Consider the following 56,927-nt stretch of genomic DNA (forward strand, 5'->3'; position numbering starts at 1 on the left):
TGGCCTGCTGCCGGTTTCGTGGACACCGAGATAAGGTGTTTAACGGAACTGGAGAGAGGGAATGCAGAGAAGGAAGTTCAGCCGCGAGTTCAAGCTTGAGGCAGTGAGACTGGTGAAGGATCGGGGCGTTGCGGTTGCGCAGGCCGCCCGTGATCTGGATCTCCATGAGAACGTGCTGCGCAAATGGATCAGGGATCTTGCTGCCGATCCGCAGCATGCCTTTCCCGGTCATGGCCAGATGAAGCCGGAGCAGCTCGAGATCGACCGGCTGCGCAAGGAAGTCGCCAAACTGAAGGCGGAGCGCGACATCCTAAAAAAGGCCGCAGCCTACTTCGCGAGGGAAGCGATATGAGGTTCGCTTTCATCGCGAGGCACCGGGGCATCTGGCCGGTGGCATGGCTGTGCAGTGCACTGGATGTATCCCGCTCAGGCTTCCATGCCTGGCTCAACCGTAGCCCCAGCGTCCGCTCGCGGCACGACGAGATACTCGTCTCCCGGATCGACCGCAGCTTCAAGAGCAGTGACCGCACCTATGGCGCCCGTCGTGTCTGGCATGACGTCCTGGCCGAGGGTCTGTCCTGCGGCCTGCATCGCGTCGAGAGGCTCATGCGGGAGAACGGGTTGCGTGCCCGGCCGCGCCGCCGTGGGCTGCCGAAGGACGCCGGCGAGCGGACCGCCGTCTCGGACAACCTCCTCGACCGCGCCTTCGAGGCATCGGCTCCGAACCAGAAGTGGATCGCCGACTTCACCTACATCTGGACCGCCGAAGGTTGGCTCTACGTTGCCGCCGTCGTCGACCTGTTCTCCCGGCGCGTCGTCGGCTGGGCGATGAAGGCGGAGATGACGGCCCAACTCGTCACCGACGCCCTCATCATGGCGATCTGGCGCAGAGGAAAACCCGATAGCCTGCTTCATCATTCGGACCAGGGATCGCAATACACCAGTGAGCAGTTCCAGCGCCTGATGGCTGACCACGGCATCACCTGTTCGATGAGCCGGTCGGGCAACGTCTGGGACAATGCTGCGATGGAGAGCTTCTTCTCGTCGCTCAAGACAGAGCGGACGGCCCGCAAGGTCTACAGGAGGAGGGACGACGCCAGGGCGGATGTGTTCGATTACATCGAACGCTTCTACAACCCTCGGCGACGGCACTCGACACTGGGCTATCTCAGCCCCGTCGAGTTCGAGGAGCAAGCTATGTTAGCTTAACCTGGTGTCCGAAAAACCGGCAGCAGGCCACTATACGCGGGTTAGCACAGAGGATCAGGGGAGGAGCGGGCTAGGCCTAGAGGCCCAGAGGCGGGACATAGACATCTTCCTCTCCAACTTCTCGGAGGAGCCTTGGGAGGTCATAGGGGAGTTTCAGGACGTTCTCTCAGGCAAGAACGACGACAGGCCCCAATTAGCCGCCGCCTTGAAGATGGTGAGGGAAGCGGGAGCGGAACTCCTCATAGCCAAACTGGACCGTCTAAGCCGCAAGGTTTCCTTCATTGCAAACATCATGGAAGACAAGAAGGTCCGCCTCCGGGTTGCCTCCATGCCCTTTGCCGACAACTTCCAGCTTCACATCTATGCGGCCCTAGCGGAACAGGAACGGGAGTTTATCTCCAAGCGCACCAAAGCAGCCCTTCAGATTGCCAAAGAGAAAGGCGTGAAGTTGGGAGGCCTTCGGGACAAGACCATGAAGCGCAATGAGGCCATCCAGCAGAAAGCCAAGCGGGAAGCCGAGAAGGTGATGAAGATCATCGGCCCCTTACGTCAATCAGGCCAGACCCTCGCCACCATCGCCGGGACGCTCAATGACATGGAGGTGGCGACATCAAGGGGAGGCCAGTGGACCCCCATGCAAGTCAAGAGGGCCTTGGAACGGGCGGGAGGCTAAAAGCAGCAAGGCCGCCCAACCCTCGCGAAGGCAGGCGGCCTCATGGACGAATATCAACTCCCCAGAAGTATTCATCCAACGCCCGCCCCCAGGTTTCACAGTCTGAGAATTGACGACTGATTCTGATTATGCAAAAAAACAAATCTCGTGTCAACTCCCCCTCTCTTTGTCTCGTGTTTCTCACTTCGTTCAAAACACTCAACATCTCTCTCCCCCTCAAAAAATCAGATTGTCAAGCCATTGTCAATTCACTTTTGGAGCTCTTTTCATTAAGGACGCCACCCAGTGTCCATCACCGCAAATCTAGGCAGCTTGTTTATCTCTCGGTCCAGCACGGCAGGGGGCCATTCCCCATAGCCTTCCCTAGCATCCACCGGCCCGCTCCCCATCATGAAGTCCCGCGCCTCCTTGTCCATCCCGCAATGGCGACTCCTAGTCGTGAACAGGTGGCGCAACGCATGGAGGGGCCGACCTAGAGGAGCTTCCATCTTCAACTCCTCAGTAACCCACTGGCCTACCCGCTTCCCCACCTCAGTACCGCGATGCTTCCCTTTGAGCGCCTTTAGGTCAGTGTCCGCAGGATATGGCTCATAGAACAATGGCCCCTCGCCTATCTCCCTTATGAAATCCAGAAAGCCCAACTCGATGAGATGCTTGTGAATACCCACGGCCCACGCCTTGCCGCTCTTGGTGCTGCCATCGGAAGGAGTGATGAGAAGATAGGGAATTCCATCCTCCTCCTTTAAGTGCCGCCCTTGGAATTGTCCTATCTCAGCCGCCCGAAGTCCCGTATAGGCCAGCACCCACGGCATCCAGAACAGTGCCCGCTTGTGCGGCTCAGAGATGGCCTTGGATGTCCCACCAAACGTCGCCTTTAGTATCCTTGCCGCTTCCTCCTCAGTCCACCCCTTGGACCGCTTAGGAGCCACACCTTCCCGGTTATCCGCAATGCCCGACGCAGCATTGAACGGCAGGTCAAACTCCTTGACCCCATGAGTCAGCACCGCCCGAACTGCCGATAGGTATTTATCTGTTATGGTCTTGGGCGACAGGCCGGTTTCCATCAGACTATCCCGCCACCGCCGAACATCATCCTTTGCGACCTTCCGAGCATCATCATGCCCGATGAACGCAACGAACTTGGTGAGGTAGGCCCGATTGTCCGAAACAGTCTTGGCGCGGATGCTAGTGGTCTTGGCCTTGTGATCCAGAAGGCGCTCCAAGGTCAGGACGTTAGCAGGCCTAGAAGGCTCAGTGGAAGGCGAGGAGACGACGAAATCGGGAGCCGCTTCAAGTTCCTTCACCCGGCTATAATCGTTACCACGCCGCGCCTCTAGGCCCCGATGGACAGCCCCCATCATGGAAGCCATCTGGAGATTTAGAAGCCGTCGAGATTCAGCCGTGACGTGCAAGCGCCTATTCGCCAACGCCTCATCGCTATCAGCCCCATGGATTGCTTCAAGGGCAGCCGCTACGTCACGCCCAAGGATTGCCCGCAGGCCGGGATACTTGGAGAGTAGCCGGACGGTGAGCGACCGCTTTCGCTTCGCCCCTGCCCCGACATATTCCCGAATGTCCCGCTCGAAGTCTTTCCGCTTGTCCGGCTCCATGGCATCGACCATTGCCAGCATCGTCGTGTTGCCATCATCGGGAGGATTTGGGATGGGCGACTCAGGCGGGGCCTCAAAGGCGTCTTCCTCATGTTTGGCAAGGAACGCCCTGGCATGTTCCGCCGCCAGCGCCACAGTCTGTTTCGGAGATAGGTCTTGAGGGCCTTCCCGAAGCAATAGCCGCCAGCGGTCCCATTCCGCTTCAACTTCCCCTGAGACCTCTTTGTAAAGCCGCTCAGCCGGTTTCCTGTCACGAGTGCCTAGAGAACGCTGGACCTCCCGCGTCACCTTCACGCCAAGCTCAGCAAGCCGCCGCCGTTCAGCAAAAATATCGGGAGGAGTTACCTTCCTGTAATAGAGGATTCCGGTATTGGGATGGGGCCAAGGGCCGGTCATTACCCACCTTCGTCGTGCTGCCAATCGTGACATTCTTTGTAGCTCTTCCGTTGACGGAAGCCACAGAAATCACTAAGGTATTGGGGTTACAGACGATTTTCCTTGAAGGAAATGGTGCTGCCAGAGAGGATTGAACTCTCGACCTCTCCCTTACCAAGGGAGTGCTCTACCACTGAGCTACGGCAGCATCTTGAATGCGGCGGACTTCTGCCACATCACTTCCAAGAGCGCAAGTTATGTGTGCAAGGTTTTGCGCAAAGGATTTTGCAGGCCATGACGATGCCATAATCTTCGCTGATCGACGGAGCTTCTTGATGAATGACAAACTCCCACATACAGGTGGCAGCGACCGCAAAGCACGACTGGCGGAGGAACTGCGCGCCAATTTGCAAAAGCGCAAGGCGCAGGTGCGTGCCCGCCGCGCCGGCGAAGCTGACAAACGGCCGGCTGGCCTGGATGCAACGCGAACCCAAAGAGCGCAGGACAAGTAATAGGCGCTGTATGGAATGCTGTTTCTTGAACCCGCCCAGCCGATGGTCTAGAGCGGTCACGAAATACTAAACCGATTGAAGCCGGCCTTTTTATCTGGCCGAGGGGACACTTTATGGACCGAATCAGAATTGTCGGCGGCAATACGTTGACCGGCACCATTCCCATCTCCGGCGCCAAGAATGCGGCGCTGCCGCTGATGATCGCGGCTCTGCTGACCGACGAAACGCTGACGCTGACGAATGTGCCGCATCTGGCCGATGTGGAACAGCTTATCCGCATCCTCGGCAATCATGGTGTCGATTATTCGGTCAACGGCAAGCGCGACCACCAGAACGGCTCCAACGGCTATACCCGCACGTTGAATTTCACCGCGCGCGACATTGTCGACACGACGGCGCCTTACGACCTGGTGTCGAAGATGCGCGCGTCATTCTGGGTCGTCGGCCCGCTTCTCGCGCGCATGGGCGAGGCTCGCGTATCGCTTCCCGGCGGTTGCGCCATCGGCACCCGGCCGGTCGATCTGTTCATAGACGGCTTGCAGGCACTGGGCGCCGAGATCGATGTCGACAACGGCTATGTGCTCGCCAAGGCGAAGAACCGGCTCAGAGGCAATCGCTATGTTTTCCCCAAAGTCTCGGTCGGCGCCACCCATGTGCTGATGATGGCCGCGTCGCTGGCACGCGGCGAGACAGTGCTTGAGAACGCTGCGCGTGAGCCCGAAGTGGTCAATCTTGCCGAATGTCTGAATGCCATGGGCGCGAAAATTTCCGGCGCCGGCACCGGGACAATCACCATCGAAGGCGTTGAAAATCTTTACGGCGCAAATGTCGCCGTCATTCCTGACCGCATCGAAACAGGCACCTACGCAATGGCCGTCGCCATGACCGGTGGCGACGTATTGCTGGAAGGCGCCCGAGGCGATCTTCTGGAAAATGCGCTCGACGTGATCGGCCGTACCGGCGCCGAGATCACGCAAACCAATTCCGGGCTCCGCGTCAAGCGCAACGGCGCCGGCATCTCACCCGTCGATATCACCACCGAGCCCTTTCCCGGCTTCCCGACTGATCTGCAAGCCCAGTTCATGGGATTGATGACCATGGCCAAGGGCAAGTCGCATATCACCGAGACGATCTTCGAGAACCGCTTCATGCACGTGCAGGAACTGGCGCGGCTGGGTGCCCGCATCTCACTCTCCGGCCAGACGGCCATCGTGGACGGCGTATCCAGGCTGAAGGGCGCGCCGGTGATGGCAACGGACCTGCGCGCTTCGGTTTCTCTGGTTATCGCCGGACTGGCCGCCGAAGGCGAAACCACAGTCAATCGCGTCTATCATCTCGACCGTGGCTTCGAGCGCCTGGAGCAGAAACTTTCCGGCTGCGGCGCGCAGATCGAACGGATCAGTGCTTAGCCGGACTATATGGTTCGGCTCAGCGCCCAGGCCAGAGCTTGACCCATTTGCCAGCCGCCGACTGGTTGCACCTGCGCCAAAGACCGCCTAACAGATGAACGATGGCAACCTTCGCATCTGCGAGACCCGGCATGGATGCTCTGAAACTTATCGCGCTCGACAGTCAGGATCTTTCCGTCATCTCCGCTCATGTTCAGGATGCGGTGATGAAGGTCGGCGACCTTGAATACCTGCCCGCCGTCAAGCGCTTCGTCATGCCGATGAACCGCTTCGCATGGGAAAAAAAGCGCCGTTTCTTTCGTCCTCACAACGAGCGACGGCGCAGCGTTCTGCATTTCGACCGCGTGCTTGGCGTCAAAACAAGCGGTATCGCTCGCGACAAGCCGCAGGACGTGCTGTCGCTGCTGGCGGTCAGCTTCGTGCCGGTGGATGCGCCGGTCGGTCCGGCCGGCATTGTCGAACTGATCTTTTCAGGCAATGGCACCGTCATGCTCGATGTCGAATGCGTAGAGGCGCGGCTCGCCGACATTGGCGGGACCTGGCAAGCCGCCTCACGGCCGGCGCACAGGGCTTGATGTCATGGCTGTTACCTTGCGCCAGTCCGATGCTGATTTCGAGCAGAGCTTCGCCGCATTCCTGACCACGAAACGTGAAGTGTCGACCGATGTTGATGCCGCAGTGCGCGGCATCATTGCCGAGGTTCGCAACGAGGGCGATGCGGCACTTCTCGATTACAGTCTGAAATTCGACCGGACCGACCTTGCCGCGCTGGGTATTCTCATAACCCGCGCCGATGTGGATGCCGCCTATGCCACAGTCGACCAAGAGGCGGTCGAGGCGCTCAAATTCGCCCGCGAGCGCATCCGCGCCTATCACACTCGCCAATTGCCGGCCGACGAGCATTTCACCGATGCGGTCGGTGTCGAACTGGGCTGGCGCTGGAATGCGGTGGAATCGGCCGGCCTCTATGTTCCGGGCGGCACAGCCAGCTATCCAAGCTCGGTGCTGATGAATGCCATCCCCGCCAAGGTCGCCGGCGTCGAGCGGCTGGTCATGGCCGTTCCCGCCCCCGATGGCGTCATCAACCCGCTTGTGCTGGTCGCGGCCGATCTGGCCGGCGTCGAGGAAATATACCGGGTTGGCGGGGCTCAAGCCATCGCCGCGCTCGCCTATGGCACCGAAACGATCAGGCCGGTGGCCAAGATCGTCGGTCCTGGCAACGCCTATGTCGCAGCCGCCAAGCGTCAGGTCTTCGGCACAGTCGGCATCGACATGATCGCCGGCCCCTCCGAAGTGCTGGTGATCGCCGATGCGAGCAATAACCCGGACTGGATTGCGGCAGACCTTCTGGCGCAGGCTGAACATGACGGCTCGGCCCAGTCAATTCTCATCACCGACGATGCGGCCTTCGGCAAGGCCGTCGAGACGGCGATCGAAAATCAGTTGAAAACGCTTCCGCGCGCCAGCATTGCCGCCGCAAGCTGGCGCGACTTCGGCGCCGTCATTCTGGTCGAAAATTTCGAGGCCGCCCTGCCGCTCGCCAATCGCATTGCCGCCGAACATGTGGAACTGGCCATCGAGGATGCGAATGGTTTTCTTGCGCGATTGCGTAATGCCGGTTCGGTCTTCCTCGGCCGGCATACGCCGGAAGCCATCGGCGACTATGTCGGCGGGCCCAACCATGTGCTGCCAACGGCGCGGTCGGCGCGCTTCTCCTCCGGTCTTTCGGTGATGGATTTCGTCAAGCGAACCTCGACCATCAAGCTTGGCCCCGACCAGTTGCGGGCGCTCGGACCGGCAGCGATGACGCTGGCCGAAGCCGAGGGCCTGCACGCGCATGGCCGCTCCATCTCCATCCGGCTGAATATGTAGCGCGCGATGCCGGGAACCGATCAGAACCGCGCCAGGCTGGTCGACGTCGAACTCGACGAAACGATCGGTCGTTCGACGCCCGACGTCGAACACGAGCGGGCGGTGGCGATCTTCGACTTGATCGAAGAGAACAGCTTCCGCCCCGTCAATGACGAAGGCTGCGGCCCTTACCGGCTGAAACTGTCGCTGGCCGAATCGCGGCTGATCCTTGCCGTGAAGCGCGAGAACGACAGCGACGTGGTCACCCATATCCTGTCGCTGACGCCATTCAGGCGCATCGTCAAGGATTACTACATGATCTGCGAAAGCTATTATGAGGCGATCCGCTCCTCGACGCCGAGTCAGATCGAAGCCATCGACATGGGGCGGCGCGGCTTGCACAATGAAGGCTCGCAAACCCTGATGGACCGGCTGTCCGGCAAGATCGATGTCGATTTCGACACTGCACGCCGCCTGTTCACGCTGGTTTGCGTGCTGCACTGGCGAGGCTGACCTGAGCGCGATCGGCCGACCGCCCCCTTCGATCCTGTTCATGTGCGGCATGAATGCCGTGCGTTCGCCTATGGCCGAGGCGCTGGCGCGCAGCATGTTGCCACCGGCAACTTTCATTGCCTCGGCCGGTGTGCGCAGCGGCGAGCCTGATCCCTTCGTCGATGCCGTTCTTGCCGAGAAGGGACTCTCACTCGGCGAGCGCCATCCCCGAACCGTAGCCGACCTGGAAGACGCCTATTTCGACCTCATCATCACGTTGGCTCCGGAAGCGCATCACGCGGCGCTGGAATTCACCCGCTCGATGGCGGTGGAGGTGGAATACTGGCCAATGCCGGACCCGACAAACGCGACCGGCACTCGTGAGCAGATTATGGCGGCCTACCGCGACGTGCATGATCGGCTGCGCCAGCGGATCAGCGAGCGCTTTCCAACCATAAGCCCTCCGGAACGTGCGGAATAAGCGTGTTCACAAAAGACGGATAATCATATAGGTTCCGCGCCAATCCCGGCGGGCCGCCGGAAATCATCCAAGCAAAGGTATAGAATGCCGAAGGAAGAAGTCCTCGAGTTTCCGGGTGTCGTAACGGAATTGCTGCCCAATGCGATGTTCCGGGTAAAACTCGAAAACGAACATGAGATCATCGCCCACACTGCAGGGCGCATGCGCAAGAATCGTATCCGCGTGCTCACCGGCGACAAGGTTCTGGTCGAGATGACGCCCTACGACCTGACCAAGGGCCGCATCACCTATCGTTTCAAATAAATATCCGGGCTGTCTTTGGCTGTGACTGCGATGAGTGCTGCCAATCCTGTTCTGGTGCTTGCCTCGGGTTCGCCGCGCCGCATCGAACTGTTGCAGCAGGCCGGCGTCGAGCCCGATCGCGTCCTGCCAGCCGATATCGACGAGACACCGTTGAAGGCGGAGCACCCGCGCTCGCTGGCCAAGCGCCTGTCGAAGCAAAAGGCCGAAAAGGCACTTGCCTCCTTGCAAGCGGAGGCCGCCCATGCACCAGCCTATGTGCTGGCGGCTGACACGGTGGTCTCCGTCGGGCGGCGCATCCTGCCCAAGGCCGAGACGACCGATGATGTCTCGTTTTGCCTGCAATTGCTTTCAGGCCGCGCGCATCGGGTTTATTCCGGAATCTGCCTGATCACCCCGCGTGGCGCGCTGCGCCAGAAACTGGTAGAGACAAGGGTGCGCTTCAAGCGCCTTTCGCGTGTCGACATGGAAGCCTACGTCGCCTCCGGAGAGTGGCGGGGCAAGGCTGGCGGCTATGCCGTGCAAGGGCTCGCCGGCGCCTTCGTCATCAAGCTCACCGGCTCTTATACCAATGTCGTCGGGTTGCCGCTTTACGAGACGGTCTCGCTGCTTGCCGGCGAAGGTTTCGACGTCCGCCGCGTAATCCCCGACGCCAACCAGACATGAGCACAGACGATAAAGGCTCCGTGACGCCGCTGCGACCCAAGCGCCCCTGCCCCGAATGCGGCCGCCCTTCGGCACGCCAGACCTATCCGTTCTGTTCGCCTCGTTGCAAGGCGCTGGACCTCAACCGCTGGCTGAAAGGCGCCTATGCCATCCCTGTTCGCGAGGACGAGGAAGATGACGAGACATCGTCGGCTGATAAACCGGTTGGCCCGGGCTGACGGCGAGGGCGAATTCCAGCACGCCCTGATTTCCAACTGAACCGCCGTGTTCCTTTTCCACGAAGCCCTTGCCGCCTGCAGCTAACATCGAAAGGTCGACTTTAGACAGAGCGAAAGGGGCCTGTTTTTCTTTTCGCTGAAAACGGTTTGGCGGTGCTGGACAGGCCGGATTCTCATGCTATAACCCACCCGCTTCCGCCGTTGGCACCATGCTTTCGCGAAGCCTGGGCGCGGCGCATGCCACCCGCACTCCAGACAAGGCCCAGATAGCTCAGTTGGTAGAGCAGCGGACTGAAAATCCGCGTGTCGGTGGTTCGAATCCGCCTCTGGGCACCAGCAACCTTTCTCAAACCGTATCATCCGGTTCATCGCGTCTTAGCGAAATGGCGGAATCTATCGAAACCGGGAGGGGTTCGATAACGTGATGCAATCATCAATATCCTGACGACGATCACGACCCTGAAGGCGACTGTCTATCAGGGTTGCCGGGGCTACGCTCAACCCGCTCGGTGTAGATCTCGATCTTTCCGGATCTCAAAGAGACTGCCCACAATCCAAGACCGATTAAAGCGTGTCGCTATTTCAAGCTCGCTTCCGGCGCTTCAGTTCTTTGATTTACGCATGCCATTGTCCCCGAAACCGGTGTTCACTTTCGGGGTGCCTTATCAGGCATCAGGCCGGATCAGCCGGCCGTCTTATACAGGAGAGGCCTGCAATCTGCCTACTTCTGCTCGGATTCGTTATCCGCTTCTTCCGTTGCCTCAACATGCTTTTTAGCGGCCTTGAGTGCCAATTTCTCGGCCTTCTTGGCAGCCTTGAGGCAGTCCCGTTCCTTACGTTCAAAATTATAATTGGGTGTTCGCGGCATTGAGACTCCTTTTGACAGCAATCATACAAGCGTCGACCGCCTGGCGCAATCGCGGCATGACGCAGATGTTTGGCGAGCTTCGATTCTGCCCGAGAAACGATCCGCGAGCAGTGGCGAAGGCCTGTTCTGAGGACGTCGCGAAGCCGCGCTTGGCTGCCATGCAGCATAATGAACGGCCCAGCCGCCTTTCGACAGCCGCGCCGTCGCCTGAGACGCCTCCGCCGAAGCGGATGCGCTCTATCAATGGGCGCTGAAGGATTAAGTTCCGGCAGTGCGATGCCCCGGTAGAACCAATCACAGCCCGACTATTGTGGGAGCGGGATCGCCGCCCGCAGGCGGTGCGCTCATGCGGCTTCTTTTCAGCTTGGTACGGTTCTTGCAGCACGCTCATCGAAGAGGCGTGGCAGTTCCAGAATGAGACAGATCAGACGATATTGGGAGCGCTGGCGAAACAAGGCGTGGCTTTGGCTCGTCCTCGGCTACACGGCGACCATGATTCTCGGTTTCCTGATCCAATGGCTGGCTGGCTGAGAGCCTTGCTCTACAGGTTCGGTCCTGCCTGGACGAAACCGCCGTTCCGGCGGATCGAATCCGCCTCCGCCCAATTTTTTTCAATTAAAACAAAAGACTTGATGCGGTTTTGCCGCACCCGCCTGTTGCTTGACTTTAAGCAGGGCCGCTGAGACGATCGAAACTCATATATCGGCAATCAGATGGTTTGCGAGCATTGGAGGACAGATGTACAAGCACATTCTCTTGTCGACGGACGGATCCGATCTCGCCATGCGCGGGGTCGCCCACGGTTTGCGGTTGGCCAAGGATCAGGCGAGCAAGGTCACTTTGGTGACAGTGACACCGCCCTATCCACTGCAGAGCCCGACGACGCATGGTGCGTGGGACACCGCTCACAAACAGGATGCAGACAAGGCTCTCGATGCCGCACGTCAGGCGGCCGAGGCCGCGGGCGTCGAGATCAGTGCCATTCACGAGATCGCTGAATCACCTGCGGACGCAATTCTCGAAATTGCCCGGCGGCAGGGCTGCGACCTGATCGTCATGGCCTCGCATGGACGCCGTGGCGTGAAACGGCTGTTGCTCGGCAGCCAGACGGCAGAGGTGGTGCAATCCTCGACCGTGCCGATCCTGATCATACGTCAGTGACGCACGGCGCAGGCTCTCACGAAGCGACCTTTTCGTAGCGCACATTGCGGGCGAGCCAGCACCCGACGACAAGGCCGTTGACCTTGCCGTCGGGATTCCGCTCCACCTGTATCGTCCACGGTCCGGGCGCCGGCGCATCCATGGAACGCTGGCAAGAAAGCAAAAGCACATCTTCCCCCACCGGGTAGATCGGATGCACGGCGCCCGAGCCGAGCAATCCTTCAAAGCGGCCGGAAAGTGCGCCGCCACCAGCACCGACAGTCAGAAAACCGCCCAGTTCCGGCGCGTGATAACGGCCACTGATATCCGGCACAGCTTCATGATCGGAGATTCGCGCCGCTGTCGCCCGAAGATTTTCCCCAGACCGTTCCACTGCAACGACGTCGCGGTCGAACGACAAGCTCATCGACGCCGAACGCGCCACTCCATCCTCGCCGACGGCAAGGCGCTCCACCGACGTTGCGTAACGGGCGGCAATCAGGCTGCGGTCGGCCGCAACGCTCAGCACCAAGCCGTTTTCGCCATCGAGATAATGGCCGCTCCAGGCAGGGTCCGCCTTGGCCGCGCTGACAGGCGGCGGCGCATCCTGCCCCAGCACCGCCTGCATAACCAGACGGGCAGCTTCATGGGCGTCGGCCTCGTGGTTGAACATGACCACGACCGACAGGCGCTCGGCAGGCGCATAGAGGCGCTGGCAGCGGAAGCCGCGCAGCGCGCCGCCATGGCCGGTTGCCGCGACTTTGCCGATCATCTCGTGAGCAAGTCCGAAGCCGTAGCGCGCCGGCCTGCCATCCGAATAGGTTTGCGGTGTCGAAAGCCGCCGGTAAAGACTTGCCGGATCGTCGCGGGTCGCGTCGATATGACGTTCCCAGGCCAGCATGTCGTCGAGCGAGGCGCCGATGCCGGCGTCACCGCTCCAGTAGATGCGATTAACTGCCGGAAAGAAGCCAACGGCTTCGTTGCCTTCATAACCGGTCACGCCGTCAAGCGCGGCACTTGTGTCTGCCGACAGCCCGGCGCTTGTCATGCCAGCCGGCCCGAAAATCCTCTCGGCATACAGTTCGTCAAGCGAACGCCCGGCGTGGTTCTCCAAAATATCGGAAAGGATGCGGAAATTGCCGTTGGAATAGGAATAGCGGCTGCCGGGTTCGAAATGCGTCGTGCGCATGCGTGCAAGAAGAGGGCCCGCATCCTCGCGGCTAAAGACGCCCTCGGCATGGGCGCCGTGCAGCACGGTGAGCGCCCAGTAGTCTCTCAGGCCGGACTGCATGTGGCACATTTCGGCGATGGTCGGACGACGCCCTTCCAGCAAAGGCAGGAAAGCGGCGACGCGATCGTCCATCCGCGCCGGATCTCCGACCAGATCGAGCAACACGGCGCAGGTGAACTGCTTGCTGATGGAACAGATCGGCATGCGCAGGGCCGCCGTCATCGCCTTGCCCGCGGCAAGATCGGCAGATCCCCAGGCCTGACGGGCCAGCACCTCGCCATCCTTGACGACGCCGACAACTCCGCCCGGCCCACGAAAGCGTTGCGGCAGACCGGCAAGAACGCGTTCAAGCGCGGCGAGATCGGGAGTGGCGCTCATGGATGTCCTTCCGCATTCGCCCGCCGGGCGCGTTGCATGATTGGTTTCACCGCCAGGCCGGGAGCAACGAAATCAAATCGCGGCCTGCTGGCGAGCAGCGGCAATTTCCGGCCTGAGGCCAGTGGCAACCACCGAGACACGGAATTTGCCGGCAAGCGTCTTGTCGAAGATCGCGCCGACAATAATGTCGGCGTCGTCGTCCACCTCCTCACGGATGCGGGTGGCGGCCTCGTCAACCTCGAACAAAGTCATGTCCGCGCCGCCGGAAATGGAAACCAGCACGCCCTTCGCGCCCATCATCGAGGCCTCGTCCAAAAGCGGATTGGCGATCGCCGCCTCCGCCGCTTTTCTGGCACGATCGTCGCCCGTCGCCTCGCCGGTCCCCATCATGGCGCGGCCCATATCGCGCATCACGGATTTGACGTCGGCGAAATCGAGATTGATCAGGCCTTCCTTCACAATCAGGTCGGTAATGCAGCCGACGCCGGAATAAAGCACGCGATCGGCCATGATGAACGCATCGGCAAAGGTCGTCTTGGCATCGGCAACCCGAAAAAGGTTCTGGTTGGGAATGACGATAACCGTATCCGCCGCCTGGCGCAGAAGCTCGATGCCTTCTTCCGCCGCCTGCATGCGCCGCTTACCCTCAAAGGTGAACGGCTTGGTGACGACGGCAACCGTCAGGATGCCGGCCTGGCGCGCGGCATGTGCAATGACCGGGGCCGCGCCCGTTCCGGTTCCGCCACCCATGCCGCCAGTGACAAAGCACATATGCGTGCCTGACAGGTGGTCCATGATCTCATCGATGGATTCCTCGGCCGCCGCGCGGCCGACATCCGGCAGAGAGCCGGCGCCAAGCCCTTGCGTGACATGGGCTCCAAGCTGGATCAGGCGATCGGCCTTGGACATGGTAAGCGCCTGGGCGTCGGTGTTGGCGACCACGAATTCGGCACCCTGCAACTGCTCCGCAATCATGTTGTTGACCGCATTGCCGCCGCCGCCGCCAACGCCGATGACGGTGATCTTGGGCCGCATTTCGGAAATCTCCGGCTTGGCCTTCTCGTTCATTGCCATGTCTACCCTCTCTCCATCGAAAGCTCCGGATGCGCCGAGCAGGCAATACGACAGCGAGCCTGCCGCGTATCGCGAAACCGCGAATCAGGCAGCCCTCAGCCTCAGTCTAGAAAACAGAGGCCGAAGGCGGCTGCAAGCCCGCTATGCAGCCCAGTGCGCTGGCATCGGCACTTCCATCGAAAACCGGGCGGCTTCAGGGCGCCGCGAATCCTGCCGGCGGGTCGAACAGCGAGCCGCCACGCTTGACTTCCAGCGCGCGGCCAATGGCCAGCGCCAGCGGGTCATGGAATCGCCGTACGACGATCTGAAGGCCTGACGGCAGCCCATCGACAAGACCCACCGGAACGCTGAGAGCGGCCATGTCCATCAGATTGACCAGCCGGCTATAAGTGCCGAGCGTGGTCGTGCCCTCATCAAGGTCGGCGAGCGACGGCGCGGTAATCGGCGCGGTCGGCGTCAGGAACGCATCGGCGCCTTCCATATAGCGCGCGAACTCGGCCTGCCGTGCGCGCCGCGTCTCGATCAGTTCCTGATAGCGCGCGCCGTCAATCGTCTTGCCCTTCAAGGCCCGTGTGCGAATGGCAGGATCGACAACGCTGCCAGGTGCCTCCACATAGCGGCCGATATGGCGCCATGCCTCGGCGGCGAGGATATCGCCGGCATGCGTCATATAGGCCTCGGTCGATTGCGGCATCGGCCGTTGATCGATGGTCGCCCCAAGCGATTCCAGATCGGCAAGTGCAGCCTGGAACCTCTGGCGGATTCCAGGCGCCACCGAAGCCATATCGGCCTCGGCCGGGATGCGCAGGCGCATGCCGGCAACCCCGCGATCAAGCCCCGCCAGCGGGAAAGTAGGCGTCATGCGGGCGGTTGCAGAGTCATCCGCGTCGCGGCCTTCCATGGCGGCCAGCATGAGCGCGGCATCTTCGACCGAGCGCACCATCGGTCCGATGCTGTCGAATGTGGAAGCCAGCGGCAAAAGGCCGCCGCGCCCGACCAGCCCTGCGGTCGTCTTGAGGCCAACCACGCCACACATGCCGGACGGATTGCGGATCGAGCCGGTCGTGTCGGTGCCGAGCGCCGCGGGAACCAGCCCGGCGGCAACCGCGACGCCGGAACCGCTGGACGAGCCGCCCGGCGCACGCGGCACGGCACGGTCGTAGGGATTGAGCGGCGTGCCCGCGACCGCATTGGTGCCCCAACTGCCGAAGGCGAATTCCACGGTCTGCACCTTGCCGAGCAGGACCATGCCGACATCGGTCAGGCGACGGATCACCTGCGCGGTCACGGCTGCCGGCTTGCCGTCGAGCGCCCTGGAACCGGCCATGGTCGGATAGCCTTCTACGGCAAGCAGGTCTTTCGCCGCGAATGGGATGCCGTCCAAGAGGCCCTTCGCCGCGCCTTCCTGGCGTCTCCTGTCCGCAGCCTCAGCCGCCGCAAGCGCCTGTTCCGGAAAGGTCATGACGAAGGCATGCAATTCACCGTCATGGGCGGCGACGCGCGCCAGTGCGCGGCACACGATCTCCACTGAACTGGTTTTGCCGGCAGCCAGCGCACGGCCAAGTTCGGCAACGGTTGCAAAAGCGGAAAAATTGTCTTCGTCGGTCATCGCATCCTCTTCTCGAAGGCCCGAATGAAGCATGAAACGCTGCATCCTGGCAGGGCCAGCGGGCGAAAAGGAATAGCCTGCGATCGCTCAGTTTCGATAGATCAGCCCCGCCGGATCGATATCCGGCTTGCGGCCGGCAACAAGATCGGAAACGAATTTCCCCGAGCCGCACGCCATGGTCCAGCCGAGGTGGCCATGGCCGGTATCGAGAAAGAGATTGCGGTACTTTGCCTGCCCGAAAACGGGAACGGAATTCGGCATCATCGGCCGCAGGCCGGCCCATATCTCGGCTTTCTTCTGATCGAACGCACCGGGGAACAGATCATGAGCGGCCTTGAATATACCAGCGAAATCGTGCGGCCGGTGCGTGCGGTCGAAACCGGTGAACTCGGCGGTCGATGAAACACGCAGCCGATTGCCGAGCCGCGAATAGCCGATCAGGCTATCCTCGTCGGCGCCGCCCATGGTCGGTCCCTTCGCCTCGTCTTCCAGCGGTACGGTTATGGCATAGCCCTTGACCGGATAGACCGGCAGGTCGATGCCATAGCGACGGCCGAGCAGTCCACTTTCAGGGCCCATTGCAAGCACCACGGCGTCCGCCTCGATCCGCCCGACGGAGGTGCGGACGGCCCGGACCCTGTCGCCCTCGATCTCCAGCCCTTCTACGGTCGTTCCAAAGCGGAAGGAAACGCCGAACTTGCCGGCTGAATGGGCGTAAAGCCGTTCGGCGAACTGGCGGGAATCGCCCGTCTGGTCGATGGGTGAATAGATGCCCCCCGCGATCCTGTTCTTCGCCGCCGCCAATCCCGGCTCGACTTCTGCAATCCGGTCGCGGCCTACAATCTCGATCGGCAGACCATGTTCGCCGAGAAACGTGTAGGTCCGGGCGCCAGCGTCGAAACTCTCCTGCGTGCGCCAGAAATAGAAAATACCTTTCCGGCGCTGGTCGTAGGCAATGCCGGTTTCCTCGGAAAGAGCATTGATGCACTCAAGCGAATAGAGCGCCATGCGCAGTTTCACCAGCGTGTTGGCGCGCAGACGCTCCGTCGTGCACTGGCGCAGGAAGCGCAGGCTCCAGCGATAGAAATAGGGATCGGCCTGCAACCGGACACGGATGCCGAGTTCATGGTTGAAAATGCCGCGAAAGAAGGTTTTCAGCGCCGCTGGCGAGGCCCAGGCGGTGGCGTCGCCCGGCGAAACCAGCCCGGCATTGCAATAGCTGGTGCCGCGCGCCACCGTCTCGTGCCGCTCCAGCACCGTGACCTCATGGCCGTCCTTCGCCAGATAATAGGCAGCCGCAGTGCCGACCACGCCCGCGCCCAGAACCAGTACCTTCATTCCCGTCCTCTTGCCTTCGGCACATGCCGCATCGATGACTTCACATGCCACGCAATGCCGCCGCATGCGATGGGCCAGAGGCGGAAATCCGGTTCTTGCAAATTATTTCAGGCGTACATTCTTGGTCGAAAGAATACGCTCCCAATTGAGCGCATCGGCGACGATCTGGTCGAGATCGTCCCTCTTGGGGCGCCAACCGAGTTCGGCGCGGGCAATTTTCGAATCGGCAACGACGGCCGCCGCATCGCCGGGGCGGCGCTCGCCCATGGTGACTGCGAAGTCCCTACCGAACACCCGCTCCACGGCGGCAATCACCTCCAGCACCGAATAGCCATGGCTGTAGCCGCAATTGGCGACGAGATTGTCGCCGCCACCGCGCAGGCGCTGCAAAGCCAAGCGGTGCGCGGCAACCAGATCGCCGACATGGATATAATCGCGGATGCATGTGCCGTCGGGTGTCGGATAATCGGTGCCGAACACCTGCATCGCGGCGCGTTTGCCGAGCGCCGTTTCGCTGGCGACCTTGATAAGATGGGTTGCGCCCGGCGTCGATTGACCGGTGCGGCCCTTCGGGTCGGCACCGGCGACGTTGAAATAGCGCAGCGCCGTATAGCGCAAATCATGCGCGGCAGCGGCATCCTGCAGCATCCATTCGCTCATCAGCTTGGAGCGGCCATAGGGCGATTCGGGATAAAGGGGCGCGTCCTCGCGCACCGGCTCCATGCCGGCGCCACCATAGACGGCCGCGGTCGAGGAGAAGATGAAATTCTTCACCCCGCAACGCACCGCCGTTTCGATCAGGCTGCGCGTCTTGCAGGTGTTGTTGTCATAATAGGCAAGAGGGTCGACGACCGATTCCGGCACGACAATCGAACCGGCGAAATGAATGACGGCATCGACCTCATGATCGATCATGATTTTTGCCACCAGATCGCGATCGGCAATGTCGCCAACGATGAGGGCCGCCTCAGGCGCCACCGCCCAGTCGAAGCCAGTCGAAAGCCGGTCGAGCACGACCACCTTTTCGCCCGTATCCAGCAATTCCCAAACCATATGGCTGCCGATATAACCGGCGCCGCCTGTCACCAAGACCGCCATATTTCGTTACCCCGCAATTTGCCCCGTCGAACCGAACCTGCCGCAAAATTCTTAAAAAGCCATGGCCGGGCCGGTCGAATCGTGACCAAGGCGTGGCATTTTGACCAAATAGTGCAGGTGGACGACAGAAACGGTGACGATTATGATCCGCCGCAAAGTCAGGGGTACCCAGATGAACTACCAGCGGTTCTTCGAGGAAGCGATCGACCAACTCCACGCCGAGCGGCGATACCGCGTCTTTGCCGATCTTGAGCGCATCGTCGGGAAATTTCCGCGTGCTTTGTGGCGTTCGAACGGGCGAACCCAGGAAATCACTGTCTGGTGCTCCAACGACTATCTCGGCATGGGCCAGCATCCCGATGTCGTCGCCGCCTTTCAGGACGCGGCCGGGCGCATGGGTTCGGGCGCAGGCGGCACACGCAACATTTCCGGCACCAGCAACCCGCTCGTGCAACTGGAAGCGGAACTTGCCGATCTGCATGGCAAGGAGGCCGGGCTGGTCTTTACGTCCGGCTTCATCTCCAATGAGGCCGGGATTTCGACCATCGCGCGGCTATTGCCGAACTGCCTGATCCTGTCCGACGAACTCAACCATGCCTCGATGATCGAGGGCGTGCGCCGGTCGGGCGCTGAAAAGAAGATATTCCGCCACAACGATGTGGCGCATCTGGAAAGCATGTTGCAGGCGGCAGGCCGCGAGCGCGCCAAGCTGATCGTGTTCGAGAGCGTCTATTCCATGGACGGCGACATTTCGCCGATCAAGGAAATCGCTGACCTCGCCGACAAATACAACGCCATGACCTATATCGACGAGGTTCATGCGGTGGGCATGTACGGCCCGCGCGGCGGCGGCATCACCGAGCGTGAAGGCCTGGCCGACCGCATCGACATCATCGAAGGCACGCTGGCCAAGGCCTATGGCACGCTGGGCGGCTATATCACCGGCACCAGCGCCATTATCGATGCCGTGCGTTCCTATGCGCCGGGATTCATCTTCACCACCGCGTTGCCGCCGGCCCTAGCCGCCGCCGCCGCGACCTCGATCCGCCACCTCAAGAATTCGCAGGCCGAGCGCGACGCCCAGCAGCAACAGGCCACACGCACCAAGGAAATCCTTGCCGACGCCGGCCTACCGGTGATGGCTTCGCAGACCCATATCGTGCCTGTGCTGGTCGGCGATCCCGAGCTTTGCAAGATGGCCTCGGATCGGCTTCTCGGCGTGCATGGCCTTTATATCCAGCCGATCAACTACCCGACCGTGCCGCGCGGCACGGAGCGGCTGCGCATCACGCCGACGCCGTTCCACTCCGATGCGCTGATCGCCGAATTGCGCGATGCACTGGTCGAGACATGGGACGCGCTCGGCATTCCCTACGGCACCGCCGGCCAGCCCGCCGTCGCCGAGAGCGAACGCGTCATCCCGCTGCTTGTCCCCAAATCCGGCGGCTGAAAGGCACGGCAGGAAACGCTCCGTTCAGGGCGCTTCGGGAATTCCCGCTTTCATCATTCCACGCGATGCACCCAGCCGTGCCTGTCCTCGGCCGTGCCGCGCTGAATGCCGACGAGCGCATCACGCAGCCGTCCCGTAACCGGACCGTCGCCGCTGTTGCCGATGGTGAAAGAGCCGCCGTTGAAGCGCACTTCGCCGATGCCGGCGACGACAGCCGCAGTGCCGCAGGCAAACGCCTCGCGCAGTTTGCCGCTTTCGGCATCCGCCTTCCATTCCTCGAATGAGTAGGGTCTTTCCTCGATGCGCAGGCCGGCTTCACGCGCCAACAGCAAAACCGACGCACGGGTAATACCCGGCAGGATCGTGCCGCCAAGCGGCGGCGTCACCAGCCGTCCATCGTCCATGACGAAGCAGACATTCATCCCGCCCAGTTCCTCGACCCAGCGGTGTTCGGCCGCATCGAGGAAGACGACCTGGTCGCAATCGTTGCGGTTAGCCTCGGCCTGGGCGATCAGGCTCGCCGCATAATTGCCGCCGCATTTGGCGGCGCCCGTGCCGCCAGGCGCCGCGCGGGTATAGTCGTCCGAAACCCAGACCGTGACGGCCTTGTAGCCGCCCTTGAAATAGGCGCCGACCGGCGATGCAATGACGCAGAAAATGTATTGCAGGGCGGGACGCACCCCCAAAAATGCCTCGCTGGCGAAGATGAACGGCCTGAGGTAAAGGCTGCCGTCGCCTTCAGGCACCCAGTCCGCATCCGTGCGAACCAGCGTTTCGACCGCGTCGATGAACATGTCTTCCGGCACCGGCGGCATGGCCATGCGCTCGGCGGACTGTGCCATGCGGCGCGCGTTTTCTTCCGGCCGGAACAGCACGATGCCGTCCTTGGTGCGGTAGGCTTTCATCCCCTCGAATATCTCCTGCGCATAATGCAGGACCGCCGCCGCCGGGTCGATCGCGAATGGCGCCCGCGCCTTGACCTCGCCGTCGTGCCAGCCCTTTTCGGCATTCCAGGTAAACGTCACCATGTGATCGCTGAACACCTTGCCGAAACCGGGATTCTGCATCAGCGCCCGGCGCGCCTCGGCAGACGTCGGCGACGCATGAGGAACATGTCTTATGGAATCGGCATCTGTCATCGATAATGCTTTCGTAGATTGGGCGTGTCGTGACCTTGCATAATCCACAGTCACGCCCGTCTGCAATAAAAGGTTAGCGCTTTCGTATCCAGCCGGCCAAGCGTTCCGCAGCTTCCTCGACCTGATCAAGCCGGCGATGGAAGCAAATACGGAAATAGCTGTCCCAGCCCGCGCCGAAAGCCGTTCCAGGCGCCAGACCGACATTGGCCTGATCCACGATATCGAAGGCGGCCATGCGCGAATCCTTCACGCCATCGATGGAAAAGAACAGATAGAACGCGCCCTGCGGCACAGAAAAGCGTGCGCGGCCCGTATCGGCCAGCGCCGCGCAGAACAGATCGCGGGCCTGCCTTGCGCGCGCGACCTGTTCGATAATGAAGCCGTCGCCCTCGTCAAGTGCGGCCACCGCGCCGCGCTGCATGAATTGCGCGACGCCGGAATTCGAATACTGAATCAGATTCTCGAAAATCGCCTGTAGCGACGGGTGGACCTTGAGCCAGCCGACGCGCCATCCGGTCATCGCCCAGTTCTTGGAGAAACTGTTGACGAACAAGATGCGGTCTTCCGGCTCCATGATGTCGAGGAAGGACGGAGCCCGCGCGCCATCATAGTAGAACAGCGAATAGATTTCGTCGGCGATGATCCACAGCCCCTTGCGGCGCGCGAGATCGAGAATGGCAGCGAGCGTGGCGCGATCGGCAGTCCAGCCGCTGGGATTGGCGGGCGTGTTGACGAAGACCGCCTTCGTTGCGGGCGTGACAGCGGCGGCGATCTTTTCGACATCGCAGGTCCAGCCATTGCCGGACGGATCGAGGCGCACCGGTACGGCCCTTGCACCGGCGATGCCGGCCGCCGCCGCAAAATTCGGCCAGGCCGGCGACAGGTAAACCACCTCGTCGCCCTTGCCGGCGACGGCATCAAGCGCAAGCTGGATGGCATGCATGCCCGATCCGGTGACGATGAATTCTTCTTCAGGAAAAACCTTGCCGAAGTGCCGCCCGTAATAGCGGGCCAGCGCTTGTCGCAATTCGGGAATGCCCTTCTGCCAGGTATAGAAGGTTTCGCCCGCAGCCAGCGCACGGCTCGCCGCTCCGGTGATGAAGGCAGGCGTCGGCATATCGCCTTCCCCGGCCCAGAGCGGGATCAGGCCCTCACGCGTGCGACCATGATTCATCACCGCGACAATGCCGCTCTCCGGCGCACCGATCGCTTCCGCGCGCAATGTCTCGATCAGGCTCATCATTATCCGCCGTTTCAGGGCACCGGCGCCAATCGGCCGGTGAAACATCCTTATAGCGCCTCAAGTGCGAAAGAACCCGGCCGCTACAGCGCGCCGGGTCTTTCAGATTCGCTTGTCGCGCTGGTGCTCCTTATTGTGCGCATGCATCCCAAAACCGGAGACCGCTTTCGAGAGGCATGCCTGAGCGACCGGTTCTTGGTCCAGAATGGAACCGTTGGTTACTTCTTGGCGAGAATATCGCGGATTTCGGTGAGCAGTGCCACATCGGCCGGCGGCGGTGCGGCTTCCGGGGCGGGCTTCTCGCCCTCGAGCTTCTTGCGCATCGAATTTACGAATCTCACCATCAGGAAGATGATGAAGGCGAGGATGATGAAATTGAGCAGCACGGTGATGAAATTGCCATAGGCAAATACGGCGCCCTGTTTCTTGGCATCGGCCAGCGCGGGAGCCGTGACAGCCGACGACAGAGCCACGAAGTAGTTGCTGAAGTCCAGCCCACCGAGCAGGGCGCCAACGACCGGCATGATAATATCATCGACGAGCGAGGTGACGATCTTGCCAAAGGCAGCACCGATGATCACGGCGACAGCCAGATCCATCACATTTCCACGGGAAATGAATTCTTTAAATTCTTTCAGCATGTGTCCCTCCGAGACATTGCAGCGCCCTCTCGATTCGCCGCCCGGAGCGCCCGTTGACAACATAGCAAAAACTGCTGGTTGCAAAACAGAAAAAACTCGACCGCATCTCTGCACCCAAGGTCGCGATGGACTTGACCGGAAAGCTGTGATTGCTTTTTAGCCCATTTCGCGCTGCACAAAGCTGATGGGAGGACAATCCGGCGTGCATGGCTGGTTCATCGTCATTGTTGCCCTTGCCTATGTCACGATGCTTTTCGCCGTCGCCAGCATCGGCGACCGACATGCCGCGCGGCGCGGCCCGATTGCGTCGCGTCCCTATATCTATTCGCTGAGTCTTGCCGTCTATTGCACGTCATGGACCTTCTTCGGTTCGGTCGGGCTCGCCTCCGAACACGGGCTGGAATTTCTTTCCATCTATGTCGGGCCGATCTTCATCTTCATTTTCGGCTACCCGCTGCTTCGCCGTATTATCCGGCTGAGCAAGGCCGAGAAGATCACGTCCATCGCCGACTTTCTGGCCGCGCGCTATGGCAAGAGTTTTGCGGTGGCATCCATCGCCACCATCATCGCGACGGTCGGCACCGTTCCCTATATCGCCCTGCAACTCAAATCGATCGCGGGGTCGATCGGCCTGATGGTTTCCTTCTATTCGCCGGGCGCCATTGCCAACGATTTCGTCAATCGCGACATCGCATTGCTGGTCGCCCTGCTGCTGGCTGTGTTCGCGGTGCTTTTCGGCACGCGCCATTCCGACGCGACCGAACATCAGGACGGCCTTGTGCTGGCCATGGCGGTGGAATCGGTCATCAAGCTTACCGCTTTTCTTGCCGTCGGCGTCGCCATCAGCCTGTTCCTGTTTCACAGGCCTGCCGACCTGCTGCATGCGATGCAGGCCAACAATGGGGTGAAAGCCGCCATCGGTTATGCCACGTCGCCCTCGACCTGGGCCGTCACCACCATGCTTTCAACCTGCGCCATCCTGATGCTGCCGCGCCAGTTCTACATGACCATTGTGGAAAACCGCAGCGAAAAGGAATTGCGCACCGCGAGTTGGCTGTTCCCGCTCTATCTGGTGCTGATCAACCTGTTTGTCATCGTCATCGCCTTCGCCGGCCTCAGCGTCGTCGGCAACGAGGCCAGCGCAGACCTTTACGTGCTGGCGGTGCCGCTGTTCAACGGCCGCGACGTCCTTGCCATGATTGCCTTCGTCGGCGGTCTGTCAGCGGCGACGGCCATGGTGATCGTGGAAAGCGTGGCGCTTTCGATCATGATTTCCAACGACCTGATCCTGCCGCTTTTCCTGCGGCGATTGCTGAAGCCGGCGGCTGGCGAACGCGAAGACTGGTCGAAGGTGATCCTGGTCATCCGCCGCGCGGCCATCTTCGTGATCCTGCTGGCAGGCTACCTTTACTACCTCGGCATGTCCGACAATGTGCGGCTTGTGGCCTTCGGCCTGATCTCCTTTGCCGCCATTGCCCAGTTCGCACCGGCCTTTGTCGGCGGCCTCGTATGGCGTCGCGCCAATGCACGCGGCGCACTGCTCGGGCTTCTGGCCGGCATCCTGTTCTGGGCCTACACGCTGTTCATTCCTTCCATCCTGCCGCCCGAAACGTCCTTTCTGGTCAACGGCCCTCTCGGCATCACCGCGCTCCGGCCGCAGGCGCTGTTCGGCACGAGTGGAGACCCACTCAATCACGGCGTGCTTTGGAGCCTGGCGGTGAATGTGCTGTTTTATGTGCTGGGTTCGCTTTCGCGTTCCTCGAAACCGCGCGAACGCATCCAGGCGGCGATTTTCGCGCCGCGCGCGGCGAGCCCGATGCCAAGCCTGCGACGGTTCCGCACCAATGTTACCGTCAACGAAATCAAGGACACCATCTCACGCTATCTCGGCGTCGAACGCACCGAACGTTCCTTCCAGTCTTTCGAGCTGCAGCAGGGCGTCGCCATTTCCGGCAACGCGCCGGCCGGCGTGGAAACGATCCGCTTCAGCGAGCAATTGCTGGCCAGTGCCGTCGGCTCATCCTCCGCCCGGCTGGTGCTTTCTCTGCTCCTGCAACGCCATGATCGCGCCTCCTCCAAGGAGGCCTTTCGCCTCCTCGACGACGCCAGCGAGGCATTGCAGCACAATCGTGACCTGTTGCAGATCGCGCTCGATCAGATGGAACAGGGCATCACCGTCTTCGACAAGGATTTCCGCCTGATCTGCTGGAATCGCCAATACCGCGCGCTGTTCGAGCTGCCGGACGAGATGGGGCAGGTCGGGGTGTCGCTCGACCGCATACTCGGTCATCTCGCCGAGCGTGGCGACATCACACCGCAATCACGCGCGCTGGCCTTCGACCGTCTGACCGGTTTCGCCGGTCCCTGGCAATTGGAACTCAAGAGCAGCGGCCGCATCATGGAACTGCGCTCCAATCCGATGCCGGACGGCGGCATGGTGGCGACCTATGCCGACATATCGGCGCGCGTCGAACAGGATCAGGCGCTGAAGGCCGCCAATGAATCGCTGGAACAGCGCGTGCGCAGCCGCACGGCAGAGTTGACGCTCGTCAACGAGGAACTCGCACAGGCCCAGAAACTGGCCGAGGAGGCCAATCTCGGCAAGACCCGTTTTCTTGCGGCCGTCGGCCACGACATCCTGCAACCGCTGAATGCAGCGCGACTCTATTGCGCCTCGCTGATCGAGAAAGCCGGACGCGGATCGACGGGAAACGCGGCGGCCAATATCGAATCTTCCTTGGAATCGGTGGAAAATATCCTCGGTGCCGTTCTCGACATATCCCGTCTCGATGCCGGCGCGATGAAGCCGCAGGAAACCACCTTCCCGTTGGATGGGCTGCTGCGCCAGATCGACACCGATTTCCGGCCGCTGGCGGAGGAAAGAAAGCTCGACCTCAGGATCGTGCCGTCATCACTCAGCGTGCATACCGATCGTAATCTACTGCGGCGCCTGGTGCAGAACCTCGTTTCCAATGCGATAAAATACACGCGGCGCGGCCGTGTGCTGGTTGGTGTGCGCCGGCGCGGCGAGTTGCTGGAAATCCAGGTGATCGATTCCGGCATCGGCATTGCCGGCGACAAGCTCGACGCAGTGTTCGGGGAGTTCACCAGGCTTGCCGAAGGCGCCAGAGTGGCGGAGGGGCTGGGCCTCGGTCTCTCCATCGTGGACCGCATCGCCCGTGTCCTGCGGCTTGAAATCCGGATCTTTTCAGTGGCCGGAAAAGGCACGCGCTTTTCCGTGCTGACTCCGCCTGCTCAGGTGCATGCAGCAGGCCGCGAGACGAATTCTCCCCTTCCCTCTCGCCCTGGCGCCTCCCTCAACGGGCTGCGCGTCCTGTGCATCGACAACGATACCCGCATTCTGGACGGCATGCGCCTTCTGCTTGAAGGCTGGGGCTGCAAGGTCGAGACCTTTTCGGGATGGCATGGCTTCGAGGCGTCCCAAAACACGGTTTCAGCGCCGGCCCTCATCCTCGCCGACTATCATCTGGACGACGAGGACGGTCTCGGCGTGATTGCTAGGCTGCGCGAAATCTATGGGCAGGCAACGCCGGCGATCCTGGTCACCGCGGACCGCTCCAACGAGGTGCGCGCAGCCGCGGCCGAACAGGATGTGGTTGTCGTCAACAAGCCGCTGAAACCAGCCGTGCTGCGCTCGTTGATGGCGCGCATAAGGCCGCTGGCGCCGGCAGCGGAGTAGGCCTTGCGATCAACTCGCCGCCAAAGGATCGTTGCCGATCCTTGCAAGCCGGATCACGGCCTGCGTGCGGCTGTCGACGCCGAGCTTCTGCAAAATCGCTGATACATGCGCCTTGACGGTAGCTTCGGAGACGTTCAGTTCGAAGGCGATCTGCTTGTTGAGCAGCCCTTCCGCCAACATGCCCAGCACCCTTGTCTGTTGCGGCGTCAGCGTCTGCAAGCGCCCGATCAGATCGGAAACCTCGGGATCGCCTTCGGTGCCGAGATCGACCCCCACGGGCGCTGCGATATCTCCCGCCAGCACGGTTTGAACGGCGTGGCGTATTTCGTCCATGCTTGCCGATTTCGAAATGAAGCCGGCCGCGCCAAGTTCCAATGCCCGGCGAATCGTCGCCGCGTCGTCATGCGCCGAAACCACGACCATGGGCGCGGAGGGGTGCAGGCCTCGCAGCGAGATCAATCCCGACAGGCCGCTCGCACCCGGCATGGATAAATCCAGCAGCACGAGATCGACATCCTCATTGGCGGAAATCAACGCCTTGGCGCTCTCGAAATCGCCGGCCTCGTGAATTGCGGCAACATCGCCCATGCCGACGAGCGCTTCTTTCAACGCACCGCGAAAAAGCGGATGATCATCAGCTATTACGAAGGTCAAACCTCCCGGCACTCTTTCCCCTCCCTGACCCGTTTTTGCGTTCTGATTGGGCTGGTAGCCCGAAACTACGCAGCGACCGCCGGATTTTTCAAGCGCAAACACCATTTTAGGCGGCTTGCCAACATCATCCGGCGACGGCAGCATCTCAACAATGGCCGCCAACAATGTCACAACAATCGGTATTTACGGCTAACTCAATAAAAACTCACGGGAAAATAGCGCAGATAAAGCTCTGAGAACGTCCCCTTTGCCGTCAATGCCTGAAGCGCATAGTTCAGTGCATTTGCAAGGTCGGGATTGTCGGCCTTGACCGCGATTGCCATGCCCGTGCCAAGATATTCCGGCGCCAGATAGGGGCCTCCGGCAAAGCGGCAGCAGCCTTTGGCCTGATCGCCGGCAAGCCAGAAGGAAAGGCGCATGCCGTCGCCGAAAATCGCATCGGTCTTGCCGCTTTCAAGACTCTGGTAAAGCTCGTTCGCCTCAGCATAGGTGACAATATCGAAATTGGCGAAATAAGCCCGCAACATACGCTCATGCGCGGTATCGGCCTGCACACCGATTTTTTTGCCCTTCAATGCATCGAAGACCGGCTGCCTCGGCTGCCCGCCTTTACGGACGACAAAACGCGCCGGAAATTGCAGATATGAGCGGGAAAAGGCGTATTTCTCGCGCGACTTAGCGGTGACGGCCAGTCCAGCGATTACCGCCTCGCCTTCGCCCTCTTGCAGTGCGCTGTCGAGTTCATCCCAAGGCAGCGCCTGGATCTGGCATTTCCCGGCCAGCTCAAGTTCCGCGCAAATGGCGCGGGCGAGATCGACATGAAACCCGGTCAGCCGACCGGCAGAATCGAGAAAATTGAAAGGTGGGAAATCGGTCGTCGTCAAAAATCTGAGGCGAGGTAAAGCGGTCAGGTTCGGCTTAGGCAATCTTTCCGTGGCGTTCCAGAACAAAGGTATATCTGGCCCAGTACCGGACTTCGCCGCAGAAACTGCGGGCACGGTCAGAATCGCCGCGGCAAGCATGATGACAATCCACAAAGCCCGCAAACCGCCATTCCTTTCTCAAGCTTCGTTTTGTTACGAAACCGATGCAGGCACAATGCTTTTTGGTTTCAACGATGCAATTTCGCGTTATTGTTTGAGAACTGAACACGAAAAGGAGAGGTATCCCGCCAAAAGCAGGCGGTTCCATACCGAACTGATACCGCCGTCGACTCTTAAAAGCCGAAAGGGCAACCGGCAAGAGTCGATGGTCGACAACACAGGCAGTCCGGATCAGGCAATGCGGAATGCCGGCGCGAAGGGGTTCGCGTTCAAAATTGGGGCATTGGAATGCAACCATCTGACGGTGGCAATGGGCTTGCGTTGCCAGAGATAGAATGGCGCGCATCTGGACGAGTGGCGCGCCCCGACAGGCACGAATATGCGACCGGCCTGACCGAAATATTCTTTCCGGAACTCGCGGAATGGGGATCAGTCCTGCTCAGGCTTGCCGTTCCCTATAGTGTGGCGCTCGACATCGCCATGCAGGCGCGTGAACAACAATGTTCTTATCAATACATGCTTGTCGCTTCGGGTCTTCTGACCTCAGCGAACCTTACCCGCGCCATTGCCGAAGACCTTGGCCTCGCATTCATAGATGTGATCGACCCTGAGCGACTGGTGATCGGTGAAGATCATGCGGCCAACCTATTGCGCGGGCGCCACGGGCGGGTTCCAGTCAAACTTCTGGAAAAAAATGGTATTGTTTCTTTCCTGATCACACCGGAAGCCATCGACCTTAACCGGATGCGCGCATGGATCGCCGCCCATCCGGGTCTGACCGGGCGCCTCAGAATGGTTGAGCCCAACCAGTTGCGAAAGGCGGTTCTTTCCAATGCCCGGCCTGCGCTGTTGCAAAAGGCCATCAACGGCCTGTTCGAGAGCAGTCCGAAAATGTCGGCCCGCATCGTCGCCAATGCCTGGCAAGGGACTGTGCTGGGCATCATCATGGCCCTCCTTCCGGTCGGGCTGGTGCTTTCCCCCGACATGGTTCTTGGTGTTCTGCACGTCGTGGCGACATTCTTCTTTTTTCTATGCGTCGCCTTGCGTTTCGCCGCCCTCGCGTCCGTGGGGACCGCTCCGCCTGCACGACACCAAATTCCCATTCCAGAGGGCGAGGTTCCGGTCTATGCGGTGCTGGTCGCCCTCTATAAGGAAGCCGACATCGTTCCCGATCTGCTGATCGCACTCGACCGCATTACGTGGCCACGCGGCCGTCTTGAGATCAAACTCGTATGCGAGGCCAGCGACCATGCGACACTGGCGGTAATCAACTCCGTCGATCTGCCTCCTCACATCGAAGTCATTGAAGTGCCGGCGGCGGAACCGAGGACCAAACCCAAGGCTTTGGCTTATGCCCTATCGCTGACCAATGCCGAGTTCGTTGCACTGTATGACGCCGAGGACTGGCCGGATCCGCTGCAATTGGCCGAAGCCTGGCAGCGCTTTTCTGCGGCCGGGCCGAAATTGGCTGTTCTGCAGGCGCCACTGGAAATCTCCAATCGCCATCAAGGGCCGCTGGCCCGCATGTTTGCTTTCGAATATGCGGGCCTGTTCCGCGCCCTGCTGCCATGGCTTTCACGCAACCGGCTCGCATTGCCATTGGGTGGAACATCCAACCATTTCCGCATGGCTGCCCTGCGCGCGGTCGGTGGGTGTGATCCGTTCAATGTGACCGAAGACGCAGACCTTGGCATGCGGCTCGCCCGCTTCGGCTATCGCGCGGAAACGATTTCGAGACCAACCTATGAAGCGGCTCCCACCCGCTTCGCCGTTTGGCTGCCACAACGCACGCGATGGTTCAAAGGCTGGGGGCAAACCTGGCTCGTACACATGCGCAACCCATGGCAACTTTACACCGATCTCGGCCTTAAATCCTTCATCGTGTTGCAGGCGCTGCTTGCGGGCATGCTGATTTCCGCCTTGCTTCACCCACTGTTGCTCGCCACATTCGCCATCGTAGCCACCCAAATGCTCATGGCCCATCCAACCGGATATCTGCATTCTGTGCTGTTCGTCATCGACACGGCCAATATCGTATGCGGATATCTGTCCTTTCTGCTGCTTGGCTGGCAGACGCTTTCCAGAGAAGAAAGGCATGGCTTCTGGCTGACGGTGGTTTTGACTCCCTTTTACTGGGCCATGCTCTCGTTCGCAGGCTGGCGGGCAGTATGGCAATTGTGGCGCGAGCCACACCACTGGGAAAAGACCCCGCATGAGGCTGTGATTATCGCGCCGCCCGCCTCTGGCGGTCCCTCAAGGCAGATGTAGGTTCTGCCATTCACTATCCTGCGAAAAGCAAGCCCTCGCCGATAATCTTGTCATCTTCCTTGCCGATGGCATCGAGATCGCGCCCTTCATAGGGAAGCGACAAGAGAAGGCGTCGGATCGCGCCAATTCGAGCGCGGCGCTTGTCATTGGCGCGCAAGATAATCCACGGAGCAAACTCCATATGGGAGCGCTGGATCATCAAATCGCGAGCGGCGGTATAATCATCCCAGCGATTTATGCCGGCAATGTCAATCGGTGAGAATTTCCAGTTCTTGAGTTTGCTGTGGCGCCGGTCATGAAAACGCTTCAACTGCGTCTCACGTCCAATGTTCAGCCAGAATTTAAAGAAATAAATACCCTCATTGTGAATCATACGCTCGAAATGCGGCACTTCCTCGAGGAACCGATCATATTCGGCAGGCGTACAGAATCCCATGACCGGTTCGACGCCGGCGCGATTGTACCATGAGCGATCGAAGGTGACGAACTCGCCCGCTGTCGGGAAATGCGCGACATAGCGCTGGAAATACCACTGGCCGCGCTCGGTTTCGGTAGGCTTCGGCAGGGCCACGTTGCGGGCGCTGCGCGGGTTCAGATATTGCCGGATGACGAAGATGGTGCCGCCCTTGCCAGCCGCATCGCGTCCCTCGAACAAGGCGATGACACGCTTGCCGGTCGCCTGCAGCCATGCCTGCGCCTTGACCAGTTCGATCTGCAAAGCTTTCAGCGCATCCTCGTAATCACCCCGCTTCATCTTCTTGTCGTAGGGATAGCCACCGGCCGTAAGCTTATGATCGTCGACCCATCGCGGCAGATCGGGATCGTCGATGTCGAAACTGTGCGCCTTGCCGCCAATCACGACCTTCAAGACGGGCGTATCCGCTATAGCCTCCGGAGTCCCCGCGACCGCTTCATCCACCACGAGCTTTTTCTTTTTCATTCAAACAACCTTTTTCGTCGTCACATGCATGCTATGTGGACCCAGATTATCGGTCCAGAGCCAATTGGGACGATCAACGGGTATGGGGATGGCGCGCACGGCCGATCAGGAACGCGGCAGAATAAGACAGTCACTCGACCGCATCTGGCATAGCCGCTGGTTGTTGGGTGCCGGGCTCGCGGCAGTCCTGCTGGTCTATGCCTTTGCCGGCGAGTCCGTTTCCATGCTGGCTTTGACGCTGGCCGCGCTGTTCATTGCCGCGGCGGCGTGGCCTGTCGATCAGGACAAAGCGTCGGCAGATCGCGCAGCCGTCATCGAAGCCGGTGCTCTGAAAAGTCTCTCCGGTGAGTATCTGGCTGCTGCGATCACCGATCCGCTGATCGTGTTCGACAACAACGCAACCATCATCCATGCCAATGCCGCCGCAACCAACACTTTCCGGTTGGCGACCGGCATGTCACTGGCACTCAAATTCCGCGCACCCGAAGTTCAGGCACTTATCGAGAGGGTGCTTTCGGGCGAAGCCACCTCCGGTAGTGTCGAAACGTCCAGCAAACTGCCGGTCGAGCGTGTTTACCGGATGAGCGTTTCTGCGGTTGGCCACGATACCGCGCTCTATCTCATGATCTGCAAGGATCAGAGCGAAGCCCGACGCATCGACCGCATGCGCGCCGATTTCATTGCCAACGCCAGCCATGAGATGCGCACGCCGCTGGCATCCATCGCCGGTTTCATCGAGACCCTGCGCGGCCCCGCACGTGACGACGCCAAGGCACGCGAGCAGTTCCTACAGATCATGCAGGACCAGACGCGGCGCATGTCGCGGCTGATCGACGATCTGCTGTCCCTGTCCAGACTGGAAATGAAGCCGCATCTGACATTCGAAGCCCAAGTCGATATCGCGAAGATCATCGAGACTGTCATCGCCTCCCTAACACCGCAGGCGACCGAGAACGGCGTCGCTATCGAACGCGATTTCTCCGACGGATCTTTCGAGCTTGCCGGCAACCGGGATGAGTTGTTTCAGGTCTTCGAGAACCTCCTTGAAAACGCGTGCAAATATGGTCGATCCGGTGGCCGGGTGGTGGTATCGATCCGTCGCAGTGAAGGCGCGGCCGAACCCGAAATAATCGTGACGGTGCGCGACTTTGGCCCCGGCATCGCTGAAGAACATATTCCGCGCGTCACGGAGCGATTTTATCGGATCGACGCGGAAACCAGCCACGCCCGCAAAGGCACAGGACTTGGCCTCGCCATCGTCAAACATATCCTCACGCGCCATGAGGCCCGGCTGTCAATAGAATCGGAACTCGGCAAAGGCGCGGCTTTCACCGTGCATCTGCCTGTCCGCTAAGGCACGATTGCCTTTGCCGGAGATCCTTCGCCATATTGTCATGGAGTTGGCGTATCAGCGCTGATCGATAACCGGCAGGCCGATTCGTCGGGAGGAACCCGCTCATGCAGCCCATGCATACCGTCAGCGCCTATGACGATGAACTGAAATATCTCGCCAGGCGGATTGCCTCCATGGGCGGCCATGCCGAGCGCATGGTCGAGCAGGCGATTACCGCTCTCGTCAGTGCCGACACACGTCTCGCCCAGAAGGTCGTCCGCGACGATCCGATACTTGATGAAAGCCAGCGTGACATTGATGAAAAAGCCGTTAGCGTGATAGCCAGGCGACAGCCCATGGCACGAGACCTGCGCGAAGTCATTGGCGCGATCCGCATCTCGGCCGATCTTGAACGTATCGGCGACCTGGCCAAGAACGTCGCCAAGCGGGTTGTAGCCGCCACCGAAGGCCAGCAGCCTGTCAGCCTTTTTCGCGGCATCGAGGCGCTGGCCGATCTGGCGCTCTCGCAACTCAAGGAGGTGCTGGATGTTTATGCGTCACGCGAAGTGACCAAACTCGGTTTCATACGCGACCACGACGACGATATCGACGCCATGTATACATCGCTATTCCGCGAATTACTGACCTACATGATGGAGGATCCGCGCAACATTACGCCCTGCACGCATCTTTTGTTCTGTGCCAAAAATGTCGAGCGCATCGGCGATCATGCCACTAACATTGCCGAAACGATCTACCACATCGTCACTGGCGAGCAAATGGCGAATGAACGTCCCAAGGGCGACAAGACGGACCGCGTCACAGCGTCCCTGTTGCTGCCGAAATAGCGGCTATCATTTCCGAAAAGACAGAGGCCAGGCATGTTCCCATGCCCGGCCTTGCCATATGGTTTCGAATCCAACCAGGCCGTGCGCTCAGCGGCTCCGACGCCTCTCCGCGGCCGGCTGGAAAGCAAGCTTGGAATGATAGGTACAATATGGTCCGCTTTCGGCAGTGTCGTTGCCGCAGAAATGGAATTCTTCCGACAGCGGATCGCCGTTCGGCCATTTACAGGTCCGTTCGGTAAGTTCAACAAGCCGCAAATGGCGTGAAATCGGCAGCACGACATTCTCAACAGGCCGCGTATACTGGCGCGCTGCCGGCTCGGCATCGAGTTGCATCTGCAATGCCGTAGCGCCGATCGTAGCAGTCACCTGACGCGGCGAGCTTGCACGCGATACGGTTCTTGCCACGCTGGCACCTGCGGAAGAAGCCTTCTTCTGACGCGGCGGAGTTGTGCTGGCACGGCCGCGCCCTGACAACTTCAGGCGATGTACCTTGCCGATGACGGCATTGCGGCTGACGCCGCCAAGTTGGGCGGCAATCTGACTTGCGCTCAAGCCTTCCGACCACAACTTCCGCAAGAGTTCGACCCGTTCGTCAGTCCAGTTCATAAGACTGCACTCCTGTTTAGCATGCGGCGGGCAGAATCCATTCCCGTTCCCGATCTTCATCGGGTACACCACATATACGCAGTGATGAGGTCCGCCGCACGAAATCTAGCAATTTCGGATCTATAACTACCTTATCGGTGGACTCCGTGACAAGAGTCCGAACGGCAACACCGATTCGCTTTTTGTGGTTTTCCCCAACTTGCCCGGCTGCTTAAACGTCCTCGTGTCGGTCGAGAGCCGGACACGACGTTTCCGTTGACTTCGCAAAGGAAAGACCCGATAAGCCGCAAGGCCGCCGCGTTGGCGGCTTTTTGATTTTTTGCGACTCCGGAGACGCATATAATGAGCGGTTCGGCGATTTTCGAGACATTTGCACGCGCGCCTCTCACCTTCGAGCGTGGCGAAGGTTCCTGGCTGGTCAGCGACAAGGGCGAACGATATCTCGACTTTGCCGCCGGCATCGCCGTCAATTCACTCGGCCATAGCCACCCGCATCTGGTTGCCGCGCTAACCGAGCAGGCCGCCAAGCTGTGGCATGTCTCCAATCTCTACCAAATCCCCGCCCAGGAGCGGCTGGCCGAGCGGCTGGCCGAGGCGAGTTTCGCCGACAAGGTGTTCTTCACCAATTCCGGTGCCGAGGCGTTGGAATGCGCCATCAAGACCGCGCGTCGCTATCAGTATGCCAATGGCCATCCCGAACGTTTCCGCATCATCACCTTCGAGGGCGCCTTCCACGGACGCACGCTGGCAACCATCGCCGCTGGCGGCCAGCAGAAATATCTGGAAGGCTACGGTCCGAAGGTCGAGGGCTTCGATCAGGTTCCCTTCGACGATCTTGATGCTGCCGAAAAGGCGATTACGCCGGAAACGGCGGCGATCCTGATCGAGCCGGTGCAGGGCGAAGGTGGCATCCGCGAGGTTCCGGTGCAATCGCTCAAACGCCTGCGCCAGCTCTGCGACAAGCACGGCCTGCTGCTGATTTTCGACGAAGTGCAATGTGGTATCGGCCGCACCGGAAAACTTTTCGCGCATGAATGGGCAGGCATCACGCCAGACTTGATGGCGATTGCCAAGGGCATTGGCGGCGGCTTCCCGATGGGCGCGTGCCTGGCTACCGCAGAAGCTGCAAGCGGCATGACGGCAGGTGTGCATGGCACGACCTTCGGCGGTAATCCGCTGGCCATGGCTGTCGGCAACGCGGTGCTCGACGTGGTGCTGGAAGACGGTTTTCTGGAAGACGTGCAGCGTAAGGCGCTGCTCCTCAAGCAGGGCCTTGCCGGGGTAGCCGACGAATTCCCGCAGGTCATCGAAAGCGTGCGGGGGAGTGGGCTGATGCTCGGCCTGAAATGCGTCGTGCCGAACGCCAGGCTGAATGCGGCGCTGCGTGCCGAAAAGCTGCTGGCCGTGCCGGCCGGCGACAATGTCATTCGCCTTCTGCCGCCGCTGACCGTTACCGACGCGGAAATCGGTGAGGCACTGGAACGCATTCGCGTCGCCGCCGCAGCGGCCACGAAATAAGACTGCATATCATGACCTTGCGCCATTTTACCGACCTTTCTGCAATCTCCGAAACCGAGCTGCGGGCCATGCTCGACGACGCGGCAAGCCGCAAGGCGCGCCTCAAAGCCGGCGAACATTCGAAGCCGCTCGCGGGCAAGGTCCTGGCGATGATTTTCGAAAAGCCTTCGACGCGAACCCGTGTTTCCTTCGACGTGGGAATGCGCCAGCTTGGTGGTGAGACCATCATGCTCACCGGCAGCGAAATGCAGCTTGGCCGCTCCGAGACCATAGCCGACACCGCCAGGGTTCTGTCGCGTTATGTCGATGCGATCGTGATCCGCACCACCGCGCATGAGCGGCTGCTGGAACTGACCGAACATGCCACGGTGCCGGTCATCAACGCGCTGACCGACGATACCCATCCCTGCCAGATCATGGCCGACATGCTGACCTTCGAGGAGCATCGCGGCCCGGTGGCAGGCCGCACCTTCACCTGGACGGGCGACGGCAACAACGTGCTGCATTCGCTGCTGGAAGCTTCCGCGCGGTTCCGCTTCAACATCAACATTGCGGTGCCGCAAGGCAGCGAACCGATGGACAGATATGTCGAGTGGGCGAAAAAGAACGGCGGCAAGGTGCGCCTCATGCGCTCGGCCGAGGAAGCGGTGGACGGCTCCGACTGCGTCGTCACCGACAGTTGGGTTTCGATGGGCCAGGAACACCGGGCACGCGGCCATAATGTTTTTCTGCCCTATCAGGTCAATGCCGCGCTGATGGCCAAGGCCAAGCCGGGTGCCCTGTTCATGCACTGTCTGCCCGCCCATCGCGGCGAAGAAGTAACCGATGAGGTTATCGACGGGCCGCATTCCGTGGTGTTCGACGAGGCTGAAAATCGGCTGCATGCGCAGAAGGCCGTACTGGCCTGGTGCCTCGGCGCTTGATCGGAACCGTATCGATACCTATCTGGCGGGCATCACGCAAATCGAAGGCGTTTTCAGGCATGCTCCTTTACAGGGACGGATGCCGCGCCCCGGAGCCATGCCATGACCGACATTAATCCGACCACCGAACACGAGCCCCGGCTTGGCGAATTCGGCCATGCCGGCGACGATCACGTCGTGCCGTTCGCCGTCGCTTCGCTCGACGTGCGCGGCCGCGCCGTCCAGCTTGGGTCTGCCCTCGACGCCATCCTCAATCGCCACAAATATCCCGAGCCGGTCGCTCATCTTCTGGCCGAAGCCTGCGTGCTTGCGGTGCTGCTCGGCACCTCGCTGAAATTCGAGGGCAAGTTCATCCTGCAGGCCAGAACCGACGGCCCGGTTGACCTGCTGGTGGCCGATTTTACCACGCCGCATGCGTTGCGCGCCTATGCCCGCTTCGATGCCGAGCGCGTGGCCGAACTCGTGGACTCCGGCAAAGCTTCCTCCGAAACGCTGCTGGGTTCTGGTGTGCTGGCGCTGACCATCGACCAGGGCCAGCATATGCAGCGCTATCAGGGCATTGTGCAGCTTGACAGCATTTCGCTGGAAGAAGCGGCTCGCGTCTATTTCCGGCAATCCGAGCAAATCCCCACCGATTTGCGGCTCGGCGTGGCAAAGCTGGTCGCGCCGGGCGGTCATGAGCAATGGCGCGCCGGTGGCGTTCTGGCGCAATTCCTGCCGCAGGCGCCCGAGCGCATGCGCATGCCGGACTTGCCGGGTGGCGACGGCGATCCTGGCGATGAGATCGAAGCCCTGCAGGACAATTCGTGGCAGGAGTTGCTGACCCTCTTGGCCACCACCGAACCGACGGAACTGATCGATCCTACCGTCGGTGCCGAGCGCCTGCTCTATCGCCTGTTTCACGAGCAGGGCGTCCGGGTGTTCGAGCCGGTAAGGGTGGACGACCGTTGCTCATGCTCGCGCGACAAAATCCGTGGCATCCTCGACGGGTTTTCGGCCGAGGAAATCACGGAAAGCACGGAGAACGGCGAAATCCACGTCGCCTGCGAATTCTGCTCGACCGAATATACATTCGATCCAGCGGAATTTTCTCCAGCGAAGTAGCCTGGAACTGCCGCCTCAGCCTGACGGGCGGCAGTTACCTCAATTCACGGTGTGCATCGCGCCCGGCATGTCGAGCGAGAAGGCAGGAATTGCGATATCGAACATCTCGCTGCGATCATTGCGCAAGGTGTAGTGCCCGACCATGATGCCCGAAGGTGTCGAAAGTGGGCAACCGGAGGTGTATTGATAGCTGTCACCAGGCTTGAGTTCCGGCTGCTCGCCGACGACACCGTCGCCACTCACCTCCTCGACACGCCCGACGCCGTCCGTGATGTGCCAATAGCGTGACAGCAATTGGACCCACTCATCAGAGCGGTTGTCGATCGTCACGCGATAGGCCCAGACATAGTGCCCCTCTTCCGGATTGGACTGCTCCTCCAGATAGAACGGCTCGACTTCGACCTCGATATTGTGCGTAACGGCGCGATACATGGCGTCGCCTCCTCAAATGCGAGCTTTCAATAACCTCGCTTTGCGGTCAACCGTACGATAGGATGCTACGCCCGGCGCAACGCCTGATCGAGATCGGCGATCAGGTCGTCGGCATTCTCCAGCCCAATCGACAAGCGTAAAGTACCCGGACCGATGCCGAGTTCGGCACGCGCTTCGTCGGTCAGGTTCTTATGCGTTGTCGTGGCGGGATGCGTGATCAGGCTCTTGGCGTCGCCGAGATTGTTGGAGATCAGCACGATATCGAGCGCATTCTGGAAAGCGAAGGCAGATGCCTTGCCGCCCTTGACGTCGAGGGCAATCAGGGTGGACCCGCCCGACATCTGCTTTCTGATGATATCGGCCTGCGGATGATCGGCCCGTCCCGGATAAACAATGCGATCGATGGCGCTGTGATCGGCAAGGAAATCGGCGATCTTGCCGGCGCTGCGTGTCTGCTGGGCAACGCGCACCGACAAGGTCTCCAGCCCCTTCAGCAGCGTCCAGGCATTGAAAGGCGACATCGATGGGCCGGTATGGCGAAAATAGTCGTGCAGGTTTTCCTTAATCCACTGCTCGTCCGACAACACGATGCCACCCAGGCAGCGGCCCTGCCCATCGATATGCTTGGTGGCCGAATAGACGACGACATGGGCGCCGAGCTCGAGTGGCTTTTGCTGCAGCGCCGTCGCAAAGACATTATCGACGACCAAGCGCGCACCAACCGAATTCGCCAGAGCCGCAACCGCCGCGACATCCACGACCTCAAGCGTGGGGTTGGCGGGGCTTTCCAGGAAGAACAGTTTGGTATTCGGCTTCACTGCCTCTTCCCAATTGGCCATGTCGCGGCCGTCCACCAGCGTCGACTCGATGCCATAGCGTGGCGCCAGCGTTTCGACGATCCAGCGGCAGGAGCCGAAGGTGGCGCGCGCCGCCACGATATGATCGCCGGCCTTCAGGCTGCACAATATGGCCGCTGCCACCGCAGCCATGCCTGATGCGGTGGCGCGGGCATCCTCGGCCCCTTCCAGTGCGCACATGCGCTGCTCGAACATATCAACGGTCGGATTGGCGTAGCGCGAATAGATGAAGCCCGGATCCTCGCCCTTGAAGCGCGCCTCGGCGGATTCGGCAGTTTCGTAAAGATAGCCCTGGGTCAGGAACAATGCCTCGGACATCTCGCCGAACTGCGATCGGCGCGTGCCGGCGTGGACGAGAGTGGTTTCAGGCTTCCAGTTGCGCGTCTTGTCTGTCATGGGCTCCGTTCCGATAAAAACCGGCCGACACAAAAAAACCGGCCGCGAAAGCCGCAACCGGTCCATATGGCCATGTGGCCGACGGTCCTTTAGCGACTTGTTTAACGTGGCTGCAAGCCGACCGGCCAAATCACCACGGGATAACGATCCTTTAGACCTCGCTACGGCTTGCGTCAATAAATGACAGGGGTAAGAAATCGCAACGGTTCTACGCTAGGCAGAGCAATTGTTGCGCAAGACAGGCATTCTTCCTGATCAGGATATCGCGGCGCTGTTCGGGACGGGCGCGCTGAAAGCGACGCGCGCGCTTGACCATGACCAGATTCAACCGGCCAGCCTCGATCTCAGGCTGGGCGAACGCGCCTACCGCGTGCGCGCCTCGTTCCTGCCCGGCCCCGATCACAAGGTCGCCGATAAGTTGAAACGGCTGCAATTGCACGAGATCAGCCTCACTGAAGGCGCGGTGCTGGAGACGGGCTGCGTCTATATCGTGCCGCTGCTCGAAACGCTAGCGCTGCCCGCCGATATTTCAGCCTCGGCCAATCCGAAAAGCTCGACCGGCCGGCTCGACATCTTCACCCGCGTGATGACCGATCATGGGCAGGAGTTCGACAAGATCGCCGCCGGCTATCACGGGCAGCTTTATCTTGAGGTCAGCCCGCGGACCTTTCCGATCGTGGCGCGTGCCGGTTCGCGCCTGTCGCAGATCCGCTTCAGAACGGGCAGTGCGCTGCTGTCGGAAAGTGAATTGCTCGACCTCCACCGCGCGCAAACGCTGGTAGCCACCGAACCGGCGAATGTTTCGGGCGGCGGCATCGCGCTGTCGATCGATCTCGCCGGCGATGAAAACGGGCTTGTCGGCTATCGCGGCAAGCATCACACCGGTCTTGTGGACGTGGACAAGCGCGCAGCACAGGATATCGTGGATTTCTGGGAGCCGCTCTACAAGCGCCGCGCCGGCGAACTCGTTCTAGATCCGGACGAATTCTACATTCTGGTGAGCCGCGAAGCCGTGCATGTGCCGCCGCTCTATGCCGCCGAGATGACGCCCTTCGATCCGCTCGTCGGTGAATTCCGCGTGCATTATGCCGGCTTCTTCGATCCCGGCTTCGGCCATTCCGCAGCCGGCGGCACCGGCAGCCGCGCAGTGCTTGAAGTGCGCAGCCATGACGTGCCGTTCATTCTCGATCACGGCCAGATCGTCGGGCGACTGGTTTATGAGCACATGTTGGCCCGGCCCGCAGCGCTTTACGGAACCGACCTCGGCTCGAACTATCAGGCACAGGGCCTGAAACTGTCAAAGCACTTCCGTACCGCGCGGTAGATCATCTCACATCGCTCCGCGATCAAATCGGGGACGCAGGATTTACAGCGCCTTCACTTCAATCTTTGCTGGCTTCGCGATCTCCAGCGGATTGCGCAGGGGCAGGCCGAAATCCGGTGCTTCGATCTCGAATATATCCCCAGCCTTCGTTATCACACCATCGGCGAAGGAAAGTGTCGCCGTGCCGAACATATGCACATGCACGTCGCCCGGCTGGCGGAATGCCGGATATTTGAAATGATGATGTTCCAGATTAGCGATCGTATGCGACATGTTCGTTTCGCCCGAGAGGAAGGGTTTCTCCCAAAGCGTCTTGCCGCCACGCAGGATGCGCGAGGCGCCGCGAATATCGGTCGGCAAGTCGCCCAGAAGAATTTCCGGGCCGAACGACGCGTTCCGCAGCTTCGAGTGAGCAAGAAAAAGATAGTTCACGCGCTCGGTGACATGGTCGGAAAATTCGTTGGACAGCGTGAAGCCGATGCGGAAGGGCTGGCCGTCATCGCCGACGATGTAGATGCCGGCAATCTCCGGCTCCTCGCCGGCGTCCTGCGCAAAGGCGGGTGAAAGCAGCGGCGCGCCGGGCGCCACCGCCATGGTGCCGTTGCCCTTGTAGAACCATTCCGGCTGCACGCCGACCTCGCCGCTGGCCGGCTTGCCACCCTCGATCCCCATGCGGAACATCTTCATGGAATCGGTGAGTTGTTCGTCGCCCTCGCTGGCGAGTTTCTTGTGCATGGAATCGCGCGTGGCGGCCGAACCCAGATGAGTAAGGCCGGTGCCGGTGAGGTGAAGATGGGCGGGGTCGGGGTGGTTGATGGGCGTCAGCAGGCGGCCTTTTTTTGCTATCGCCTCAAGATCCACCGTCTCGCCCGCGCCCTTGCTGTCAATCAGTGACACGAGGCCAACACCGGTGCGCGCCGCTTCAAGCGCCAGCGAATAGACGCTGCGCGCGCCATTGACGATGCGTGCCTTGGCATCGTCACGGACAATGACACGTATCGTGTCGGTATCGTCGAGCATCTGCGAAATCAGCATAGCAATTCCTTTCTGCGAGCTTCGAGCAGCAACCGCCGGCTCGAACCCTTGCTTTCGCGCGGTCGGTGGGATGGGTGGGGCCGCTTGCGCTTACCCTTCCGCGTCAACCCTTGTTCTTGTTGTAGACGTCGAACACCACGGCGCCGAGCAGTACCAGGCCCTTGACCACCTGCTGCCAATCCACGTTGACGCCCATGATCGACATACCGTTGTTCATCACGCCCATGATGAAGCCGCCGACCACCGTGCCGATAACCTGGCCGACGCCGCCCATAGCCGAAGCACCGCCGATGAACACCGCCGCGATGACATCAAGTTCGCTGCCAAGACCGGCGGCGGGCACGGCCTGGCCGAGCCGCGCGGCAATGATGAGGCCGCCGAGCGCCGACAGAACGCCCATATTGATGAACACGATCAGCGTCAGCCGTTCCGTCTTGATACCGGACAATTGCGCCGCCTTCGGATTGCCGCCAAGCGCATAGACGCGCCGCCCGATCACCATTCTGCGGGTGACGAAAACGAAGAACGCGATCAGCAAGCCCATGACGACCAGCACTATGGGCAGGCCCTTATAGGTCGCGAACTGATAGACGAGGAACAGCGTCAACAGGCTGATCAGCAACGTCTTGATCGCAAACAGCAGAAAAGGCTCAGTCTCATGGCCGTGGCGTTCGCGGGTGCGACGCGCCGAAAAACCGGACCATGCATAGGCGAGCACGCCGAGCAGGCCAAGGAGCATCGAGGTGAGATAAAGTTCCACGCCACTGCCGAAGACGGTCTTGCCGGCGGCATTTACGATCGGTGGAATCAGCGTCCAAATGCCGATCACCTCGGGTATGAAGCCGGAACTCAATTCCTTGAATGCGACTGGCAGCGGACCGACGGAAAGACCTCCGCCTAGCATAGCCTGGCAAAGCCCACGAAAGACCAGCATTCCGGCCAGCGTGACGATGAAGCTGGGTATACGCAAATAAGCGATCCAGTAGCCTTGCGCGACGCCGACGGCGGCACCCACGAGCAGGCAGAAGATCGACACGACGAGCGGGTTGCTGAAGATGCCGAGATTCCAGGTCACCATCATGTTGGCGGCAAGTGCGCCGATGAAGCCCGCAACGGAACCGACGCTGAGATCGATATGCCCGGCCACGATCACCAGCAACATGCCTAGCGCCATGACGATGATGAAGGAATTCTGCTGCACCAGATTCGACAGGTTCACCGGCTTGAACAGCACGCCGTTGGTGAAATACTGGAAGAACAGCATGATGATGATGAGCGCCAGAATCAGGCCGTATTCGCGTAGATTCGACACTAGTGCCGAAGCAGCCGCGCTGTGCTTTTGTGATCCCTCTTCTGCCGCGCTGCTCTGCGACACCGGGGCGGTTTCAATGGTCATGCTGCTTTTCCTTCTCCGCGAACGATGGCACGCATGATCTTTTCCTGGCTGGCATCGGCCGTTGCCATTTCGCCAACAATCTGCCCTTCGTTCATGACGTAGATGCGGTCGGTGATGCCCAGCAGTTCAGGCATTTCAGACGAGATGACGAGGATCGCCTTCCCCTCCGCCGCCAGCCGGGCAATGATGGTGTAAATCTCGTATTTCGCGCCGACGTCGATGCCGCGCGTCGGCTCATCGAGGATCAGTACCTGCGGGTTGGCAAACAGCCATTTCGACAGCACGACCTTCTGCTGGTTGCCTCCAGACAAATTGCCGGTCAATTGATAGACGCTGGAAGCGCGGATGTTCGTGGTCTTGCGATATTCGTTGGCGACATCGAGTTCGCGCAGATCATCGATCACGCGATGGCGCGATACACCATGGAGATTGGCCAGCGTAATGTTGTGCTTGATGTGGTCGATCAGGTTGAGACCGTAGGTCTTGCGGTCCTCGGTAACATAGGCAACGCCCTGATCGACAGCTCTGCCCACAGTCGACAAATTGATCGGCTTACCGCCCAGCTTTACTTCGCCGGTGATGTTGCGGCCATAGGACCGCCCGAACAGACTCATGGCGAATTCGGTACGACCGGCACCCATCAGACCCGCAATGCCGACGACCTCGCCCCTGCGCACATCAAGAGCGATACCCTTGATGACCTGCCGGTCGGAATGGACCGGGTGAAAAACCGACCAGTTCTTCACCTCGAACACAACGTCGCCGATGTTCGGCTCGCGCGCCGGATAACGATCGTCCAATGCGCGGCCGACCATGGAGGTGATGATGCGATCCTCGGAAACATCTTTTTTTGCCAGCGTCTCGATGGTCTGGCCATCGCGAATAACCGTCACCTGATCGGCGACCCTGCTGATCTCGTTGAGCTTGTGCGAAATGAGGATCGAGGTCATCCCCTGCTTCTTGAATTCAAGCAGCAAATCGAGCAGGGCCTGGCTGTCCTTCTCTGAAAGGCTGGCCGTCGGCTCATCCAGAATCAGCAATTGCACCTGCTTGCTGAGCGCCTTGGCGATCTCGACCAGTTGCTGCTTGCCGACGCCGATATTGGTGATCAGCGTCTTCGGATCCTCGTTGAGCCCGACCTTCTTGAGCAGCGCACGGGTGCGTGTCTCATTGGCATTCCAGTCGATGATACCGAATTTGGCCTGTTCGTTGCCGAGAAAGATGTTTTCGGCAATCGACAGCATAGGCACCAGCGCCAGTTCCTGATGGATAATGACGATGCCGATACGCTCGCTGTCATGGATACCCTTGAACTGGCATTCCTGCCCGCGATAGATGATTTTGCCGTCATAGGTGCCCGCCGGATACACGCCCGACAGCACCTTCATCAGTGTCGATTTGCCGGCGCCGTTTTCACCGACAATAGCATGGATATCACCTTCTTCGACGCGCAGATTGACATTCGACAGCGCCTTCACGCCGGGGAACGTCTTGGTGATGTCGCGCATCTCCAAAATCGTCGAGGACATTGGGTTATCTCCGATGCCGAGACACTTCATGGGTAAGCGGAGCACAAGGGGCTCCAATTGCAGGTCCCCTTGTGCCGATAACGATTACTTCAGATCTTCAGCTTTGATGTAACCGGAGTCGACGACGATTTCCTGATAGTTGGACTTGTCGACTTCGACCGGCTTCAGGAGGATCGACGGAACCACCTTAACGTCATTGTTGTAGGTCTTCTCGTCGAGGCCTTCGGGCTTGTTGCCCGACAACACCGTGTCGACCAGTTCGACAGTGGACTTGGCCAGGTTGCGGGTATCCTTGAAGACGGTCGAATACTGCTCCCCGGCAATGATCGCCTTGACCGAAGCGGTTTCGGCGTCTTGACCGGTCACGATCGGCCATGGCTGGTCGGCGGTGCCGTAACCGACGGCACGCAACGAAGCGATGATGCCTCGCGACAGACCGTCATAGGGCGAGAGCACGCCATGGACGCGGCTGCCGTCCGAATAGTTGGCGGACAGCAGATTGTCCATGCGCGCCTGGGCGGTAGCGGCCAGCCAGCGCAGCGTGCCGACCTTGTCCATGCCGGTCTGGCCAGACTTGATCTTGATCGAGCCGTCATCGATCAACGGCTGCAGCACGCTCATGGCGCCATTGTAGAAGAAGAACGCATTGTTGTCGTCGGGCGAGCCGCCGAACAGTTCCACGTTCCATGGCTTAACGTTCGGGAAGCGCTCCTTCAGGCCCTTGACGAGCGAATCGGCCTGGATCACGCCAACGCCGAAATTGTCGAAGGTGGTATAGTAGTCGACGTTGGGGGTCTTCTTGATCAGGCGGTCATAAGCGACGATGACGATCCCGGCATCATTGGCTTTCTGCAATGCGTCGGCCAAAGTGGTGCCATCGATGGAAGCGATGATCAGGGCCTTCGGCCCCTTTGTGATCTCGTTTTCGAGTTGGCTGAGCTGGTTCGGAATGTCGTCCTGCGCATATTGCAGATCAACGGTATAGCCCTTCTCCTCAAGCTGCTTCTTGACGGCATTGCCGTCATTGATCCAACGCTGCGAAGTCTTGGTAGGCATAAGCACGCCGACAAGCCCCTTGTCCTCGGCATGGGCCGCATAGGTCGTGGCGGCAAAGCCGACCGCCAGTGCGGCGATGAGTGTCTTGAGCATCTTCACGTCTGTGTCTCCCTGAGTGATGGGCACACGGCTCGCCTTGTCGGCGCCGCGTGGCCGGTTTGGCAACGCTGCGCGTCGCCGAGTCGTGTTGATCTGCGATGGTCCTCCCAACGGCCCGGAGCCAGAGGATTAAATCGATACGATTGCGGCGTAGCGACTATCCGGCTTGCGGGTACGCAGACAATTGTTTGCCTTTGCCATAACTGTCAAATGCGATCTTCGCTGATTGCTATATCGAAAATGATATGGATAAAGCTCAATTGCAGAACCGGCGGCTTCCGCGAGAGGTGCAACAAAATGATCAGAGCGGTCCAATTTCAGGGGGCGAAAAACCGGCATAGCTCGGGCGAAGATCTTCTGCGCAGCGGTCTCAGCCTGCGCCATATGCGCATGATAGCGGCACTCGACGACAGCAGCAGGGTGAGCGCGGCCGCCCAGGTTCTGAATATCTCGCAACCCGCCGCATCGCGCATGATCGCAGAGATGGAGGCCATCCTCGGCGTGCCGTTATGCGAACGGCTGCCGCGCGGCATCACCATGACGCCCTATGGCAAGGCGCTGGCGCGGCGTGCCCGCTCCGTCCTGCTCGAAATGCGCGAGGCAGACCGCGAAATCGCCGAACTGAAGGCCGGCAAGGGCGGCTCCGTATTTCTGGGCGCGGTCACCGCGCCGGCAATCGAGCTTGCCGTGCCGGCGATCCGCGAAATTCGTAAGCTCTATCCGCGTATCGAGATCACCATGCAGGTCGAGACCTCGAACGTTCTGGCGCGCGAACTGCTTGCCAGCCGGCACGATTTCATCATCGCCCGCATTCCCGACGATCTCAATCCGCGCCTTTTCGAGAGCCGCGTCATCGGCATCGAAAAAGCCTGCCTGATCGTGCGCCGCGGCCACCCACTTCTTCAGAATGCGCCGGTACGCCTTCAGCAGACCGCAGCCTATGACTGGGTGTTCCAATCCGGCGGCTCGCCGCTGCGACAAGCCATGGAAGCGAATTTCATGAACCGCAATATTGCCTTGCCGGAGCGTGTCCTCAACACATCCTCGCTGCTGTTGACACTGGTGATGGTGGCGCAATCGGATGCCATCGCGCCGGTGTCGATCCAGGTGGCACGGTTCATCCAGAGCCCGGAAGGGTTGATGGGCGCAATCGATATTTTGCCGACCGAGGTGGATATCGAGATCCGTCCCTACAGCCTTATTACGGTCAAGAACCGCGCACTTTCACCGGCAGCCAGAATGCTGCGCGATTTCATCATGAAAGAGGTGAGTTGAGACGTTGGAGCGGGTAGCGGGAATCGAACCCGCGCTAGAAGCTTGGGAAGCTCCTGTGATACCATTTCACCATACCCGCGCTCCGTTTTGGTTAGCATGCCGGATGCGTCCTCGGCAATCGACAAAGCGCCGGATTTTTATGCGCGCAACTCTCATTCTGCTGCGGCTCCAACTGTATTGCGGCGCGCCGCAACCGTAATGACGCGGCGCGTTTTGAAAACGCTCCATTGCTGGTCAGCCAAGACACCGATCAGGATAACACCGCCCATCACCGCAAAATTCAGCGATGAAGGAATTCCGAGCAGATTGACGAGATTCTGCAACTCCTGAAGCAGCACGGTGCCGAGCACCGCACCGATCAGCGAACCTTCGCCCCCCCGAAGCGAAAAGCCGCCAAGGACAGCCGCCGCAATGGCATAGAGTTCATAGAAATTGCCATGGCTGGCCGGCGAGATCGAGCGCGTGTACATGGCGAAATAGATGGCTGAAATCGCAGTCAGCACACCGCAGATGACATAGGCCGCCATGACCACGCGATCCGTGCGAATGCCGGAATATTTCGCCGCTTCCTCATTCTTGCCAATGGCATAAAGATAGCGGCCAAACACCGAGCGGTGCAGCACCACCCACATGATTGCGGCGATGATGATAAGTGCGATGAAGCTATTCGGGACACCCCAAGAGCGGCCGGCAGTAAGGAATTCAAGCGTTGGAAAGCTCTGCCCGAAGGCGAAACCGGCCGTGCCGTCGGCCGTATAGAAACGCGCCACACCGCGATAGATCAGAAGCCCGCACAAGGTCACCACAAAGGGTTGCAGTTTCATGCGCGTGATAAGCCAGCCATGGACCAGACCGAGCACAGCGCCGAACACCAGAATGAGCGGCACCGCAACAGTCCATGCCATGCCGCGTGTGGCGACGAAATCGACAAACAGGACGCCGAAAAGCGCAACCAGCGATCCGACCGAAAGCTCGATACCGCCAGTAATGATAACGAAGGCTTGGCCGATGGCCAGCATCCCGAAAAGGCCGATCAGGTTTGAAGTGTTGGCCAGATTGATCGGCAAAAGAAAGCGCGGATTGATGAGCGCAACGACGGCGCCCACGACCAGGATCAAAAGAAGCAGGCCAAGGTCTTTCTTGCTCATGAAACGCTCCTGTCGGGTGCGCCGCGCTCGCCCAGCGTCTTGCCGACCGCGAGCAAAAGCACGTTTTCCTGATTGAACTGGTCTTTCTCCAGGATACCGGAAATGCGCCCTTCATGCATGACGGCTATGCGGTCCGAAGCACCGATGACCTCTTCCATGTCACTCGAAATCATCAGCACGGCCACGCCCGCATCGGCCAAGGCGCCCATCAACGCGTAGATTTCGGCCTTGGCGCCAATATCGATGCCGCGCGTCGGTTCATCCAAAATGATGACTTTGGGCTTCATGGCCAGCCATTTGGCGAGCACAACCTTTTGCTGGTTTCCTCCCGACAGCGTGCCGGTACGCGTCTGGACTGAAGGCGCCTTGATTGCCAGGTCGGCCTTTTGTCGTTCCGCGGTCGCAGCCTCCATGCTGGCCGACACGAAATAGCGATGTGAATGGCCGCGAAGGTTCGGCAGCGAAATGTTCTCGGTGATTGGCAGGTCGAGGAGGACCCCCGTGAGTTTGCGGTCCTCCGGCACCAGAAAGATACCCTTCTTTACCGCATCGGCAGCAGAGCCGAGCATGAGCGGTTCGCCGTCAAGCGATACGCCGCCGCCATAACTGCGATCAATACCATACAGCACGCGCGCCAGTTCGGTGCGCCCGGAACCGACAAGGCCGGCAAGGCCGAGAATCTCGCCATAGCGCACGTCTATACGCAATTGGCGATCGGGATGAGCCGCCGTGCGCAAGCCGTCCACAGCGAGCGCCACCTTGCCTGGCGTGCGGCCGGGGGTCTGGGTGCGCGCCTTCAGGGCGCGGCCGATCATCAACTTGACCATCCGGTCGTGAGTGATCTCGGCCTTCGATAATGTGCCGGCAAGCGCACCATCGCGCAGCGCCACGACGCGGTCAGCAGCGCGCTCGATTTCATGCAGGCGATGCGAGATGAAGATGACGGCTATACCAGAAGCCTTGAGCGAGGCGATGACGTCGAGCAGCTTTTCGGTTTCGGCCAGCGGCAAGCTCGATGTCGGCTCGTCGAGAATGACAAGGCGGGCATCGATGGACAATGCCTTGGCGATCTCGACCATCTGCTGCTGGGCGAGCGAAAGGTCAGCAACCGGCGCATCGGGCGAAAAATTGGCGCCGATGCGCTTGAGCAGAGGCTCGACCTGATTGCGAAGGCGATCGCGATCCACCAGCTTGAGAAAACCGGCTTTCAGCGGCTCGCGTCCGAGGAAAATATTTGCGGCAACATCGAGATTGTCGAACAGGTTGAGTTCCTGATGGACGAAGGCGATTCCGGCGCCAATGCTGGTTTCAACCGTCAACCGCTCATGCGATACATCATCGATGGCGATGGCGCCGCTATCGGGCGCGATGACGCCACCGAGAATTTTCATCAATGTGGACTTGCCGGCGCCGTTCTCGCCAACCAGACCGATCACTTCTCCGGCGCCTACCTCCATCGAGAACCCATCCAGGGCCGTGACGCCGGGATAGGTCTTGCGCACGTTCTGGAGACTGAGAAAGGTCGGAGCGGCAACCGCGTCCGAAACTTGGTCTGGAAGTTCCATCGCCCTGCCACGCATTGACGCATAATTGCCGCTCTCCGTTGCCGGCAGCGGAGCAACCGGCACGGAGATCCCGTGCCGGTTGTTATTCTACCATCAATTGCCGGCCATGGCTTTCAGGTGGGCGGCATAGGCGTCAACATCATCTTTGCCGATGATCTTGGTTGGAATGATGAGCAACCCGTCGGCGGGAACAGCCGATTTGTCGCCCTTCACATAAGCCGCCATAAGCTTCATGCCCTGATAGGCCCATTCGAAGGGTTGCTGCACCACGGTTGCCGCAATGGTGCCTTCCTTGACGCCGCCGAGCGTGATCGGATCGTCGTCGAAGCCCACCACCGTGATCTGGCCGAGTTTGCCGGCGTCACGCAGTGCTTCATAGATGCGCGGCGTATTGTAGGAATAGAAGCCGACCATGCAGTTGATCTCGGGATTGGCGACGAGCGTATCCTGCACGTTGGCCTTTGCGCGAGTTTGGTCGATATCGTCGCCGCGCACGTCGACCAGCGAAATCTTGGTACCCTCGAGCCCGTCCTTGAAGCCCTGGATGCGCTCTTTCGCGTTATCCGCGCCGAGCAGGCCGACATAGCCCATGCATTTGCCGCCATCCGGCATCGCTTTCTTGGCGATCTCAGCGGCCTGCTTGCCGGCATCGACGTTAGACGAACCGACATAAGCCACGCGCTTTGATTTCGGCGCGTCGGAGTCGGTGGTGAAAAGTGCGGTCTCCGAGGCGATCTTGTTCAATCCATCGGTCTGCGTCTTTGGATCGACAGCCGAAACCATGATCCCCTTGACGCCGGCGGTGACGAGATCGTCCATCAGTCGCTGCTGGATAGCGACGGAGGCTTGCGAGGGATATTTCAATTCCAGATTGAAATCAGGCAGTTCGCCCTGAGCCTTCTTCACCCCGGCTTCGGCGGCCTTCCAGAAGTCGGACGCGCCATTGACGACGAAAGCCAGCGTGGGTTTGTCGTCCGCACTGGCGGGCGCAGCCATTGCCATGCCAAACAGCATCGCCGCCATGGCGGCCGTCGTGTTCCGTATCGCAGTTTTCATCGAAACCTCCCAAATTATTGCCCGCGAGTGGCGGGACTGAAGCGTAAAGCAACCCTTGCCGGCTCTGTCGTCCTTGTCCGGAAAGGTCTCCCCACCCTTCCGTTTTCAGCGCCGGAGCGGAAAGTGTAGCGCGCGATTTTTTATTAGTAAAGATAATAGTCTGATAATTAAGATATGGCCCGATTCATAAATTCATGCTTCGCAGCCAACGATTGACCGCCACTTTGAAAATCCAAAAGTATCGCTGATAATTATTATAAATCATATGTTTAATATGGAGTTGCCATCCAAGAGAGATAACATGAACGAAATCGTATTCGAATTTATACGGAACTAATGGACATCATTAGCTAAGCCCGTATAAACTCTCTTCGTTCCAGCCTCGCCTGCTGAAATCCGGGAGACAATCGATCCATGGTCGCAAAGACCGCCGCCCACAGGACGGGCATCGCCGCAGCCGGTAAGACGCCGCTGGCGCCCGGCCGGCGCGTTACCATGACGGATATCGCGCGCGCGGCCGGCTGTTCGCAGGCGACCGTTTCCTTCGTTCTCAACAATGCGCCGGGCATCAAGCTTTCGCAGCAGACGCGCAAGCGCGTGACGCAGGCGGCACAGGAACTCGGATACAGGCTGCCGGGAAGCAATGGCCATACCCGCGCCTCACCATCGACATTGCTCGACGGCGTAATCGGCTTTGCAGTCGATCAGCTGGCAACCAGCCCGGAGGCCGTCGTCGCCATCGAAGGCGTGCGGCAAGCGTCCTGGAACGCCGGCAATGTCGTTCTGGTGGCACAGACCATGAGCGACGCAGTCATGGAGCCTCGCGCGCTTTCGACTCTCGCTGCGCAAGGCCCTTCCGCGTTGATCTATATGACGATCTTCACCCGCGAGATCGTCGCTCCGCCGCAGCTCGCCGAACTCGGCATTCCGGTCATCCTGCTCAACTGCCATACCGCCGACTATGCCTTTCCGGCGGTGGTTCCAAGCGAGATCGCCGGTGGCCAAAACTCAACGCGCCATCTCATTCGGCATGGACACAGGCGCATCGCCACCATTACCGGCGAGCCGTGGATGCAGGCGGCGCAAGACCGCCTGAAAGGCTATCGCCGCGCACTCGCGACCGCCGACATTCCTTTCGATCCGGATCTGGTGATCGAGGGCGACTGGTCGGCAAGCGCCGGCTATGCGGCCACCGCCAAGCTGCTTGCTCTCGACAACCCGCCAACGGCGATCTTCTGCCAGAACGACCGCACCGCGATCGGCTGTTACGAGGCGCTCAAGGAAGCGGGCTTGCGCATTCCGCGCGACATGTCGGTTATCGGCTATGACGACGAGGAAATCGCCCGACACCTCTTCCCCCCGCTCACCACCTCGGTGCTGCCGCATCTGGCGATGGGACAATGGGCCGTCGAGCAACTCGAAACACCCATGCAGCCGGGCACGGGGCGGTATCCAATCACCAAACTGGAATGCTCGCTGGTGGAACGTGAATCGGTAGCGCGCGCCCACGCTCGATAGTTCCGCTTGAAGCCGGGCCGCCAAGTGCGTATCTCACGCACACAATCGGACTCACGGAGAAAGCCCTTGTCCGCACTGACACGTTTCCTCGGCGACTCGCCGCTGCGCATCATTGTGAAGTTGCTGGTCGTATCGTTCCTCGTCGGACTGGTGATGCATGCCTTCGGCTGGACGCCATTGGATGTGCTCTACAATATCAAGCGCTTCTTCCTCGATATCTGGAATCTCGGCTTCCACGCGCTCGACCGCTTCTTCGGCTATATCCTGCTCGGCGCGGCGATTGTCGTCCCCGCCTTCATCCTGATCAGGATCGCGAGCTATCGGCGGTAGCGCCATAACGGCCTGAGCCAGCCGGAGGAAACGGCTGGTATTATCGGATCGGCGGTTGCATCTCGCCTGTGTTCAGCGCACATCGGCGGATCGTTCAATTTTGCAATAAAGAGCAACCACGCTGGACCAGACTTCCGCAGTTCGGCCTTTCAATGTCACCAACCGCAGCGTGCTGGCCATTGCTGTGCCGATGACGCTTGCCTTTCTGACCACACCACTGCTGGGGCTGGTGGATACTGCTGTCGTCGGCCAGTTCGGCGACGCCGCACTGCTCGGCGGACTGGCAGCCGGCGCCGTCGTCTTCGACGTGGTGTTCACCACCTTCAATTTCCTGCGCTCAGGCACGACCGGCCTAGTGGCGCAAGCTTTCGGCCGCGGTGACACGCTGGAAGAACAAGCCGTGTTCTGGCGTGCCGTGCTGGTGGCGGCGATAGCCGGCCTCGTATTGGCGGCTTGCGCCCCGCTATTTTCGCTCGCGGGCCAATGGTTCATGGATGCCGGCCCGCGCGTCAGCGAGACGATGGGCACCTACATCCATATCCGCATGCTGGCGGCGCCATTTTCGCTGATCAACTATGCCATACTCGGCTATGTGCTGGGGCGCGGCGAAGGCAATCTTGGCCTGGCCTTCCAACTCATACTCAACAGCGTCAACATGCTGCTCAGTGTCGTACTCGGTCTTCAACTGGGCTGGGGCGTCGCCGGTGTTGCCTGGGGGACGGTCGGCGGCGAAATCACGGCAATGCTGTTCGGCCTTGCCATTGTCATGCGGCGTTTCCGGGCTGCACCTTCGCTGCCGCGTGCGCGCATTTTCAACATGGCCGCGTTCGTGCGCATGATGTCGCTCAACCGCGACATCATGATCCGCTCCTTCTCGCTGCTTGCCGCCTTCGCCTTGTTCACCCGGCAGGGCGCGCAGTTCGACACGGTGACGCTTGCGGCAAACGCGGTGCTGATGAACCTCTTCCTCATCGCCGCCTATTTCCTCGATGGCTTCGCCACCGCCGCCGAACAGCTTGCCGGCCGCGCCATCGGCGCACGCGCAGCCGCTCCGTTCCGGCGGGCCGTCAGGCTGACGCTGCTATGGGGGTTCGGTCTTGCCGGTGCGGCGGCCCTGATCATGCTTGCCTATGGCGCTCCGCTTATCGCCCTCATCACAACCGCACCGGATGTGCGGGCGGAGGCCGACATCTACTTGGCATGGGCGGCTTTCACGCCTCTGAGCGGCGTACTCGCCTTTCAGATGGATGGTGTCTTCATCGGTGCGACGTGGTCGCGCGATATGCGCAACATGATGCTGTTGTCGTTCGTGGCATTCGTGATCGGCCTGTTTATGCTGACGCCCATCTTCGCCAATCATGGCTTGTGGGCGGCGCTGCATGTGTTTCTTTTGACGCGCGGGCTCAGTCTGTTCTGGATCCTGCGCCAACGCATGCGCACGGCGTTCTGATCAGAGCCGCTTGGTTGCCCAGTCCGCGAGCCGGCTGTCGCGTAGACTTCGCAGCGAAGCCACCCTTTCACGCTCAAGCATCCGGACCATATCGCGCAGGATACGCCCCGGCAAAGCAGGCCCGCCATAGATCAGCCCCGTGTAAAGCTGGACGAGATCGGCACCGGCGCGGATTTTTTCCAGCGCCGTGGCGGCATCGCGCACACCGCCGACGCCGATGATCGCCATGTCCGGCCCGAGCAGCTTGCGCATCTTTGCCAGCACGGTTGTCGAGCGCTCGAACAGCGGCTTGCCGGAAAGACCACCGGTTTCCTTTGCATGCGCCGTCGCAGCAAGCGATGGTCGAGCAATGGTCGTGTTGGAAACGATCAACCCTTCGATACGCTTATCGGTAATCTCCGCGGCGATATCTTCAAGTTCCCCCTCGACCAGATCAGGCGCGATCTTCAAGAACACCGGGGGCCGCATCGATGCCGCCTCGCGCGCGGCCATGACGCGTGAAAGCAGTTCGCCGAGTTGCGCGCGTGCCTGCATGTTGCGCAAGCCGGGCGTATTGGGCGAGGAGATATTGACGGTCAGATAGGAAGCCAGCGCTGCGAAGCGAGCCACGCCCTTTTCATAGTCGGCAATACGGTCGGCGCTGTCCTTGTTGGCGCCGATATTGACGCCGACAATTCCCACCCGCCCCTTGCGTGCCGTCAGCCGTTGGGCCGCCGCCTCATGGCCTTCATTGTTGAAACCCAGCCGGTTGATGACGGCTTCGTCGCGCGCCAGCCGGAAGATGCGCGGTTTCGGATTGCCGGATTGCGGCAGCGGCGTCACCGTGCCGACCTCGGCAAAGCCGAAGCCAAGTTGAAGCAGGCCATCCGGCACCTCGGCATTCTTGTCATAGCCGGCCGCCATGCCAAGCGGGTTGGAAAAGCGCAGGCCGCATAGCTCGACCTTGAGGCGTTCGTCCGCCGGTGCTTTTGCCGCCACCGGCAGGCCACAGCGAAGTGCCGCTATCGACAGGCCATGCGCGGTTTCAGGGTCGAGGGTAAAAAGCAGGCGCCGGCTGATCTTGTCGAACACGCTCATTCCTCCCCCATCGGAGGAAATTCATGCACGCCATCGGCGCCGACCGGCAGCGGCTTGACCCAGAGCACGGTATCGAGGGTGAGCGGGCCATAGAGGTGCGGAAACAATGCACCGCCGCGTGACGGCTCATATTTCAGCGCCGCGCCAAGCCGGGCATCGTCGATTGCGGCCAGCAGCAACCCGGTCTGGCCGGCAAAATGCTTCGCCGCGGTTTCCCGCGCCTGGCTGGCGGTGGAAAAATGGATGAAACCGTCGGCCTGATCGACAGGAGCGCCGGTGAAGCGGCCCAACTTCTCGGCTTCCCGCCAAAGCGTCTCGGGCACGATCTTGTAGATGATTTGCGACATGGCTGCGCTATAGTCTGAAGATCGCGCGTCGGAAAGGGGCCATCCCCATTTCCGGCGCAAAGCGGCATTTCAATCGCCGCGAGCATTAAGATCGATGGAGGATATGATGCGCCTGCAAAGCCTCGCCATTCCCGCCGTCCTCACGCTGGCCGCGTTGCCCGCCCATGCCGAAGACACCGGACGCTACCGGCTGGAAAAATCGCCGGATGGCTATGTGCGCATGGATACGCAGACCGGCGCAATGTCGATCTGCCAGGAGCAATCGGGGCAGCTTGTGTGCAAGCTGGCCGCAGATGAACGACGGGCCTTTCAAGATGAGGTCGAGCGGCTGCAAGGCGAGGTCAAGACACTCGACCGGCGGGTGACGAAACTCGAAAACTCGCTGACGGCACGAATGGAGTCCAAACTGCCGACCGAGGAAGAATTCGACAAGACGATGGGCTACATGGAACGCTTTTTCCGCCGCTTCATGGGCATCGCCAAGGAATTGGAGAAGGAAGATCAAGGCAATGCCGGCAAGCCGGCACCCGACCGGACATAGACGTCCGAAAAGCGCCGGAAACGCGGGAAAAACACGCGCAATCGTTGACGCTGCGGTCCATGCCGCATAGAGCGGGGCAGCCGGCAAATACCGGCAGAACCGCAGGACGTACGACATGGCTGGACTTCCCCCGATCGATCTTGACCCCGAACTTCTCGCGGCCGCCGCCGAGAGCAAGGCGTGGCCATTCGAGGAAGCCAAAAAGATCATTGCCCGCTACGCCAAAACCGGCCTGCCCGAAAGCGTGCTATTCGAAACGGGATACGGCCCTTCCGGCTTGCCGCATATCGGCACCTTCGGCGAAGTGGCGCGAACCACCATGGTGCGCCATGCCTTTCGCGTGCTGACAAAGGATAAGGTCAAGACGCGGCTTCTGTGCTTTTCCGACGACATGGACGGCATGCGCAAGATCCCCGACAACGTGCCGGATCGCGCGGCGCTCGAGCCCTATCTGCACATGCCGCTGACCGCCGTGCCCAATCCGTTCGGCGGCGACTATGAGAGCTTCGGCCATCACAACAATGCCATGCTGCGCCGCTTCCTCGACACGTTCGGCT

Annotated in this window: 53 protein-coding genes, 3 tRNA genes and 1 riboswitch (1 of these 57 running past the window's edge); of the genes, 29 read left to right on the forward strand and 27 right to left on the reverse strand. The window is 60.4% G+C overall.

The features are described 5' to 3' along the window. Positions 1–61 precede the first annotated feature (61 nt). Positions 62–1,209, forward strand: a protein-coding gene (locus tag BFN67_RS20495) for an IS3 family transposase (protein WP_139789152.1) whose coding sequence is annotated in 2 segments (ribosomal slippage) — positions 62–311 and positions 311–1,209 — 1,149 coding nt in all. Because the reading frame shifts where the segments join, the coding sequence is not laid out codon by codon here. Positions 1,210–1,213: 4 nt separating this feature from the next. Beyond that, positions 1,214–1,882, forward strand: a complete 669-nt coding sequence (locus tag BFN67_RS20500) for a recombinase family protein (RefSeq protein WP_080921320.1) — start codon at positions 1,214–1,216, stop codon at positions 1,880–1,882. A gap of 269 nt (positions 1,883–2,151) precedes the next feature. Here BFN67_RS20500 and BFN67_RS20505 read toward each other — a convergent pair whose 3' ends face one another. Together BFN67_RS20505 and BFN67_RS20510 are read right to left on the reverse strand one after the other, a co-directional pair. After that, positions 2,152–3,888 (reverse strand): DUF6538 domain-containing protein, encoded by a 1,737-nt coding sequence (locus BFN67_RS20505; protein WP_080921321.1) that lies wholly within the window; start codon positions 3,886–3,888, stop codon positions 2,152–2,154. 112 nt (positions 3,889–4,000) lie between these two features. Next, a tRNA-Thr gene (locus BFN67_RS20510) sits at positions 4,001–4,075 on the reverse strand. A gap of 127 nt (positions 4,076–4,202) precedes the next feature. On the opposite strand from BFN67_RS20510, the gene BFN67_RS24585 reads away from it, so the two are divergent. From BFN67_RS24585 to BFN67_RS20560, 10 genes are all read left to right on the forward strand, one after another. Continuing rightward, entirely contained in the window at positions 4,203–4,379 is a 177-nt protein-coding gene (locus BFN67_RS24585; protein ID WP_192856885.1) for a hypothetical protein, read from the forward strand. Positions 4,380–4,492: 113 nt separating this feature from the next. Continuing rightward, positions 4,493–5,788, forward strand: coding sequence for a UDP-N-acetylglucosamine 1-carboxyvinyltransferase (murA, locus tag BFN67_RS20520; protein WP_080921323.1), 1,296 nt, complete (start codon positions 4,493–4,495; stop codon positions 5,786–5,788). A 131-nt stretch (positions 5,789–5,919) separates the two neighbouring features. After that, positions 5,920–6,363 carry a DUF2948 family protein gene (locus BFN67_RS20525; protein WP_080921324.1) on the forward strand — a complete coding sequence of 148 codons (444 nt, stop codon included), beginning with the start codon at positions 5,920–5,922 and terminating at the stop codon, positions 6,361–6,363. A gap of 4 nt (positions 6,364–6,367) precedes the next feature. Next, entirely contained in the window at positions 6,368–7,660 is a 1,293-nt protein-coding gene (hisD, locus tag BFN67_RS20530; RefSeq protein WP_080921325.1) for a histidinol dehydrogenase, read from the forward strand. Between the two features lie 6 nt (positions 7,661–7,666). Further along, positions 7,667–8,152 (forward strand): UPF0262 family protein, encoded by a 486-nt coding sequence (locus BFN67_RS20535; RefSeq protein ID WP_080921326.1) that lies wholly within the window; start codon positions 7,667–7,669, stop codon positions 8,150–8,152. Positions 8,153–8,201: 49 nt separating this feature from the next. Then, entirely contained in the window at positions 8,202–8,612 is a 411-nt protein-coding gene (locus tag BFN67_RS20540; RefSeq protein WP_245295361.1) for an arsenate-mycothiol transferase ArsC, read from the forward strand. Between the two features lie 84 nt (positions 8,613–8,696). Beyond that, positions 8,697–8,915 (forward strand): translation initiation factor IF-1, encoded by a 219-nt coding sequence (infA, locus tag BFN67_RS20545; protein ID WP_006200926.1) that lies wholly within the window; start codon positions 8,697–8,699, stop codon positions 8,913–8,915. Between the two features lie 30 nt (positions 8,916–8,945). Then, positions 8,946–9,578 carry a Maf-like protein gene (locus tag BFN67_RS20550; protein ID WP_080921328.1) on the forward strand — a complete coding sequence of 211 codons (633 nt, stop codon included), beginning with the start codon at positions 8,946–8,948 and terminating at the stop codon, positions 9,576–9,578. Then, a complete protein-coding gene (gene yacG / locus BFN67_RS20555; RefSeq protein WP_080921329.1) occupies positions 9,575–9,796 on the forward strand; it encodes a DNA gyrase inhibitor YacG in 222 nt (73 codons plus the stop codon). The genes BFN67_RS20550 and yacG overlap by 4 nt, the downstream gene beginning before the upstream one ends. A gap of 260 nt (positions 9,797–10,056) precedes the next feature. After that, positions 10,057–10,132: transfer RNA gene (locus tag BFN67_RS20560), tRNA-Phe, on the forward strand. 385 nt (positions 10,133–10,517) lie between these two features. Here BFN67_RS20560 and BFN67_RS24590 read toward each other — a convergent pair. Next, positions 10,518–10,664: a hypothetical protein gene (locus BFN67_RS24590; protein WP_192856887.1), complete on the reverse strand. Its 147-nt coding sequence runs from the start codon at positions 10,662–10,664 to the stop codon at positions 10,518–10,520. 738 nt (positions 10,665–11,402) lie between these two features. On the opposite strand from BFN67_RS24590, the gene BFN67_RS20570 reads away from it, so the two are divergent. Beyond that, on the forward strand, positions 11,403–11,825 hold the full coding sequence (locus BFN67_RS20570; protein WP_080921331.1) for a universal stress protein: 423 nt from the start codon (positions 11,403–11,405) through the stop codon (positions 11,823–11,825). Between the two features lie 16 nt (positions 11,826–11,841). Here BFN67_RS20570 and BFN67_RS20575 read toward each other — a convergent pair whose 3' ends face one another. From BFN67_RS20575 to galE, 5 genes are all read right to left on the reverse strand, one after another. After that, positions 11,842–13,413, reverse strand: a complete 1,572-nt coding sequence (locus BFN67_RS20575) for a D-aminopeptidase (RefSeq protein ID WP_080921332.1) — start codon at positions 13,411–13,413, stop codon at positions 11,842–11,844. 72 nt (positions 13,414–13,485) lie between these two features. Continuing rightward, positions 13,486–14,481: a cell division protein FtsZ gene (gene ftsZ, locus BFN67_RS20580; RefSeq protein ID WP_080921462.1), complete on the reverse strand. Its 996-nt coding sequence runs from the start codon at positions 14,479–14,481 to the stop codon at positions 13,486–13,488. A gap of 199 nt (positions 14,482–14,680) precedes the next feature. Next, positions 14,681–16,096 (reverse strand): amidase, encoded by a 1,416-nt coding sequence (locus tag BFN67_RS20585; protein ID WP_158083550.1) that lies wholly within the window; start codon positions 16,094–16,096, stop codon positions 14,681–14,683. 87 nt (positions 16,097–16,183) lie between these two features. Continuing rightward, positions 16,184–17,434 (reverse strand): D-amino acid dehydrogenase, encoded by a 1,251-nt coding sequence (locus tag BFN67_RS20590; protein ID WP_080921463.1) that lies wholly within the window; start codon positions 17,432–17,434, stop codon positions 16,184–16,186. Between the two features lie 102 nt (positions 17,435–17,536). Then, positions 17,537–18,532 (reverse strand): UDP-glucose 4-epimerase GalE, encoded by a 996-nt coding sequence (galE, locus tag BFN67_RS20595; protein WP_080921334.1) that lies wholly within the window; start codon positions 18,530–18,532, stop codon positions 17,537–17,539. A 172-nt stretch (positions 18,533–18,704) separates the two neighbouring features. Between galE and hemA the strand changes: the two genes are divergently transcribed. After that, a complete protein-coding gene (gene hemA / locus BFN67_RS20600) occupies positions 18,705–19,982 on the forward strand; it encodes a 5-aminolevulinate synthase (RefSeq protein ID WP_080921335.1) in 1,278 nt (425 codons plus the stop codon). A 53-nt stretch (positions 19,983–20,035) separates the two neighbouring features. Here hemA and BFN67_RS20605 read toward each other — a convergent pair whose 3' ends face one another. From BFN67_RS20605 to mscL, 3 genes are all read right to left on the reverse strand, one after another. Further along, entirely contained in the window at positions 20,036–21,121 is a 1,086-nt protein-coding gene (locus BFN67_RS20605; protein ID WP_080921336.1) for a branched-chain amino acid aminotransferase, read from the reverse strand. Between the two features lie 73 nt (positions 21,122–21,194). Continuing rightward, complete coding sequence (locus BFN67_RS20610; RefSeq protein WP_080921464.1) at positions 21,195–22,361, reverse strand: pyridoxal phosphate-dependent aminotransferase; 1,167 nt, start codon at positions 22,359–22,361, stop codon at positions 21,195–21,197. A 218-nt stretch (positions 22,362–22,579) separates the two neighbouring features. Beyond that, positions 22,580–23,002, reverse strand: coding sequence for a large conductance mechanosensitive channel protein MscL (gene mscL, locus BFN67_RS20615; protein ID WP_080921337.1), 423 nt, complete (start codon positions 23,000–23,002; stop codon positions 22,580–22,582). A 202-nt stretch (positions 23,003–23,204) separates the two neighbouring features. On the opposite strand from mscL, the gene BFN67_RS20620 reads away from it, so the two are divergent. Continuing rightward, a complete protein-coding gene (locus BFN67_RS20620; RefSeq protein WP_080921466.1) occupies positions 23,205–26,702 on the forward strand; it encodes a PAS domain-containing hybrid sensor histidine kinase/response regulator in 3,498 nt (1,165 codons plus the stop codon). Between the two features lie 9 nt (positions 26,703–26,711). Here the strand turns inward: BFN67_RS20620 and BFN67_RS20625 are convergent, their stop codons facing one another. Together BFN67_RS20625 and BFN67_RS20630 are read right to left on the reverse strand one after the other, a co-directional pair. Continuing rightward, positions 26,712–27,368 carry a response regulator transcription factor gene (locus BFN67_RS20625; RefSeq protein WP_080921465.1) on the reverse strand — a complete coding sequence of 219 codons (657 nt, stop codon included), beginning with the start codon at positions 27,366–27,368 and terminating at the stop codon, positions 26,712–26,714. Positions 27,369–27,550: 182 nt separating this feature from the next. Next, positions 27,551–28,378 (reverse strand): ABC transporter substrate-binding protein, encoded by an 828-nt coding sequence (locus tag BFN67_RS20630; protein ID WP_080921467.1) that lies wholly within the window; start codon positions 28,376–28,378, stop codon positions 27,551–27,553. Between BFN67_RS20630 and BFN67_RS24595 the strand changes: the two genes are divergently transcribed. Together BFN67_RS24595 and BFN67_RS20635 are read left to right on the forward strand one after the other, a co-directional pair. Beyond that, a complete protein-coding gene (locus tag BFN67_RS24595) occupies positions 28,290–28,733 on the forward strand; it encodes a hypothetical protein (protein ID WP_192856895.1) in 444 nt (147 codons plus the stop codon). The genes BFN67_RS20630 and BFN67_RS24595 overlap by 89 nt on opposite strands. Next, positions 28,688–30,667, forward strand: coding sequence for a glycosyltransferase (locus BFN67_RS20635; RefSeq protein ID WP_080921338.1), 1,980 nt, complete (start codon positions 28,688–28,690; stop codon positions 30,665–30,667). Before BFN67_RS24595 ends, BFN67_RS20635 begins: the two co-directional genes overlap by 46 nt. A 13-nt stretch (positions 30,668–30,680) precedes the next feature. Here the strand turns inward: BFN67_RS20635 and ppk2 are convergent, their stop codons facing one another. Beyond that, positions 30,681–31,607 (reverse strand): polyphosphate kinase 2, encoded by a 927-nt coding sequence (gene ppk2 / locus BFN67_RS20640; protein ID WP_080921339.1) that lies wholly within the window; start codon positions 31,605–31,607, stop codon positions 30,681–30,683. 88 nt (positions 31,608–31,695) lie between these two features. On the opposite strand from ppk2, the gene BFN67_RS20645 reads away from it, so the two are divergent. Together BFN67_RS20645 and phoU are read left to right on the forward strand one after the other, a co-directional pair. Further along, positions 31,696–32,961, forward strand: a complete 1,266-nt coding sequence (locus BFN67_RS20645; protein ID WP_080921340.1) for an ATP-binding protein — start codon at positions 31,696–31,698, stop codon at positions 32,959–32,961. A gap of 104 nt (positions 32,962–33,065) precedes the next feature. Further along, complete coding sequence (phoU, locus tag BFN67_RS20650; protein ID WP_080921341.1) at positions 33,066–33,788, forward strand: phosphate signaling complex protein PhoU; 723 nt, start codon at positions 33,066–33,068, stop codon at positions 33,786–33,788. Positions 33,789–33,875: 87 nt separating this feature from the next. Here phoU and BFN67_RS20655 read toward each other — a convergent pair whose 3' ends face one another. Beyond that, the gene (locus BFN67_RS20655) at positions 33,876–34,394 is read right to left on the reverse strand and encodes a GcrA family cell cycle regulator (RefSeq protein ID WP_080921342.1); all 519 of its coding nucleotides are present in this window, start codon (positions 34,392–34,394) and stop codon (positions 33,876–33,878) included. Between the two features lie 342 nt (positions 34,395–34,736). Here BFN67_RS20655 and BFN67_RS20660 point away from each other — a divergent pair, with 342 nt between their 5' ends. From BFN67_RS20660 to BFN67_RS20670, 3 genes are all read left to right on the forward strand, one after another. Continuing rightward, complete coding sequence (locus BFN67_RS20660) at positions 34,737–35,912, forward strand: aspartate aminotransferase family protein (protein ID WP_080921343.1); 1,176 nt, start codon at positions 34,737–34,739, stop codon at positions 35,910–35,912. A gap of 11 nt (positions 35,913–35,923) precedes the next feature. Continuing rightward, a complete protein-coding gene (gene argF / locus BFN67_RS20665) occupies positions 35,924–36,835 on the forward strand; it encodes an ornithine carbamoyltransferase (RefSeq protein WP_080921344.1) in 912 nt (303 codons plus the stop codon). 102 nt (positions 36,836–36,937) lie between these two features. Then, positions 36,938–37,939: an Hsp33 family molecular chaperone gene (locus BFN67_RS20670; RefSeq protein ID WP_080921345.1), complete on the forward strand. Its 1,002-nt coding sequence runs from the start codon at positions 36,938–36,940 to the stop codon at positions 37,937–37,939. A gap of 39 nt (positions 37,940–37,978) precedes the next feature. On the opposite strand, the gene apaG is transcribed toward BFN67_RS20670, so the two are convergent. Together apaG and BFN67_RS20680 are read right to left on the reverse strand one after the other, a co-directional pair. Continuing rightward, complete coding sequence (gene apaG / locus BFN67_RS20675) at positions 37,979–38,371, reverse strand: Co2+/Mg2+ efflux protein ApaG (protein ID WP_080921346.1); 393 nt, start codon at positions 38,369–38,371, stop codon at positions 37,979–37,981. 65 nt (positions 38,372–38,436) lie between these two features. Continuing rightward, positions 38,437–39,624: an O-succinylhomoserine sulfhydrylase gene (locus tag BFN67_RS20680; protein WP_080921347.1), complete on the reverse strand. Its 1,188-nt coding sequence runs from the start codon at positions 39,622–39,624 to the stop codon at positions 38,437–38,439. Positions 39,625–39,693: 69 nt separating this feature from the next. Beyond that, positions 39,694–39,771: riboswitch (SAM riboswitch) on the reverse strand. Between the two features lie 82 nt (positions 39,772–39,853). Between BFN67_RS20680 and BFN67_RS20685 the strand changes: the two genes are divergently transcribed. Further along, positions 39,854–40,948: a 2'-deoxycytidine 5'-triphosphate deaminase gene (locus tag BFN67_RS20685; RefSeq protein ID WP_080921468.1), complete on the forward strand. Its 1,095-nt coding sequence runs from the start codon at positions 39,854–39,856 to the stop codon at positions 40,946–40,948. Positions 40,949–40,990: 42 nt separating this feature from the next. Here BFN67_RS20685 and araD1 read toward each other — a convergent pair whose 3' ends face one another. The 4 genes from araD1 to chvE form a co-directional block, all read right to left on the reverse strand. Beyond that, positions 40,991–41,983 carry an AraD1 family protein gene (araD1, locus tag BFN67_RS20690; protein WP_080921348.1) on the reverse strand — a complete coding sequence of 331 codons (993 nt, stop codon included), beginning with the start codon at positions 41,981–41,983 and terminating at the stop codon, positions 40,991–40,993. A gap of 103 nt (positions 41,984–42,086) precedes the next feature. Then, positions 42,087–43,379, reverse strand: coding sequence for a multiple monosaccharide ABC transporter permease (gene mmsB, locus BFN67_RS20695; RefSeq protein ID WP_080921349.1), 1,293 nt, complete (start codon positions 43,377–43,379; stop codon positions 42,087–42,089). Next, positions 43,376–44,908, reverse strand: a complete 1,533-nt coding sequence (gene mmsA, locus BFN67_RS20700; protein ID WP_080921350.1) for a multiple monosaccharide ABC transporter ATP-binding protein — start codon at positions 44,906–44,908, stop codon at positions 43,376–43,378. The genes mmsB and mmsA overlap by 4 nt, the downstream gene beginning before the upstream one ends. Before the next feature lie 84 nt (positions 44,909–44,992). After that, entirely contained in the window at positions 44,993–46,063 is a 1,071-nt protein-coding gene (gene chvE / locus BFN67_RS20705; RefSeq protein WP_080921351.1) for a multiple monosaccharide ABC transporter substrate-binding protein, read from the reverse strand. A gap of 297 nt (positions 46,064–46,360) precedes the next feature. On the opposite strand from chvE, the gene BFN67_RS20710 reads away from it, so the two are divergent. Then, positions 46,361–47,338 (forward strand): LysR family transcriptional regulator, encoded by a 978-nt coding sequence (locus BFN67_RS20710; RefSeq protein WP_080921352.1) that lies wholly within the window; start codon positions 46,361–46,363, stop codon positions 47,336–47,338. Positions 47,339–47,343: 5 nt separating this feature from the next. On the opposite strand, the gene BFN67_RS20715 is transcribed toward BFN67_RS20710, so the two are convergent. From BFN67_RS20715 to BFN67_RS20730, 4 genes are all read right to left on the reverse strand, one after another. Further along, a tRNA-Gly gene (locus tag BFN67_RS20715) sits at positions 47,344–47,417 on the reverse strand. Positions 47,418–47,490: 73 nt separating this feature from the next. Continuing rightward, a complete protein-coding gene (locus BFN67_RS20720) occupies positions 47,491–48,486 on the reverse strand; it encodes an ABC transporter permease (protein ID WP_080921353.1) in 996 nt (331 codons plus the stop codon). After that, on the reverse strand, positions 48,483–50,051 hold the full coding sequence (locus BFN67_RS20725; RefSeq protein WP_080921469.1) for a sugar ABC transporter ATP-binding protein: 1,569 nt from the start codon (positions 50,049–50,051) through the stop codon (positions 48,483–48,485). The genes BFN67_RS20720 and BFN67_RS20725 overlap by 4 nt, the downstream gene beginning before the upstream one ends. 93 nt (positions 50,052–50,144) lie before the next feature. After that, complete coding sequence (locus BFN67_RS20730; protein WP_245295363.1) at positions 50,145–51,074, reverse strand: sugar-binding protein; 930 nt, start codon at positions 51,072–51,074, stop codon at positions 50,145–50,147. Positions 51,075–51,602: 528 nt separating this feature from the next. Here BFN67_RS20730 and BFN67_RS20735 point away from each other — a divergent pair. From BFN67_RS20735 to BFN67_RS20745, 3 genes are all read left to right on the forward strand, one after another. Continuing rightward, the gene (locus BFN67_RS20735) at positions 51,603–52,625 is read left to right on the forward strand and encodes a LacI family DNA-binding transcriptional regulator (RefSeq protein WP_080921470.1); all 1,023 of its coding nucleotides are present in this window, start codon (positions 51,603–51,605) and stop codon (positions 52,623–52,625) included. Between the two features lie 66 nt (positions 52,626–52,691). After that, positions 52,692–52,955 carry a DUF6460 domain-containing protein gene (locus tag BFN67_RS20740; protein WP_080921355.1) on the forward strand — a complete coding sequence of 88 codons (264 nt, stop codon included), beginning with the start codon at positions 52,692–52,694 and terminating at the stop codon, positions 52,953–52,955. Positions 52,956–53,145: 190 nt separating this feature from the next. Further along, positions 53,146–54,405 (forward strand): MATE family efflux transporter, encoded by a 1,260-nt coding sequence (locus BFN67_RS20745; protein ID WP_139789279.1) that lies wholly within the window; start codon positions 53,146–53,148, stop codon positions 54,403–54,405. On the opposite strand, the gene BFN67_RS20750 is transcribed toward BFN67_RS20745, so the two are convergent. Continuing rightward, the gene (locus tag BFN67_RS20750; protein WP_080921357.1) at positions 54,406–55,482 is read right to left on the reverse strand and encodes a quinone-dependent dihydroorotate dehydrogenase; all 1,077 of its coding nucleotides are present in this window, start codon (positions 55,480–55,482) and stop codon (positions 54,406–54,408) included. It lies immediately after the preceding gene. Further along, positions 55,479–55,829: a DUF952 domain-containing protein gene (locus BFN67_RS20755; RefSeq protein ID WP_080921358.1), complete on the reverse strand. Its 351-nt coding sequence runs from the start codon at positions 55,827–55,829 to the stop codon at positions 55,479–55,481. Before BFN67_RS20755 ends, BFN67_RS20750 begins: the two co-directional genes overlap by 4 nt. A gap of 106 nt (positions 55,830–55,935) precedes the next feature. On the opposite strand from BFN67_RS20755, the gene BFN67_RS20760 reads away from it, so the two are divergent. Beyond that, entirely contained in the window at positions 55,936–56,370 is a 435-nt protein-coding gene (locus tag BFN67_RS20760; RefSeq protein ID WP_080921471.1) for a hypothetical protein, read from the forward strand. Between the two features lie 115 nt (positions 56,371–56,485). Further along, positions 56,486–56,927: the beginning of a lysine--tRNA ligase gene (locus BFN67_RS20765; RefSeq protein ID WP_080921359.1), read on the forward strand. 1,214 nt of this gene lie beyond the right edge of the window; the window shows 442 of its 1,656 coding nt (coding positions 1–442); its start codon is at positions 56,486–56,488; the stop codon falls past the right edge of the window.

It is taken from the genome of Manganibacter manganicus (genome assembly GCF_002075885.1).
In the GTDB taxonomy this organism is placed as follows: Bacteria; Pseudomonadota; Alphaproteobacteria; order Rhizobiales; family Rhizobiaceae; genus Mesorhizobium; species Mesorhizobium manganicum.

Bases quoted from the DNA above. Each gene is read 5' to 3' on its own strand.
- BFN67_RS20670 (WP_080921345.1), top strand. From the start codon at position 36,938: ATGACCGACATTAATCCGACCACCGAACACGAGCCCCGGCTTGGCGAA.
- BFN67_RS20570 (WP_080921331.1), top strand. From the start codon at position 11,403: ATGTACAAGCACATTCTCTTGTCGACGGACGGATCCGATCTCGCCATG.
- BFN67_RS20645 (WP_080921340.1), top strand. From the start codon at position 31,696: ATGGCGCGCACGGCCGATCAGGAACGCGGCAGAATAAGACAGTCACTC.
- BFN67_RS20590 (WP_080921463.1), bottom strand. From the start codon at position 17,434: ATGAAGGTACTGGTTCTGGGCGCGGGCGTGGTCGGCACTGCGGCTGCC.
- BFN67_RS24590 (WP_192856887.1), bottom strand. From the start codon at position 10,664: ATGCCGCGAACACCCAATTATAATTTTGAACGTAAGGAACGGGACTGC.
- ftsZ (WP_080921462.1), bottom strand. From the start codon at position 14,481: ATGAACGAGAAGGCCAAGCCGGAGATTTCCGAAATGCGGCCCAAGATC.
- BFN67_RS20525 (WP_080921324.1), top strand. From the start codon at position 5,920: ATGGATGCTCTGAAACTTATCGCGCTCGACAGTCAGGATCTTTCCGTC.
- BFN67_RS20760 (WP_080921471.1), top strand. From the start codon at position 55,936: ATGCGCCTGCAAAGCCTCGCCATTCCCGCCGTCCTCACGCTGGCCGCG.
- BFN67_RS20745 (WP_139789279.1), top strand. From the start codon at position 53,146: ATGACGCTTGCCTTTCTGACCACACCACTGCTGGGGCTGGTGGATACT.
- hisD (WP_080921325.1), top strand. From the start codon at position 6,368: ATGGCTGTTACCTTGCGCCAGTCCGATGCTGATTTCGAGCAGAGCTTC.
- murA (WP_080921323.1), top strand. From the start codon at position 4,493: ATGGACCGAATCAGAATTGTCGGCGGCAATACGTTGACCGGCACCATT.
- BFN67_RS20725 (WP_080921469.1), bottom strand. From the start codon at position 50,051: ATGGAACTTCCAGACCAAGTTTCGGACGCGGTTGCCGCTCCGACCTTT.
- BFN67_RS20680 (WP_080921347.1), bottom strand. From the start codon at position 39,624: ATGACAGACAAGACGCGCAACTGGAAGCCTGAAACCACTCTCGTCCAC.
- mscL (WP_080921337.1), bottom strand. From the start codon at position 23,002: ATGCTGAAAGAATTTAAAGAATTCATTTCCCGTGGAAATGTGATGGAT.
- phoU (WP_080921341.1), top strand. From the start codon at position 33,066: ATGCAGCCCATGCATACCGTCAGCGCCTATGACGATGAACTGAAATAT.
- mmsA (WP_080921350.1), bottom strand. From the start codon at position 44,908: ATGTCCTCGACGATTTTGGAGATGCGCGACATCACCAAGACGTTCCCC.
- BFN67_RS20720 (WP_080921353.1), bottom strand. From the start codon at position 48,486: ATGAGCAAGAAAGACCTTGGCCTGCTTCTTTTGATCCTGGTCGTGGGC.
- BFN67_RS20735 (WP_080921470.1), top strand. From the start codon at position 51,603: ATGACGGATATCGCGCGCGCGGCCGGCTGTTCGCAGGCGACCGTTTCC.
- BFN67_RS20610 (WP_080921464.1), bottom strand. From the start codon at position 22,361: ATGAGCCTGATCGAGACATTGCGCGCGGAAGCGATCGGTGCGCCGGAG.
- BFN67_RS20540 (WP_245295361.1), top strand. From the start codon at position 8,202: ATGAATGCCGTGCGTTCGCCTATGGCCGAGGCGCTGGCGCGCAGCATG.
- BFN67_RS24585 (WP_192856885.1), top strand. From the start codon at position 4,203: ATGAATGACAAACTCCCACATACAGGTGGCAGCGACCGCAAAGCACGA.
- mmsB (WP_080921349.1), bottom strand. From the start codon at position 43,379: ATGACCATTGAAACCGCCCCGGTGTCGCAGAGCAGCGCGGCAGAAGAG.
- BFN67_RS20655 (WP_080921342.1), bottom strand. From the start codon at position 34,394: ATGAACTGGACTGACGAACGGGTCGAACTCTTGCGGAAGTTGTGGTCG.
- BFN67_RS20605 (WP_080921336.1), bottom strand. From the start codon at position 21,121: ATGACAGATGCCGATTCCATAAGACATGTTCCTCATGCGTCGCCGACG.
- BFN67_RS20730 (WP_245295363.1), bottom strand. From the start codon at position 51,074: ATGGCGGCGATGCTGTTTGGCATGGCAATGGCTGCGCCCGCCAGTGCG.
- galE (WP_080921334.1), bottom strand. From the start codon at position 18,532: ATGGCGGTCTTGGTGACAGGCGGCGCCGGTTATATCGGCAGCCATATG.
- apaG (WP_080921346.1), bottom strand. From the start codon at position 38,371: ATGTATCGCGCCGTTACGCACAATATCGAGGTCGAAGTCGAGCCGTTC.
- yacG (WP_080921329.1), top strand. From the start codon at position 9,575: ATGAGCACAGACGATAAAGGCTCCGTGACGCCGCTGCGACCCAAGCGC.
- BFN67_RS20575 (WP_080921332.1), bottom strand. From the start codon at position 13,413: ATGAGCGCCACTCCCGATCTCGCCGCGCTTGAACGCGTTCTTGCCGGT.
- BFN67_RS20585 (WP_158083550.1), bottom strand. From the start codon at position 16,096: ATGACCGACGAAGACAATTTTTCCGCTTTTGCAACCGTTGCCGAACTT.
- infA (WP_006200926.1), top strand. From the start codon at position 8,697: ATGCCGAAGGAAGAAGTCCTCGAGTTTCCGGGTGTCGTAACGGAATTG.
- BFN67_RS20660 (WP_080921343.1), top strand. From the start codon at position 34,737: ATGAGCGGTTCGGCGATTTTCGAGACATTTGCACGCGCGCCTCTCACC.
- ppk2 (WP_080921339.1), bottom strand. From the start codon at position 31,607: ATGAAAAAGAAAAAGCTCGTGGTGGATGAAGCGGTCGCGGGGACTCCG.
- BFN67_RS20710 (WP_080921352.1), top strand. From the start codon at position 46,361: ATGATCAGAGCGGTCCAATTTCAGGGGGCGAAAAACCGGCATAGCTCG.
- BFN67_RS20550 (WP_080921328.1), top strand. From the start codon at position 8,946: ATGAGTGCTGCCAATCCTGTTCTGGTGCTTGCCTCGGGTTCGCCGCGC.
- BFN67_RS20750 (WP_080921357.1), bottom strand. From the start codon at position 55,482: ATGAGCGTGTTCGACAAGATCAGCCGGCGCCTGCTTTTTACCCTCGAC.
- hemA (WP_080921335.1), top strand. From the start codon at position 18,705: ATGAACTACCAGCGGTTCTTCGAGGAAGCGATCGACCAACTCCACGCC.
- araD1 (WP_080921348.1), bottom strand. From the start codon at position 41,983: ATGCTGATTTCGCAGATGCTCGACGATACCGACACGATACGTGTCATT.
- BFN67_RS20630 (WP_080921467.1), bottom strand. From the start codon at position 28,378: ATGCTTGCCGCGGCGATTCTGACCGTGCCCGCAGTTTCTGCGGCGAAG.
- argF (WP_080921344.1), top strand. From the start codon at position 35,924: ATGACCTTGCGCCATTTTACCGACCTTTCTGCAATCTCCGAAACCGAG.
- BFN67_RS20505 (WP_080921321.1), bottom strand. From the start codon at position 3,888: ATGACCGGCCCTTGGCCCCATCCCAATACCGGAATCCTCTATTACAGG.
- BFN67_RS20535 (WP_080921326.1), top strand. From the start codon at position 7,667: ATGCCGGGAACCGATCAGAACCGCGCCAGGCTGGTCGACGTCGAACTC.
- BFN67_RS20635 (WP_080921338.1), top strand. From the start codon at position 28,688: ATGCAACCATCTGACGGTGGCAATGGGCTTGCGTTGCCAGAGATAGAA.
- BFN67_RS20755 (WP_080921358.1), bottom strand. From the start codon at position 55,829: ATGTCGCAAATCATCTACAAGATCGTGCCCGAGACGCTTTGGCGGGAA.